Origin of the sequence: Staphylococcus cohnii subsp. cohnii, from assembly GCF_002902365.1 — a bacterium.
Taxonomy (GTDB): domain Bacteria; phylum Bacillota; class Bacilli; order Staphylococcales; family Staphylococcaceae; genus Staphylococcus; species Staphylococcus cohnii.
On sequence record NZ_PPQC01000068.1, the window covers coordinates 43,932 to 97,074 of the forward strand.

47 protein-coding genes and 2 pseudogenes are annotated in these 53,143 nt (G+C 32.5%); 45 read left to right on the top strand and 4 right to left on the bottom strand.

The window, feature by feature from the left end; genetic code table 11:
• Positions 1 to 96 precede the first annotated feature (96 nt).
• Positions 97 to 969: an HTH domain-containing protein gene (locus tag CD032_RS12150; RefSeq protein ID WP_019468694.1), complete on the bottom strand. Its 873-nt coding sequence runs from the start codon at positions 967 to 969 to the stop codon at positions 97 to 99.
• Between the two features lie 422 nt (positions 970 to 1,391).
• Here CD032_RS12150 and rbfA point away from each other — a divergent pair, with 422 nt between their 5' ends.
• The 18 genes and pseudogenes from rbfA (at position 1,392) to rny (ending at position 21,728) form a co-directional block, all read left to right on the top strand.
• Complete coding sequence (gene rbfA / locus CD032_RS12155) at positions 1,392 to 1,736, top strand: 30S ribosome-binding factor RbfA (protein WP_019468695.1); 345 nt, start codon at positions 1,392 to 1,394, stop codon at positions 1,734 to 1,736.
• A 126-nt stretch (positions 1,737 to 1,862) separates the two neighbouring features.
• Complete coding sequence (gene truB, locus CD032_RS12160) at positions 1,863 to 2,780, top strand: tRNA pseudouridine(55) synthase TruB (protein WP_019468696.1); 918 nt, start codon at positions 1,863 to 1,865, stop codon at positions 2,778 to 2,780.
• Positions 2,781 to 2,793: 13 nt separating this feature from the next.
• Complete coding sequence (locus CD032_RS12165; protein ID WP_019468697.1) at positions 2,794 to 3,765, top strand: bifunctional riboflavin kinase/FAD synthetase; 972 nt, start codon at positions 2,794 to 2,796, stop codon at positions 3,763 to 3,765.
• A 104-nt stretch (positions 3,766 to 3,869) separates the two neighbouring features.
• Entirely contained in the window at positions 3,870 to 4,139 is a 270-nt protein-coding gene (rpsO, locus tag CD032_RS12170; RefSeq protein WP_019468698.1) for a 30S ribosomal protein S15, read from the top strand.
• Between the two features lie 155 nt (positions 4,140 to 4,294).
• Positions 4,295 to 6,403: a polyribonucleotide nucleotidyltransferase gene (gene pnp / locus CD032_RS12175; protein WP_019468699.1), complete on the top strand. Its 2,109-nt coding sequence runs from the start codon at positions 4,295 to 4,297 to the stop codon at positions 6,401 to 6,403.
• Between the two features lie 353 nt (positions 6,404 to 6,756).
• Complete coding sequence (rnjB, locus tag CD032_RS12180) at positions 6,757 to 8,430, top strand: ribonuclease J2 (protein ID WP_019468700.1); 1,674 nt, start codon at positions 6,757 to 6,759, stop codon at positions 8,428 to 8,430.
• Positions 8,431 to 8,707: 277 nt separating this feature from the next.
• Positions 8,708 to 9,584 (top strand): annotated as a pseudogene (locus tag CD032_RS13680) (cell division protein FtsK); the annotation flags it as partial.
• Between the two features lie 104 nt (positions 9,585 to 9,688).
• Positions 9,689 to 11,143: pseudogene (locus CD032_RS13685) on the top strand (DNA translocase FtsK); the annotation flags it as partial.
• A gap of 2 nt (positions 11,144 to 11,145) precedes the next feature.
• A complete protein-coding gene (locus CD032_RS12190) occupies positions 11,146 to 11,859 on the top strand; it encodes a GntR family transcriptional regulator (protein ID WP_019468702.1) in 714 nt (237 codons plus the stop codon).
• 10 nt (positions 11,860 to 11,869) lie between these two features.
• Entirely contained in the window at positions 11,870 to 13,159 is a 1,290-nt protein-coding gene (gene yfmF, locus CD032_RS12195) for an EF-P 5-aminopentanol modification-associated protein YfmF (RefSeq protein WP_037539894.1), read from the top strand.
• Positions 13,159 to 14,445 carry an EF-P 5-aminopentanol modification-associated protein YfmH gene (gene yfmH / locus CD032_RS12200; RefSeq protein WP_019468704.1) on the top strand — a complete coding sequence of 429 codons (1,287 nt, stop codon included), beginning with the start codon at positions 13,159 to 13,161 and terminating at the stop codon, positions 14,443 to 14,445. The genes yfmF and yfmH overlap by 1 nt, the downstream gene beginning before the upstream one ends.
• A gap of 3 nt (positions 14,446 to 14,448) precedes the next feature.
• Entirely contained in the window at positions 14,449 to 15,153 is a 705-nt protein-coding gene (gene ymfI, locus CD032_RS12205; RefSeq protein ID WP_019468705.1) for an elongation factor P 5-aminopentanone reductase, read from the top strand.
• 197 nt (positions 15,154 to 15,350) lie between these two features.
• Positions 15,351 to 16,181: a DUF3388 domain-containing protein gene (locus tag CD032_RS12210; RefSeq protein WP_019468706.1), complete on the top strand. Its 831-nt coding sequence runs from the start codon at positions 15,351 to 15,353 to the stop codon at positions 16,179 to 16,181.
• Positions 16,182 to 16,212: 31 nt separating this feature from the next.
• Positions 16,213 to 16,605: a helix-turn-helix domain-containing protein gene (locus CD032_RS12215; protein ID WP_019468707.1), complete on the top strand. Its 393-nt coding sequence runs from the start codon at positions 16,213 to 16,215 to the stop codon at positions 16,603 to 16,605.
• A 52-nt stretch (positions 16,606 to 16,657) separates the two neighbouring features.
• Positions 16,658 to 17,236: a CDP-diacylglycerol--glycerol-3-phosphate 3-phosphatidyltransferase gene (pgsA, locus tag CD032_RS12220; protein WP_019468708.1), complete on the top strand. Its 579-nt coding sequence runs from the start codon at positions 16,658 to 16,660 to the stop codon at positions 17,234 to 17,236.
• Positions 17,237 to 17,465: 229 nt separating this feature from the next.
• Complete coding sequence (locus CD032_RS12225) at positions 17,466 to 18,611, top strand: CinA family nicotinamide mononucleotide deamidase-related protein (RefSeq protein ID WP_019468709.1); 1,146 nt, start codon at positions 17,466 to 17,468, stop codon at positions 18,609 to 18,611.
• A 171-nt stretch (positions 18,612 to 18,782) separates the two neighbouring features.
• Positions 18,783 to 19,835, top strand: coding sequence for a recombinase RecA (recA, locus tag CD032_RS12230; RefSeq protein WP_019468710.1), 1,053 nt, complete (start codon positions 18,783 to 18,785; stop codon positions 19,833 to 19,835).
• Between the two features lie 333 nt (positions 19,836 to 20,168).
• Positions 20,169 to 21,728 carry a ribonuclease Y gene (gene rny, locus CD032_RS12235; protein WP_019468711.1) on the top strand — a complete coding sequence of 520 codons (1,560 nt, stop codon included), beginning with the start codon at positions 20,169 to 20,171 and terminating at the stop codon, positions 21,726 to 21,728.
• A 243-nt stretch (positions 21,729 to 21,971) separates the two neighbouring features.
• On the opposite strand, the gene CD032_RS12240 is transcribed toward rny, so the two are convergent.
• Positions 21,972 to 22,187, bottom strand: coding sequence for a hypothetical protein (locus tag CD032_RS12240; protein WP_019468712.1), 216 nt, complete (start codon positions 22,185 to 22,187; stop codon positions 21,972 to 21,974).
• A 166-nt stretch (positions 22,188 to 22,353) separates the two neighbouring features.
• On the opposite strand from CD032_RS12240, the gene CD032_RS12245 reads away from it, so the two are divergent.
• The 20 genes from CD032_RS12245 (at position 22,354) to hfq (ending at position 45,142) form a co-directional block, all read left to right on the top strand.
• Positions 22,354 to 23,145 carry a TIGR00282 family metallophosphoesterase gene (locus CD032_RS12245; protein ID WP_019468713.1) on the top strand — a complete coding sequence of 264 codons (792 nt, stop codon included), beginning with the start codon at positions 22,354 to 22,356 and terminating at the stop codon, positions 23,143 to 23,145.
• Positions 23,146 to 23,255: 110 nt separating this feature from the next.
• Complete coding sequence (locus tag CD032_RS12250) at positions 23,256 to 25,016, top strand: 2-oxoacid:acceptor oxidoreductase subunit alpha (protein WP_019468714.1); 1,761 nt, start codon at positions 23,256 to 23,258, stop codon at positions 25,014 to 25,016.
• The gene (locus CD032_RS12255) at positions 25,017 to 25,883 is read left to right on the top strand and encodes a 2-oxoacid:ferredoxin oxidoreductase subunit beta (RefSeq protein ID WP_019468715.1); all 867 of its coding nucleotides are present in this window, start codon (positions 25,017 to 25,019) and stop codon (positions 25,881 to 25,883) included.
• Positions 25,884 to 26,027: 144 nt separating this feature from the next.
• On the top strand, positions 26,028 to 26,651 hold the full coding sequence (locus tag CD032_RS12260; RefSeq protein WP_019468716.1) for a poly-gamma-glutamate hydrolase family protein: 624 nt from the start codon (positions 26,028 to 26,030) through the stop codon (positions 26,649 to 26,651).
• Positions 26,652 to 26,783: 132 nt separating this feature from the next.
• Complete coding sequence (locus tag CD032_RS12265; RefSeq protein WP_019468717.1) at positions 26,784 to 27,407, top strand: poly-gamma-glutamate hydrolase family protein; 624 nt, start codon at positions 26,784 to 26,786, stop codon at positions 27,405 to 27,407.
• A 68-nt stretch (positions 27,408 to 27,475) separates the two neighbouring features.
• Positions 27,476 to 27,877 carry an RrF2 family transcriptional regulator gene (locus tag CD032_RS12270; protein ID WP_019468718.1) on the top strand — a complete coding sequence of 134 codons (402 nt, stop codon included), beginning with the start codon at positions 27,476 to 27,478 and terminating at the stop codon, positions 27,875 to 27,877.
• A 453-nt stretch (positions 27,878 to 28,330) separates the two neighbouring features.
• On the top strand, positions 28,331 to 28,627 hold the full coding sequence (locus CD032_RS12275; protein WP_103211519.1) for a thiamine-binding protein: 297 nt from the start codon (positions 28,331 to 28,333) through the stop codon (positions 28,625 to 28,627).
• A 458-nt stretch (positions 28,628 to 29,085) separates the two neighbouring features.
• Positions 29,086 to 30,627 carry a tRNA (N6-isopentenyl adenosine(37)-C2)-methylthiotransferase MiaB gene (gene miaB / locus CD032_RS12280; RefSeq protein ID WP_019468720.1) on the top strand — a complete coding sequence of 514 codons (1,542 nt, stop codon included), beginning with the start codon at positions 29,086 to 29,088 and terminating at the stop codon, positions 30,625 to 30,627.
• The gene (locus tag CD032_RS12285) at positions 30,627 to 30,986 is read left to right on the top strand and encodes a YlbF/YmcA family competence regulator (RefSeq protein WP_019468721.1); all 360 of its coding nucleotides are present in this window, start codon (positions 30,627 to 30,629) and stop codon (positions 30,984 to 30,986) included. Before miaB ends, CD032_RS12285 begins: the two co-directional genes overlap by 1 nt.
• 34 nt (positions 30,987 to 31,020) lie before the next feature.
• The gene (gene thiW, locus CD032_RS12290; protein WP_019468722.1) at positions 31,021 to 31,509 is read left to right on the top strand and encodes an energy coupling factor transporter S component ThiW; all 489 of its coding nucleotides are present in this window, start codon (positions 31,021 to 31,023) and stop codon (positions 31,507 to 31,509) included.
• A 422-nt stretch (positions 31,510 to 31,931) separates the two neighbouring features.
• Entirely contained in the window at positions 31,932 to 34,574 is a 2,643-nt protein-coding gene (mutS, locus tag CD032_RS12295; RefSeq protein ID WP_019468723.1) for a DNA mismatch repair protein MutS, read from the top strand.
• A gap of 15 nt (positions 34,575 to 34,589) precedes the next feature.
• Positions 34,590 to 36,527: a DNA mismatch repair endonuclease MutL gene (mutL, locus tag CD032_RS12300; RefSeq protein ID WP_019468724.1), complete on the top strand. Its 1,938-nt coding sequence runs from the start codon at positions 34,590 to 34,592 to the stop codon at positions 36,525 to 36,527.
• A gap of 13 nt (positions 36,528 to 36,540) precedes the next feature.
• A complete protein-coding gene (locus CD032_RS12305; protein WP_026034771.1) occupies positions 36,541 to 37,074 on the top strand; it encodes a glycerol-3-phosphate responsive antiterminator in 534 nt (177 codons plus the stop codon).
• A gap of 102 nt (positions 37,075 to 37,176) precedes the next feature.
• Positions 37,177 to 38,211: a S66 family peptidase gene (locus CD032_RS12310; RefSeq protein ID WP_019468726.1), complete on the top strand. Its 1,035-nt coding sequence runs from the start codon at positions 37,177 to 37,179 to the stop codon at positions 38,209 to 38,211.
• A gap of 172 nt (positions 38,212 to 38,383) precedes the next feature.
• On the top strand, positions 38,384 to 39,202 hold the full coding sequence (locus CD032_RS12315) for an MIP/aquaporin family protein (protein WP_019468727.1): 819 nt from the start codon (positions 38,384 to 38,386) through the stop codon (positions 39,200 to 39,202).
• 177 nt (positions 39,203 to 39,379) lie between these two features.
• Positions 39,380 to 40,882 (top strand): glycerol kinase GlpK, encoded by a 1,503-nt coding sequence (glpK, locus tag CD032_RS12320; protein WP_019468728.1) that lies wholly within the window; start codon positions 39,380 to 39,382, stop codon positions 40,880 to 40,882.
• Between the two features lie 147 nt (positions 40,883 to 41,029).
• Positions 41,030 to 42,703, top strand: a complete 1,674-nt coding sequence (locus CD032_RS12325; protein WP_103211520.1) for a glycerol-3-phosphate dehydrogenase/oxidase — start codon at positions 41,030 to 41,032, stop codon at positions 42,701 to 42,703.
• Between the two features lie 314 nt (positions 42,704 to 43,017).
• Positions 43,018 to 43,959 (top strand): alpha/beta hydrolase, encoded by a 942-nt coding sequence (locus tag CD032_RS12330; protein WP_019468730.1) that lies wholly within the window; start codon positions 43,018 to 43,020, stop codon positions 43,957 to 43,959.
• A gap of 15 nt (positions 43,960 to 43,974) precedes the next feature.
• Positions 43,975 to 44,922, top strand: a complete 948-nt coding sequence (gene miaA / locus CD032_RS12335; RefSeq protein WP_019468731.1) for a tRNA (adenosine(37)-N6)-dimethylallyltransferase MiaA — start codon at positions 43,975 to 43,977, stop codon at positions 44,920 to 44,922.
• A 1-nt stretch (position 44,923) separates the two neighbouring features.
• Positions 44,924 to 45,142 carry an RNA chaperone Hfq gene (gene hfq, locus CD032_RS12340; protein ID WP_019468732.1) on the top strand — a complete coding sequence of 73 codons (219 nt, stop codon included), beginning with the start codon at positions 44,924 to 44,926 and terminating at the stop codon, positions 45,140 to 45,142.
• A 641-nt stretch (positions 45,143 to 45,783) separates the two neighbouring features.
• Here hfq and CD032_RS12345 read toward each other — a convergent pair.
• A complete protein-coding gene (locus CD032_RS12345) occupies positions 45,784 to 46,257 on the bottom strand; it encodes a glutathione peroxidase (protein ID WP_019468733.1) in 474 nt (157 codons plus the stop codon).
• Between the two features lie 103 nt (positions 46,258 to 46,360).
• Here CD032_RS12345 and hflX point away from each other — a divergent pair, with 103 nt between their 5' ends.
• From hflX to CD032_RS12375, 6 genes are all read left to right on the top strand, one after another.
• Complete coding sequence (hflX, locus tag CD032_RS12350; RefSeq protein ID WP_019468734.1) at positions 46,361 to 47,593, top strand: GTPase HflX; 1,233 nt, start codon at positions 46,361 to 46,363, stop codon at positions 47,591 to 47,593.
• Between the two features lie 14 nt (positions 47,594 to 47,607).
• On the top strand, positions 47,608 to 48,831 hold the full coding sequence (locus CD032_RS12355) for a methionine gamma-lyase family protein (RefSeq protein ID WP_019468735.1): 1,224 nt from the start codon (positions 47,608 to 47,610) through the stop codon (positions 48,829 to 48,831).
• Between the two features lie 249 nt (positions 48,832 to 49,080).
• Positions 49,081 to 49,449, top strand: coding sequence for a MerR family transcriptional regulator (locus CD032_RS12360; protein WP_019468736.1), 369 nt, complete (start codon positions 49,081 to 49,083; stop codon positions 49,447 to 49,449).
• Positions 49,450 to 49,470: 21 nt separating this feature from the next.
• Positions 49,471 to 50,811 (top strand): type I glutamate--ammonia ligase, encoded by a 1,341-nt coding sequence (gene glnA / locus CD032_RS12365; RefSeq protein WP_019468737.1) that lies wholly within the window; start codon positions 49,471 to 49,473, stop codon positions 50,809 to 50,811.
• Positions 50,812 to 51,128: 317 nt separating this feature from the next.
• On the top strand, positions 51,129 to 51,329 hold the full coding sequence (locus CD032_RS12370) for a hypothetical protein (protein ID WP_019468738.1): 201 nt from the start codon (positions 51,129 to 51,131) through the stop codon (positions 51,327 to 51,329).
• Between the two features lie 132 nt (positions 51,330 to 51,461).
• The gene (locus CD032_RS12375; protein ID WP_019468739.1) at positions 51,462 to 52,010 is read left to right on the top strand and encodes a GNAT family N-acetyltransferase; all 549 of its coding nucleotides are present in this window, start codon (positions 51,462 to 51,464) and stop codon (positions 52,008 to 52,010) included.
• Between the two features lie 101 nt (positions 52,011 to 52,111).
• Here the strand turns inward: CD032_RS12375 and CD032_RS12380 are convergent, their stop codons facing one another.
• A complete protein-coding gene (locus CD032_RS12380) occupies positions 52,112 to 52,303 on the bottom strand; it encodes a hypothetical protein (RefSeq protein ID WP_019468740.1) in 192 nt (63 codons plus the stop codon).
• Between the two features lie 182 nt (positions 52,304 to 52,485).
• Here CD032_RS12380 and nucI point away from each other — a divergent pair, with 182 nt between their 5' ends.
• The gene (gene nucI, locus CD032_RS12385) at positions 52,486 to 53,016 is read left to right on the top strand and encodes a thermonuclease NucI (protein ID WP_019468741.1); all 531 of its coding nucleotides are present in this window, start codon (positions 52,486 to 52,488) and stop codon (positions 53,014 to 53,016) included.
• Positions 53,017 to 53,143: the final 127 nt, after the last annotated feature.

A 53,143-nucleotide genomic window follows, 5' to 3' on the forward strand; every position in this document is an offset into this window, starting at 1 on the left:
GAAGATTTAAAATTTAAAGAGGACAAATCCATTGTTAAGGATTTGCCCTCTTATTTTGAGAAGGGGGATTTATGTCCCAGCCTCTTTAGTATGTCGTTAAATAAGATAATGTTTAAATAACGATTTGATTTTATTTTTGAAATCCTCCACATAATGATCTGGTTTTAATAAAATGATTTCTTGTGGATATTCATATGCTAAGTGTAGGCATTCGCTTTTTGAAATAATGAGTTCAGCTTCAATAAATGCTTCGTTATTTTGGACATTCAGGACTATAAATTGACGTTGAATTTGTTCCCATATAGATGAACAGAATTTCATAGTGACAGTTGGGACCTGTAGAAAAATATTTTCGTCAAATGCCTCATCAAATTGATAAATATCAAGGATTGAATTTAAATCTTGTGTATAAATTTTGTTCTGATATATATAAGTAATCCAATATTTATTTTTGTAATGTCTTGTATATACTGGTACAACTTTATATGTTTGATGATCAACATCATTTAGTGAAATTATCTGTTTATTTTGTATAGCAAGTTGTATTTTATAAATAAGTGTTGATTCTGTTAATTCGTGATTGATTGTAAATTGATTGAGTAATGTATTAGATAAAAATTTTTCAGCTAGATTCGAATTACTGTTTAGCCCTCTAATTAAATTATAAGTGTCAATATGAATGTTGGGCGTGAAATTTTTCATTCTAAATAGCAGATTAAGTAATCGATTATTTTTAAATTTATAGCGATCTATTCTTATGCGATGGCGGCCTATATTGTTTTCATAAACAATTCTCGCATTGAGTCCTTCCCATTCATGGTCTTCATATAAAAAATTGTTTATATCACTAAAATCTCGCTGTATTGATCTTACATTAACATTTAATTGTTCTGCGAGTTCTTCTTTGCTTAATTTTTTTCCATTAAATAGACGAGTGAAAATATAAAGTAGTCTTTCTGATTTATCCAAGTATACACGCTCCTAACAATTTCAATAGAAAAATTCATTTTTTTATTAGTTTGAATTATAGCATGATACCTTCTATAATGTGTAAAACAATATAAAATAATTTAGAAACTTAGTTGTTTCTTAAATAGTAATCATTTATAAAATTCAATGTAAATTTTATAAACTATAGCAGTATTTAAAAATAAAAATGTAATAAAGTTTCAAGCTCTAACACTTAGGAAATATAATTGTGCCTAACTGTAATAAAAATAATGTTTTATCGTTTCATAACAATTACCTTTTTAAGTTATAATGATTTAGTAATTAAATTTTTTTGAGTAAAAAAAAGAATGAAGTTTGTTTGACGTTGTGAAATGAACTGTCATATAATCTTTAAGTAAGATAAATATACATGTATGAATGATATTTGTGAGGTGAAATATATGAATATGAGAGCTGAACGTGTTGGCGAACAAATGAAACAAGAAATCATGGACATCGTTAACAATAAAGTAAAAGACCCTAGAATTGGTTTCTTAACAATAACAGAAGTTCAATTAACGAATGATTTATCTATTGCAACAATTTATTTAACTGTACTTGGTAATGATAAACAGATTGATGATACGTTTAAAGGTTTAGAGAAAGCAAAAGGATTTATCAAATCTGAAATTGGTTCAAGAATGCGCTTAAGAATTGTACCAGATTTAAAGTTTGAATACGATGAGTCTATTGACTACGGAAATAAAATCGAAAAAATGATACAAGATTTACACAAAAATGATTAATTTTAAAAGCTGAAACAAACATTCACTGGGATTGTTGTTTCAGCTTTTTTATAACCATTTCTTTATTGAGACGTGTTAATATAAGTAAGGAATGATAATAAAAGGACGATTGAAGGTGACATTAAAATGTATAACGGTATTTTACCTGTGTACAAAGAACGTGGCTTAACAAGCCATGACGTTGTATTTAAATTAAGGAAAATTTTAAAAACCAAAAAGGTGGGGCATACTGGTACATTAGATCCTGAAGTTTCAGGTGTATTACCCATATGTATAGGTCCAGCGACTAAGGTAAGCGATTATATTATGGAAATGGGAAAGACCTATTTTGCAACTGTATACTTAGGCTTTAGTACCACTACAGAAGATCAGACAGGTGAAATTTTAGAAAAAAAACCCATTGGTGAAGACGCACTTAATGGGGAACAAATAGATAGCGCATTAGCACATTTTGAAGGTATAATTACGCAAATCCCTCCGATGTATTCATCAGTGAAGGTTAACGGTAAAAAGCTTTATGAATATGCAAGAAAAAATGAAACTGTCGAAAGACCTTCAAGAGAAGTCGAGATTTTCGACATTAAACGAGCGTCTGAACTACGATTTGAAAATCAAGGTTGCCAGTTTGATATCAAAGTAAAATGCGGTAAAGGTACTTATATTAGAACGTTGGCAACAGATATAGGAAAAGCGCTTGAATTACCAGCACATATGTCAAAGTTAACAAGAATACAAAGTGGTGGTTTTGATATTGAAAATAGTCTTACAATCGAAGATATACAATCACTACATGAGCATGAAACATTACAGGAAAAACTTTTTCCGATAGAATATGGTCTGAGAGGTTTGAAAAAAATCAACATATCAAATGAAAGTCAAAGATTTAAAATATTGAATGGTCAAAAATTTAATACAAATGAATTTGATCAATCCATAGATACGTTGGTTGTGATGTTTGATACACTAAATAATAAGGCATTAGCAATTTATACACCGCATCCTGAGAAACCTTATGAAATAAAACCGAAGAAGGTATTTAACTAAAGGAGAAATAGCCATGAAAGTAATTGAAGTAACTCATCCGATTCAAGAAAATCAGTATATAGCAGAAGATGTAGCAATGGCATTTGGTTTTTTTGATGGCATGCATAAAGGTCATGCAGAGGTATTTGATACTTTAGAAAAAAAGGCAGAGGCATCGAATTTAAAGAAAGCTGTGATGACATTTGATCCGCATCCTTCTGTTGTTTTAAATCCTGAACTTAAACGTACGGATTACTTAACACCGATTCAAGATAAAATAGAAATATTAGAATCTTACGGGATTGACTATTGCATTGTTATTAACTTTTCTTCTAAATTTGCCAATGTAAGTGCAGAAGAATTTATACAGGAATACATCATTAATAACCATGTAAAAGAAGTAATTGCAGGTTTTGATTTTACGTTTGGCAAATTTGGTAAAGGCAACATGATGATTTTAGATGAAATGTCAGATTTTAATACGACTATCGTAAGTAAACAAGAAATTGAATCGGAGAAAATATCTACAACAGATATTAGAAAATCACTGAAAACAGGTGACTTACAAAAGGCAAACGATGAGCTTGGATATCGGTATCGTATCAAAGGTATGGTTGTACAAGGAGAAAAACGAGGAAGAACAATTGGTTTTCCTACAGCGAATGTAGAGCCGAGTGGAGATTACGTATTGCCTAAAAATGGTGTTTATGCCGTGAGTATGAAAATAGGTGCAAATGATAAAATTTATCGTGGAGCTGCCAACGTTGGTGTCAAACCAACATTTCATGATCCTTCTAAAGCACAAGTTGTCATAGAGGTGAATCTGTTTGACTTCCATGAAAACATATACGGTGAACGTGTTATCGTTTATTGGCATCATTATTTAAGACCAGAAGTTAAATTTGATGGTATAGATCCTTTAGTTGAACAAATGAATAAGGATAAAGAAAAAGCGAAATATTTACTTTCTGTTGATTTTGGTGACGAAATATCATATAATATTTAAGTCTGATGTGTTACACACATACAAGGCACCTTTATCTTGGCAGTTCGAGACTCCGACGATTGCTCGGATAAAGGCGCATAAAAATAAAAAGGAGGAAATTGACTATGGCAATTTCACAAGAACGTAAAAATGAATTAATTAAAGAATATCGTACACACGAAGCGGACACTGGTTCTCCAGAAGTACAAATCGCTGTGTTAACTGCAGAAATCACTGCATTAAACACTCATTTACGTGAACATACGAAAGATCACCATTCACGTCGTGGATTATTAAAAATGGTAGGTCGTCGTAGACACTTATTAAACTACTTACGTAGCAAAGATATTCAACGTTACCGTGAATTAATTAAATCATTAGGTATCCGTCGTTAATCTTTAGACGTATATTTATCGGGAAAGAACCTTTGGGGTCTTTCCCTTTTTTATAATTTTAGCATTTATAATTATACATTAAACTATATACTAATATAAATCATTATTAATAAATGATATGATAGGATTAACAGATAAATGAGAGGAGATTCGTAATGTCTCAAGAAAAAAAAGTTTTCAAAACTGAGTGGGCAAATAGATCTTTAACGATTGAAACTGGACAATTAGCTAAACAAGCTAACGGCGCAGTACTTGTTAGATATGGTGATACAGTCGTTTTATCTACTGCAGTAGCGTCAAAAGAACCACGTGATGGTGACTTTTTCCCATTAATGGTTAACTACGAAGAAAAAATGTATGCTGCAGGTAAAATACCTGGTGGTTTTAAAAAACGTGAAGGCCGTCCGAGTGATGAAGCTACATTAACTGCACGATTAATTGATAGACCCATTCGTCCATTGTTTCCTAAAGGTTATAGATATGACGTACAAATAATGAATACAGTCTTAAGTGCTGATCCTGATTGCTCCCCTGAAATGGCAGCAATGATAGGTTCGTCAATGGCATTAAGTGTTTCTGATATACCTTTTCAAGGTCCAATAGCAGGCGTGAACGTTGGTTATATAGATGGAGAATATGTGATTAACCCTACCGTTGCACAAAAAGAAGTATCTAGACTTGATTTAGAAGTAGCTGGTCATAAAGATGCTGTAAATATGGTAGAAGCAGGTGCAAGTGAAATTACAGAAAATGAAATGCTTGAAGCTATTTTCTTTGGACACCAAGAAATTCAGCGTCTAGTTAGCTTCCAAGAAGAAATCCTCGATCATATTCAACCAGAGAAAAAGGCATTTGTTCCTGTTGAAAAAGATGAAACACTTGTTGAAAAAGTAAAATCATTAACTGCATCACATGGTTTGAAAGATGCCGTGTTAACATTTGATAAGCAACAACGAGATATTAACTTAGATGAACTTAAAGAAAAAGTTGCATCAGAATTTGTTGATGAAAATGATGATGAGAATGAAGATTTAATCAAAGAAGTATATAGTATATTAGATGACTTGGTTAAAGAAGAAGTAAGACGTCTGATAGCAGAAGAAAAAATTAGACCAGATGGTCGTAAAACAGATGAAATTCGCCCATTAGAATCTGAAGTTGGTATTTTACCAAGAGCACATGGTTCAGGTTTATTTACAAGAGGACAAACACAAGCACTTTCAGTATTAACATTAGGCTCAATGAGTGAATATCAAATCTTAGATGGCCTTGGTGAAGAAGAACAAAAACGTTTTATGCATCACTATAACTTCCCAAATTATTCAGTTGGTGAAACTGGACCAGTTCGTTCACCTGGTCGTCGTGAAATTGGACATGGTGCATTGGGAGAACGCGCGCTTAGCCACATCATTCCAGATGTTAAAGACTTCCCATATACTGTGAGAATAGTGAGTGAAGTATTAGAATCAAACGGTTCATCATCACAAGCTTCTATTTGTGGCTCAACCTTAGCATTGATGGACGCGGGTGTTCCAATCAAAGCCCCAGTTGCTGGTATCGCTATGGGATTAGTTACACGTGACGATAGTTATACCATATTAACTGATATACAAGGTATGGAAGATGCACTTGGTGATATGGACTTTAAAGTAGCTGGTACATCTGAAGGTATTACAGCTATACAAATGGACATCAAAATTGATGGTTTAACCAAGGAAATTATTAAAGAAGCATTAGATCAAGCTCGAGAAGGTCGTTTGGCTATATTAGATCATATGCTACAAACAATTGATACACCACGTGGTGAACTAAGTGCCTTTGCACCTAAAGTTGTTACGATGTCTATAAAACCTGAAAAAATTAGAGATGTCATTGGTCCGGGTGGTAAAAAAATCAATGAAATCATTGATGAAACGGGCGTTAAGTTAGATATCGAACAAGATGGAACGATATTTATTGGTGCAGTAGATAAAGATGCTATTGAAAAAGCGCGAAGTATCATTGATGAAATTACAAGAGAGGCAGTAGTTGGAGAAGTATACAACGGTACAGTTAAACGTATTGAAAAATATGGTGCGTTTGTTGAATTATTCCCAGGTAAAGACGCACTTGTACACATTTCTCAAATTGCTAATGAGCGCATTGATAAAGTAGAAGATGTGTTGAAAGTAGGAGACACATTTAAAATTAAAGTTACAGAAATTGATAAACAAGGTAGAGTCAATGCTTCACATAAAGCATTGTTATCAAATAATACTAAATAATGTTTATTACTAGAGACTGGTAAAATGATGAGAACTGCTTACAATAGAATTATTTTAATTCTATTGTAGAAAAGTTCAAGTCATATCACTAGTTTCTTTTTTTAATATTTCAGCATTCATAATTAAATAAGATTAAGCCAAAAGCTGAAAATAAATGTGAATATATACATAAAAAGTGCGACAAATACATCATTGCATACCTTAGAATCATTTTTACATAAAAATAAATCATCCAATAATATATTTTAAAACAACTAAAGTAGCTACTTTAATAGTGTACATAAGGCCTATTTTAACTTATAATAAACTATGAGTTTATATATGGACGGGTAATTTAAATAGGAGGTAACATTTTGAGTTTAATTAAGAAAAAAAATAAAAATATTCGTATTATCCCTCTCGGAGGCGTTGGGGAAATTGCGAAAAATATGTATATCGTTGAAGTAGACGATGAAATGTTTATGTTAGATGCGGGACTGATGTTTCCAGAAGATGAAATGTTGGGTGTAGATATCGTTATTCCTGATATTCAATATGTGATAGAAAATAAAGACAGATTAAAAGGTATATTCCTAACGCACGGCCATGAACACGCGATAGGTGCTGTTACTTATGTGCTTGAGCAAGTTGATGCGCCTGTTTATGGTTCTAAATTAACAATTGCATTAATCAAAGAAAATATGAAAGCTCGCAATGTAAATAAGAAAGTTAGATATTATACTGTTAATAATGAATCAATTATGCGCTTTAAGGGTGTTAATGTCACATTCTTTAACACTACACATAGTATTCCAGATAGTTTAGGCGTATGTATACACACTTCTTATGGCGCTATTGTATACACTGGCGAATTCAAGTTCGATCAAAGTTTACAAGGGCATTATGCTCCGGATTTGAAAAAAATGACTGAAGTTGGACAAGATGGTGTGTTTGCTTTAATCAGTGACTCGACTGAAGCAGAAAAGCCAGGTTATAACACGCCAGAAAACGTGATAGAATCTCATATGTATGATGCGTTTACGAAGGTGAAAGGTAGATTAATTGTTTCATGTTATGCATCTAATTTTATTCGTATTCAACAAGTTTTAAACATTGCGCAAAGATTAAATAGAAAAGTATCTTTCCTAGGGCGTTCATTAGAAAGTTCATTTAATATCGCTAGAAAACTTGGCTATTTTGATATTTCTAAAGATTTGCTCATACCAATTAATGAGGTTGAAAATTATCCAAAAAATGAAGTGATAATTATTGCAACTGGTATGCAAGGAGAACCAGTTGAAGCTTTAAGTCAAATGGCACAAAAGAAACATAAAATAATGAATATTGAAGAAGGAGATTCGGTCTTCTTAGCAATTACTGCGTCTGCTAATATGGAAGTGATTGTTGGAAATACGCTTAATGAACTCGTTCGTGCAGGAGCAGAAATCATTCCTAACAGTAAAAAAATTCATACTTCAAGTCATGGTTGCATGGAAGAATTAAAAATGATGATTAATATCATGAAGCCTGAGTATTTCATTCCTGTAAATGGTGAATTTAAAATGCAAATTGCGCATGCTAAGTTAGCTAATGAAGCTGGCGTCCAACCTGAGAAAATATTCCTAGTGGAAAAAGGCGATGTAGTAAACTATGATGGTGAAGAAATGATTTTAAATGAGAAAGTCAATTCCGGCAATGTGCTCATTGATGGTATTGGTGTAGGTGATGTTGGTAACATCGTGTTACGTGATCGTCATTTACTTGCTGAAGATGGCATCTTTATCGCAGTTGTAACGTTAGATCCTAAGAATCGTAGAATTGCCGCTGGTCCTGAAATTCAATCACGTGGTTTTGTTTATGTAAGGGAAAGTGAAGCTTTATTAAATGAAGCTGAAGAAAAAGTGCGTGAAATCGTTGAATTAGGTTTACAAGAAAAACGTATTGAATGGTCAGAAATTAAACAAAATATGCGTGATCAAGTAAGCAAATTGCTTTTTGAAAATACAAAACGCCGTCCAATGATTATACCGGTAATATCTGAAATTTAATAATTTCTATTCTAAAATAAAGAGGTTAAGACAGACGCTTTGGTAAGATTATTTAAAAGTAAATTGTATATATGTTATATCTAAACAAGATATATACAACCTTTAAATATACTGGAGCGAATAATGTCTTACCTCTTTTATGTTATTATAAGTATATAATAAAATGATTTTTATAGAATTTAAAATCATATTTATAATTTGTATTATCACTTGATATTAAAATACACAAATATGATTCATATACATATCGAAAAACAGAGTTGAAAAGAAGGTGTGAATGTTGGCGCAAACGAGAAAGAGCTCAACAACAAAGAAAAAAACATCGAATACGAGAAAGAAAACTGCAAATAATAAAAAAAAGAAAAGTGAGAGTCCATTAAGATATATTCTTGCGATAGTAATTTTTATTGCTATCATTCTTGGTGTTTTTCAATTGGGTATTATAGGCACAATGATAGATAGTTTTTTTAATTACTTATTTGGCACAAGTAGATACTTAACTTATATCTTAATTTTGATAAGTACTGTATTTATTACTTACTATAAGTCATTGCCGAAGACGAGACGTACTACAGGTGCATTTGTTTTACAAATTGCATTATTACTTGTGACTCAAACAGTGTACTACTTCATGCATAGAGCTCAATCATTAAGAGAGCCAGTGTTATCATATGTTTATAAATCTTATGAACATAATACATTTCCAAATTTCGGTGGAGGATTATTTGGGCATTACTTATTGGCGTTATTTATACCACTCATTTCAATTGTCGGTGTAATTATTGTAACGTTATTATTAATAGCTTCTAGTTTTATCTTATTGACAAAACAAAGACATAGAGATGTGTCAAAAGTTGCTTTTGAAAAGATGAAAGTAAAAAGTCAAGATGCTTCTGCAAATCTTAAAGAACGCCGTAAAGAAAATAAAGTTAAAAAAGATGCTAAAGCACGTATAAAAGCTGAAAAAAAAGCAGAAAAGGCTACGGAACAAGCACAAACTCAAAATAATGTTAAGGATGTAACTGATCTACCAGAGATAAGTAACAATACGCCTGAACAACAATCAATTCCAATTTATGGACATAACGATTATAAAGATGAGGAAATTAAACAAACACAAACTCAAAACAAGAGATCGAAACGCGTATTTGATCAAAATAATCAAAGTACAATCCAAGAAGCAAATCCAGAAGATAACGCAATCATTGATCAACCAATTAATGAATTGGAAGAAGGTGAAGCACAAGATGAAGATGCGGCTTCAAATTCCATATCTGAAGCTGGAGAAGTAGAAAACGAAGCATATAAAATACCACCATTAACATTATTGAAACAACCAACTAAACAGAAATCGACTTCTAAAGCAGAGGTGCAGAAAAAGGGGCAGTTGTTAGAAAACACATTGAAAAACTTTGGTGTAGATGCTAAAGTGACTCAGATTAAAATAGGCCCAGCAGTGACACAATATGAAATACAACCTGCTCAAGGGGTTAAAGTGAGTAAGATTGTTAATCTGCATAACGATATTGCGTTAGCCTTAGCAGCTAAGGACATACGTATCGAAGCACCAATACCTGGACGATCTGCTGTAGGTATAGAAGTACCAAATGATAAGATTTCACTTGTTTCTTTAAAAGAAGTATTAGATGAAAAATTCCCTGCTTCTAATAAGTTAGAAGTAGGACTAGGTAGGGATATTTCAGGTGACCCAATCACAGTAGAACTTAACAAAATGCCTCATTTACTTGTAGCAGGTTCTACAGGAAGTGGGAAATCTGTTTGTATCAATGGTATTATTACAAGTATCCTATTAAATGCAAAGCCACACGAAGTTAAACTTATGTTAATTGATCCGAAAATGGTAGAATTAAATATATACAATGGTATCCCTCATTTACTCATACCTGTTGTAACCAATCCGCATAAAGCATCACAAGCTTTAGAAAAAGTAGTGGCAGAAATGGAAAGACGTTATGACTTGTTTCAACATTCTTCAACTAGAAATATTGAGGGGTATAATGAAGCAATTAGAAAGCAAAATGAAGAGTTAGATGAAAAACAATCTGAGTTACCATATATTGTTGTTATTGTAGATGAGTTAGCAGATTTAATGATGGTTGCTGGTAAAGAAGTAGAAAACGCAATACAAAGAATCACACAAATGGCTCGTGCAGCAGGTATTCACCTAATAATCGCAACGCAACGTCCTTCCGTAGATGTAATTACTGGTTTAATAAAAAATAATATACCATCTAGAATTGCTTTTGCTGTGAGTTCACAAACAGATTCTAGAACGATTATTGATAGCGGCGGTGCAGATAAATTACTTGGTAAAGGTGACATGCTTTATGTTGCTAATGGTGGATCCACTAGAACTAGAGTTCAAGGGGCGTTTTTAAGTGACCAAGAGGTTCAAGACATCGTAAATTATGTCGTAGAGCAACAAAAAGCGAATTATGTAAAAGAAATGGAACCAGATGCTCCCGTTGAAAAATCAGAAATGAAGAGTGAAGATGCCTTGTATGATGAAGCGTATTTATTTGTAATTGAACAACAAAAAGCAAGTACATCGTTATTACAAAGACAATTTAGAATTGGTTACAACCGTGCTTCCAGATTGATGGATGATTTAGAACGTAATCAAGTGATTGGACCACAAAAAGGTAGTAAACCTAGACAAATACTTGTGGATTTAGATAGTGATGAGGTGTAAATATGGAATTAACTTCTGTTTATAAAGTAAAAGAATGGCTGATACAAGAGATAAATGCGAGAGCATTGAAACCAGGAGATGCTTTACCTAGTAATCTTGCTGTTGCTAGAAAATTAAATGTTAAAACAGATGATGTATATGATGCAGTTGACGAACTAATTACTGAACAAGTGTTATCTAACAATTTAGAAGAAGGTGCAAGTGTTAAAACGCTGCACCCGTTCTTCTATCCGTTAGATGAATTGGTTAGTATTAGTAAAATGATTGAAAATCAAGGTTACCATGCGAGTACGGAGTATATCAGTTTAGACGAAAAACCTGCGACATCTTTAGATGCTCAGAGATTAAATCTTCCTGAAAAAGCGTTAGTAACAATTATTGAACGCGTGAGAATGGCCGACCGAATGCCAGTTGTTTATTGCTTAGATAAGCTGCCAGCAGAAGATTTAACATGTGCACAGTATCAAAATAGTGATGAATCGTTGTTAAACGCAATTGAATATTATGCTTCGAAAAAAGTTGCATACGCAGAAACTGAGATAGAGGCTATTGGTTATGAACCACATATATCAGACATATTGGATGCCTCACCACATGAAGGGCTTATGTTGTTGAAATTAATTCATTATGATAAAAATGATCAGCCAATACTTTATTCTTTTAATTATTTCAAAAGTAGTTTAGTAAAATTTAAAACGGTTAGAAATAGTATATAATAACAAAATTATGAAAGTGAGGTTTGACAATTTGAAAATAAATGAACAGCAAAATGATTTGCATATTAATGTGTTACCAACAACAAAGTTCAAAACAACCACAATTACTTTAAAATTTATGGCTCCATTAGATAGTGAAACCATGACAGCTCGATCAATACTCAGTAAGTTACTCGTGCGTGCTACTAAAAAATGGCCGACAGACAAGGCGTTTAACCGTCATCTTTCAGAATTGTATGGTGCGTATGTTAATAGTTTTGTCTCAAAATTTAAAGACAAACATGTCATAACGATATCATTGGAGTTAGTCAACGAACGTTATCTTACGGACCAAACACCATTATTTGAAAAGGGTTTAGATTTGTTAACAGAAATGGTTTGGCATCCTCTAGTTTCTAATGATAGTTTTGATGAAAACTTTGTTTCACAAGAAAAAGCTTTACTTACTAAAAAATTAGAAGCAATGGTTGATAATAAATCTCAAATATCTTTTTTAAATTTATTGAAGTATATGTTTGGTGAACAGCCGTATCGTCACCTAGCATCAGGGCAAGTAGGTTACATAGCAAATATAACACCCGAAACTTTATATCATACATATCAATCTATGCTCAAGAATGACTATTGTGCTGTTTATGTCGTAGGAAATGTAGATGAACAAGAAGTAAAATCTCAAATCAAAACTTATTTTGATATAAAACCATTCCAATTCAAACAATCTCATGCGACGCCAGTACCACAAGCAGATAAAGTGCCACAAGAAATCGTAGAAACAGATGAAGTGGACCAAGCTAAATTAAATATTGGATTTAAACTGCCAGTACAATTTGGAGATAAACAATATTTTGCTAGTGTTGTTTTTAATACCATGTTTGGTGGAGATCCCTCTTCCGTTTTGTTTAATGAAGTTCGAGAAAAACAAAGTTTAGCGTATTCAATACATTCGCAAATAGATGCAAAAAATGGTTTTATGTTTGTACTTAGTGGTGTTTCATCTGATAAATATAGCGTAGCAAAAGATACAATTATTGCGGAATTTGAAAAGTTCCAGCAGGGTCAATTTAGCGAAGAAAAACTGGAACTGGCTAAGAAAATTATCATTTCTCAACGTCAAGAGTCGTATGATCGTCCTAAACGTATCATAGAGATATTAAATAATAATATTTTATTAGAGCATGATATATCAGAGGAAGATTACATTAAACATATTCAAGATGTTAATAAATCTGAAATCATAGAATTAGTTAAAAATATAGAACTCAATACCATTTATATATTAACGAAAGGAGGCCAACATTAATGCAAAGCACATATTATGACCAAATAGATGAAACTGTTTATGAAACTGAGTTGAATAATGGATTGAAACTGTTTGTGATACCTAAAACAGGCTTTCAGAAAACATTTGTTACATATACAACGCAATTTGGTTCTTTAGACCGTAAATTCAAACCACATGGTAGTGAAGGTTATGTTACTGTACCAGATGGTGTTGCACACTTTTTAGAACATAAACTATTTGAAAATGAAGAAGAAGACTTATTCACAGCATTTGCAGAAGATAATGCACAAGTAAATGCATTTACTAGTTTTGATCGAACAAGTTATTTATTTAGTGCAACAGATAATGTTGAAAATAATATAAAACGCTTGTTAACGATGGTCGAAACACCTTACTTTACTGAAGCATCTGTAAATAAAGAAAAAGGTATTATTGCTGAAGAAATTAAAATGTATCAAGAGCAGCCTGGCTATAAATTGATGTTTAATACGCTGAGAGCTATGTATGAATCACATCCGATTCGAGTTGATATAGCGGGTAGTGTAGAAAGTATTTATGACATTACCAAAGAAGATTTATATCTTTGCTATGAAACATTTTATCATCCTTCTAATATGGTTTTATTTGTTGTTGGAGATGTAGATGTAGATCATATTTACAATGTTGTTGCAGAACATGAAAATCAAAGAGATAAAACGAATCAATCTCAAATAGTAAGGGATCCGTTAATAGAACAAGATAGTGTAAGAGAAAACACAGTAACTGAAAAGATGAAGTTACAATCACCTAGAATTATGCTTGGCTTTAAAAATACACCATTAGCTGATGTGCCAGATAAATTATTAGTAAAAAAAGATTTAGAAATGACTTTGTTTTTTGAATTATTATTTGGTGAAGAAACTGATTTTTATCAAATGTTACTTAATGAAGAGTTGATAGATGAAACATTTGGTTATCAATTTGTATTAGAACCTACATATAGCTTTTCTATGATTACTAGCGCAACACAACATCCAGACAAATTAAAAAAATTATTATTAGATGAACTAGAAGCAAAACAGGGTAATTTAACTGATGCAGAAGCGTTTAATTTATTGAAAAAGCAATTTATTGGAGAGTTTATATCCGGTTTAAATTCCCCTGAATATATAGCAAATCAATATACAAAACTTTATTTTGAAGGTGTAAGTTTATTTGATTTATTAGATATTGTAGAAAGTATTACGTTAGAGAGTGTAAATGAAACAGCGCAAACGTGTTTGAATTTATCCCAAATTGTTGATAGTCGTTTGGAGATGAAATAAACAATGAAGGCTTTGGTTATAGGTGGTTCAGGATCTATAGGTTCTGCAATCGTTAATCGTTTGTTGTCTGATGGATATGAGGTCATCGTCCATTACAATAACGCTGATATCAATCAACTAAATGTTCAGTTCAACCATAGTTCAGTACAATTTATACAATGCGATTTGCGCAATGTAAAAGACTTTAATCAATATTTTCATTTTATAAAAAATTTAGATTGTCTTATTTATGCAAGTGGAACCGCGTTGTATGGTCAGTTGCAAGATATGACAGATGCGATGATTGATGAGCATTATCAAATTCATGTGCGTCAATTAATTAGAATATGTAGATATTTTGTAGATCAGTTACGACAAAGTCATAATGGTCGAATTGTAGTTATTTCATCAATTTGGGGAGAAACAGGTGCAAGTATGGAAACGATCTATTCGGCGATGAAATCAGCTCAAATTGGTTTCGTAAAAGCATTGAGTCAAGAACTATCAATGACTTCAGTCACTGTGAATGCCATCGCACCTGGTTTTGTGAGTGGTAATATGTTAAAAGCTTGGGGAGAAAGTGAACTTGAAACTTTGACCCAGGATTTACCACAACAAAGGTTTATTGAGCCTGAAGAAGTTGCGCATACCTGTAGTTACCTTTGCAATCCATTAGCTAAAAGTGTGACTGGTACAATACAAAAAGTGAATGGCGCTTGGTATTTATAATTTTTGATATAATTGAAAAAATAAACCACTTGTGAAACATTCAATGATATAATATCAATATCATTCATTACATTACATTACATTTTAAAGTTATTTATGCTGTACCATGCTTTTTTCATTTAATAGATAACTAGAAATGTGATAGATTTTAGTCAAAGCTAATTGCTGTGATTTATAAACTAAGGGGTGTATATGCCATGACAGTTGCTGCAAAAAAAGAATGGTATTTAGAATATGAAATAACAATGAACAGAGCTGGACTGCTAGGTGATGTTTCCAGTTTGTTAGGTATGATGGGTATAAGTATTGTTACAATAAATGGTATTGATGAAGGTAGAAGAGGTCTGTTAATTAAATCTGATAATCTTGAAAAAGTTAGTAGATTTGAAAATATCGTTAGTGAAATTGATGATATCTCTATTACCAAATTACGTAAACCAGAATTGCGAGATCGATTGGCAGTGCGACATGGCAGATACATAGAACAAGATGCTGCTGATAAAAAAACATTTCGTTTTGAAAGAGAAGATTTGGGTTTATTAGTAGATTTTATGGCCGAATTATTTAAAGAAAAAGGTCATAAATTGATTGGTATTAGAGGTATGCCAAGAGTAGGTAAAACTGAATCAATTGTAGCCGGTAGTGTCTGTGCACACAAGCGTTGGTTATTTATTAGTTCTACTTTAATTAAGCAAACTGTTCGTAGTTCACTCATAAAAGGTGAGTATGATTCTGATCACGTCTATATTATTGATGGTGCGGTTACGGCAAGAGAATCCAACCAAAAACATCAAGAATTAGTGAAAGAGGTTATGAGCTTACCAGCAATTAAAGTTGTAGAGCATCCTGATTTATTTGTGGAAACCAGTGATTATGAGATGAGTGATTTTGATTACATCATTGAACTAAGAGAAAATAAAAATCAAGAAATCCATTATGAAGAAATGAAAAAACACACCGTGAAAAGTAAAAATAATCTTGATTTCGGTGACGATGTTTTCGGTGGAGGTTTTGGATTTTTTGAATAGCAAAAGATAATGGATGAGGAGGACTAACATCGTGAGTTTAGTTGGTCAAACTTTAAAAGGACGTCGTGAAAGATTAGGTATGACATTAACAGAATTAGAAAATCGAACAGAAATTAAACGTCAAACTTTGACACTCATTGAAAAAAATGATTTTGAGTCACTTAAAAATGCAGATTATGTAGAAGGCTTTATCCGAAAATATGCAAAGGCTGTAAATATTGATGCTGAACAGCTTATTCATGCACATAGAGATGAAATTCCTAATCATGATAATAACCTGAAAGATACAATTGACGCTTTTTCTTCTGATCATCAACCTACTTATCGTAGTAAAAACAAAGAACCTTTGCAGTTAGCAGTAGTAATAAGTCTGGTGATTATTATCACTGCTATACTGTGGATATTAGCAGTATTATTTTTATAAAAATGTTTTCGTGCATTGTAGTAAGTTATATATATAGAAATGAGGATTTGAAATGAATATTCCGAATTGGATAACTGTTTTTAGAGTTATATTAATTCCAGTATTTCTATTATTCGCTTTAGTAGATTTTGGTTTTGGAAATGTAACTTTTATTGGTGGATATGAAATTAGAATCGAATTATTAATTAGTGGCATTATCTTTATTATTGCTTCGTTAAGTGACTTTGTAGATGGTTATTTAGCAAGAAAATGGCAACTCGTTACAAATATGGGGAAATTTTTAGACCCATTAGCAGATAAACTACTTGTTTCAAGTGCTTTGATAGCATTAGTTGAAATTGGATTAACAAACTCTTGGGTAGCGATTATCATCATTGCGCGTGAATTTGCGGTCACAGGATTACGATTATTACAAATCGAACAAGGTTTTGTAAGTGCAGCTGGGCAATTAGGTAAAATTAAAACGGCCGTTACGATGATAGCGCTAGTATGGATTTTACTTGGTGACCCATTAGCAACGTGGATTGGTTTTCCAATAGGTCAGGTGCTTTTATACATTGGAGTATTCTTTACTGTTCTTTCTGGTATTGAATATTTCTATAAAGGTAGAGATGTATTCAAAGCCAAATAATATGTGTTTAATTCTGACAATCTTGAATTCAACTGGAAAGTGTTTTTTAAAGCACATTTCCAGTTTTTTTATTGAAATAATATGTTTTATAACAGAATGATGATTAATCAAAACAGAACAATTTACAAACGGAATTTTAGTTTTTAGATAGAGTTAGATTTATAATAAAAATAAGAAATTTAACATGTTAAATAGCGAAAAGGTTATTTGTGAACGAGGAGGAAAAAATGTGAATGTGTCAATTATAGCGGTTGGGTCTGAATTATTACTGGGTCAAATTGCAAATACCAATGGTCAATATCTGTCAAAATTATTTAATGATATAGGACACAGTGTTGTAGAACATATTGTAGTAGGAGATAATCCTGAAAGGCTTGAACGAGCGATACATTCATCTTTAGAGCAATATGATGCTGTTATTCTTACTGGTGGATTAGGACCTACTAAAGATGATTTAACGAAGCATACGATAGCTCAGATATTAGATCGCAATTTGGTCACGGATGAAAAATCATTGGAGTATATAGAGCAATATTTTAAAGATCAAAATGTTGAAATGACACCGAACAATAAACAACAAGCATTAGTCATAGAAGGTGCAATAGTTTTAGATAATAAAGTAGGTATGGCACCAGGCATGTTAATTGAACATAACGATAAACATATTGCTTTATTACCTGGTCCACCTAAAGAAATGCAACCGATGGCAAAAGACGGTTTATTACCTTATTTTTTAAATGGAGAAAGCATTATTTTTTCGGAATTATTGCGTTTTGCAGGCATAGGTGAATCAAAAATTGAAACTATTTTAATGGACTTAATAGATAATCAAACGAATCCTACGATTGCCCCTTTAGCAGGTACACATGAAGTGAATATAAGATTGACGGCGAATGGTGATTCAAAACAAGAATGTGAAGCATTAATAGCGCCAGTAAAAAAAGAAATACTGTCACGTATTGGTAATTATTATTATGGATCTGATGACATTTCCATAGAAGCAGCGTTTTTAAAACATATAAAGCAGTCAATTGCAATCTATGATGGTGTTACAGATGGTGAATTATACTCGAGAATGAAAAATAATGATGATTCAAATAAAATTTTGGGTATGTTACCGCACCACCAACAATTTATCAATCTTAAAGAAAGTATTGAGCGTCAACTGTCAATATCATGTCGTATCGTTAAAGATTTATATAATGCGGAGATAGGTATTTCATTATTATACGAAAATGGTACAGTATACTTAGGTATTTTAGAAAATGAATATCTAACAATTAAATCATTTAAAATGACGAAAAAGAGAAATTTAATAAAAAAAAGAGCACAAAACTATGCATTAATCCGATTATTAAACTATTTTAAAGCATAAATGATTAGACCAAAAACAAATAATGATTAGTACGTACGTTCCCTTTTTGCAAAAAATGTTCTACTACTAGCGAACAAATATTCGCAAAATGCTTGCAGAATACTTTAAATCAATGTATAGTATGGTTAAGATATTTTTCAGAGATAAATCTCACTTAGGAGGTCCAGCGTTTTGGATAATGATCGTCAAAAAGCTTTAGATACAGTAATTAAAAATATGGAAAAATCATTTGGTAAAGGTGCAGTAATGAAACTTGGTGATAATGAAGCACGCAAAGTTTCTAGTGTATCAAGTGGTTCAGTAACTCTAGATAACGCATTAGGGGTTGGTGGTTACCCTAAAGGTAGAATTATAGAAATATACGGACCAGAAAGTTCCGGTAAAACAACTGTTGCATTACATGCCATAGCTGAAGTACAAAAAAATGGTGGCATTGCTGCATTTATTGATGCTGAACATGCTTTAGACCCAGTTTATGCTGAAGCATTAGGTGTTGATATTCAAAATTTATATTTGTCTCAACCAGATCATGGTGAACAAGGCTTAGAAATTGCTGAAGCATTTGTTAGAAGTGGTGCGGTAGATATTGTTGTTGTCGACTCAGTAGCTGCGTTAACACCGAAAGCTGAAATTGAAGGTGAAATGGGCGATACACATGTCGGTTTACAAGCGCGTTTAATGTCACAAGCACTACGTAAATTGTCTGGCGCTATTTCTAAATCAAATACAACTGCTGTATTTATAAATCAAATTCGTGAAAAAGTTGGTGTTATGTTTGGGAATCCTGAAACGACACCAGGTGGACGTGCATTGAAATTCTATAGTTCAGTGCGTTTAGAAGTTCGTCGTGCAGAACAGTTGAAACAAGGCCAAGAAATTGTTGGTAACAGAACAAAAATTAAAGTGGTAAAAAACAAAGTAGCTCCTCCATTTAGAGTGGCAGAAGTTGATATGATGTACGGTAAAGGCATCTCCAAAGAAGGAGAGCTCATTGATCTTGGTGTAGAAAATGAAATCGTCAATAAATCGGGTGCTTGGTATTCTTACAATGGTGAACGTATGGGTCAAGGTAAAGAAAACGTTAAATTATATTTAAAAGAAAATCCAAAAGTTAAACAAGAAATCGATCAAAAATTACGAGAAAAACTTGGTATTTTCGATGGTGACGTTGATGAAAAAGAAGAAGAAGCACCTGCTACACTTTTTGATGAAAAAGATGAATAAATTATATTTTAATGTAAAATAAAAATTTTTTCTTTTATAAAATAAGCTTGTATTTTAAGATATAAGCTTATTTTTTGTTATAATATATAGGTTTAAAAATTATTAAATAAGAATATTTTATGATGAAAATACAACAAGAAATAGACAATAGCAGTAACTATAACTAATTTAATGTAAAATGAGCTATTCAAATAATGAATTAATGTAGTTGCACACCTTGACACTTCTTAGTTTGAAACCGTACAATTACATTGTATGATTCTTATATAACTTCATATAATCATATTGAATTTGATATACAGAGCAAAATCCTAGAAAAAAGGGGGTGTTTGTGTGAATTTATTAAACCTCCTACTCATTTTGCTAGGTATTATTCTCGGAGTTGTTGTAGGGTATATTATTGCCCGAAATATATTGCATCAAAAGCAATTACAAGCAAGACAGACTGCTGAAGATATTATCGAACATGGTAATAAAGAAGCAGAAAATATCAAGAAGGAAAAGCTCCTTGAAGCTAAAGAAGAGAATCAAATCTTAAAAGAGCAAAGTGAAAATGAACTTCGTGAAAGACGTGGTGATCTTCAAAGGCAAGAAGCACGACTTCTTCAAAAAGAAGAAAACTTAGAGCGAAAATCTGATCTTTTAGATAAAAAGGATGAGATTTTAGAGCAAAAAGAGTCTAAACTTGAAGAACGACAACAACAAGTAGATGCAAAAGAGAGTAGTGTTCAGTCATTAATAAATAAGCATGAACAAGAATTAGAACGCATCTCTGGTCTCACTCAAGAAGAAGCTGCCAATGAACAACTTCAAAGAGTCGAGGAAGAATTGTCACATGATATTGCAATACTTGTTAAGGAAAAAGAGAAAGAAGCAAAAGAAGCAGTCGATAAAAATGCAAAAGAGTTATTAGCAACTACTGTACAACGGTTAGCTGCAGAGCATACTTCAGAATCTACAGTATCAGTTGTTAATTTACCAAATGACGAAATGAAAGGTCGAATCATTGGTAGAGAAGGTAGAAATATAAGAACGTTAGAAACGTTAACTGGTATTGATTTAATTATAGATGATACACCAGAAGCAGTTATTCTATCAGGTTTTGACCCAATTAGACGCGAAATTGCAAGAACTGCATTAGTAAATCTTGTTTCAGATGGACGAATCCATCCTGGAAGAATTGAAGATATGGTTGAAAAAGCTCGAAAAGAAGTAGACGATATTATAAGGGATGCGGGTGAACAAGCAACATTTGAAATTAATGTGCATAATATGCATCCAGATTTAGTTAAAATTCTAGGTCGTTTACAATATCGTACTAGCTATGGTCAAAATGTGTTAAAACATTCTATAGAGGTTGCCCACTTAAGTGGCATGTTAGCAGCTGAATTAGGAGAAGATGTTACATTAGCCAAACGTGCTGGATTACTTCATGATGTTGGTAAAGCTATCGATCATGAAGTTGAAGGAAGTCACGTTGAAATTGGTGTGGAATTAGCTAAAAAATACGCTGAAAGTGAAACAGTATTAAATGCTATACACTCACATCACGGTGATGTAGAACCAACTTCTATTATTTCTATATTGGTTGCAGCAGCGGATGCTCTATCAGCTGCTAGACCAGGTGCTCGTAAAGAGACTTTAGAAAATTATATTAGAAGATTGGAAAGACTAGAAACACTTTCAGAAAGCTATGATGGTGTTGAAAAAGCATTTGCAATCCAAGCTGGTAGAGAAATCCGGGTTATTGTATCACCAGAAACTATCGACGACTTAAAGTCACATCGCTTAGCAAGAGATATTAAGAGCCAAATTGAAGACGAACTTCAATATCCTGGTCATATAAAAGTGACAGTTGTTCGTGAGACTAGAGCAATTGAATACGCAAAATAATAAATAAAAACATAATTAAGTTATGAAATAACTGCTAGCAAAAAGTAAAACTTTGTTGGCAGTTATTTTTAGTTTGTTAAAAATAATACAATTTTTGACATATTGAGCAAGTATCAATATATTGTGAGGAAGAAATCTACTGACAATATAAATGAGTCTGGGGCATCATTGATGTCTCAGACTCATTGTTTAAAAACTAAGCATTATATCTTAGTTTCTGTTATTGTTATGTGCTATGTTTAGTTATTTTAACTCTAAGTCTACTTTCTGTAATTCTTTGATTACTTCAGCAGTGTCATAACAACTTGTGGAGATATTGGCATACCTTTCAGCAAGTCTATAAGCATTGATATATAACTCTAAGCTATCCTTAGCAATATCTTCCGGATTGTCACTATTTGCAGGGTTTGCAGAGACAACTAAATCAGCAAAATGTTGTGGATCAATATTAATTGACATTTCTTACATACAACTCCTATTTTTTTGAAATGATACTTAACTATAATATAAATATTACCACCAATCTGAAATTTAAAACAAAGTAATGTTTATGAATATTTATTAAAGAGCCTTTTCATCATAGATAATTTCAATTAAACTAACAGTAAGAGAGGATGACACGTAAATGAGAATTTTATTTATTGGGGATATTGTTGGTAAATTAGGTAGAGAAGCTATTTCAAACTATTTACCCAAGTTGAAACAAACTTATAAACCTACCGTTACAATAGTAAACGCAGAAAATGCAGCTCATGGTAAAGGTTTGACCGAAAAAATATATAAATCTTTACTAAGAGAAGGCGTTGATTTTATGACAATGGGAAATCATACATATGGTCAACGTCAAATATATGATTTTATAGAGAATGCCAATCGGATGGTTCGTCCAGCTAATTTTCCAGATGAAGCACCTGGTGTTGGTATGCGCTTCATTCAAATTAATGAAATCAAATTGGCTATCATTAATTTACAAGGACGTGCATTTATGCAAGATATTGATGATCCTTTTAAAAAAGCAGATGCCTTAATAGCTGAAGCACAAAAAGAAACAGATTATATCTTTGTTGACTTCCATGCAGAGACTACTTCAGAAAAAAATGCAATGGGATGGTATTTAGATAATAGAGTTAGTGCTGTTGTTGGTACACACACACATATCCAAACTTCAGATGAAAGGATATTACCTGGAGGCACAGGATATATTACAGATGTAGGCATGACTGGTTACTACGATGGTATACTTGGTATTAATCGTGAAGAGGTGATTACTCGCTTTATCACGAGCTTACCACAAAGACATGTCGTTCCTGATGAAGGTCGCAGTGTATTATCGGGTGTAATTATAGATTTAAATAAAGATGGTAAAACAAAACGTATAGAACGTATTCTTATTAATGATGACCATCCATTTAAATAATCGTCCATTAGTATGAATTTTTAATTAAACCGCTCTTTTCATAGTAAAAGCGTGGTTTGTTTTGGTATGATGAAATATGAATTATTATAACCACTAGGAGGCTAGATGATATGAAATCTCAAGTATCATGGAAAGTGGGCGGACAACAAGGTGAAGGTATTGAATCAACAGGTGAAATCTTTGCCACTGCTATGAACCGTAAAGGATACTATTTATACGGATATCGTCATTTTTCAAGTAGAATCAAAGGCGGTCATACAAATAACAAAATTAGAGTATCAACATCACCAGTACATGCAATTAGTGATGATTTAGATATATTAATCGCATTCGATCAAGAAACTATCGAATTGAATCACCAAGAAATGCGTAAAGATAGCGTGATTATTGCTGATAGTAAAGCTAAACCAGAAAAGCCTGAACATTGTGAAGCACAATTGGTTGCGCTACCTTTTACTGCTACTGCGAAAGAATTAGGCACGACTTTAATGAAAAATATGGTCGCTGTTGGTGCAACATGTGCCGTAATGAACTTAGACATTTCAGATTTCGAAACACTTATCACCAATATGTTTACTAAAAAAGGTGATAAAGTTGTAGAAATGAATATTGAAGCATTGAATGAAGGTTATCGATTAATGAACGAGCAATTAAGTACTATTGATGGTGATTTTGTTTTAGAAACAACAGAAGGTACACCACATCTATATATGATAGGCAATGATGCGATAGGTTTAGGTGCGTTGTCTGCCGGATCAAGATTTATGGCAGCATATCCTATTACACCAGCATCTGAAATTATGGAATATATGATTGAAAACTTACCTAAAGTTGGGGGTACTGTCGTACAAACTGAAGATGAAATCGCTGCAGCAAATATGGCAATTGGCTCCAACTATGCTGGCGTACGTGCATTTACAGCAAGCGCTGGACCTGGTCTTTCACTCATGATGGAAGCTATTGGCCTATCTGGTATGACTGAAACACCATTTGTTGTTATTAATACACAACGCGGAGGTCCATCCACTGGATTACCTACCAAGCAAGAACAGTCAGACCTTATGCAAATGATTTACGGTACGCATGGTGATATACCTAAAATAGTTGTAGCACCTACTGATGCCGAAGATGCATTTTATCTTACGATAGAAGCTTTCAATCTTGCTGAAATGTATCAATGCCCTGTAATCATTTTAAGTGATTTACAATTGTCATTAGGAAAACAAACTGTAGAATCATTAGACTATAATAAAATCGAAATAAATCGTGGGGAAACGATTCAATCAGATATAGAAAGAGATGAAGCTGATAAAGCATACTTCAAACGTTATGCGTTGACTGAAAGCGGTGTCTCTCCTAGACCGATTCCTGGAGTTAAAGGAGGCATACATCATGTTACGGGTGTGGAACATAATGAAGAAGGTAAGACAAGTGAAGCAGCTGATAACAGACAACAACAAATGGATAAACGTATGCGAAAAACAGAACATCTATTGATTAATGATCCTGTAGAAAATGATGCGTCTCATGAAGCAGCCGATATTCTTTATTTAGGTTTCATTTCTACTAAAGGCGCGATCCAAGAAGGTAAAGAAAGATTAGAGCAACAAGGTTTGAAAATTAACCATTTACAAATTCGACAGTTACATCCATTCCCAAGCAAAACGATACAAGAAGCGGTTGATAAAGCTTCAAAAGTTGTAGTTGTTGAACATAATTATCAAGGTCAACTTTCAAATATATTAAAAATGAATGTGAACGTTGGAGATAAGTTAATTAATCAAACGAAATATGATGGTACGCCATTCTTACCAAATGAAATAGAATCCAAAGGATTAGAGATTGCCAAAAATTTAAAGGAGTTGGTATAAGTGGCAACATTTAAAGATTTTAGAAATAATGTGAAGCCCAATTGGTGCCCTGGTTGTGGAGATTTTTCTGTTCAAGCAGCGATTCAAAAAGCAGCTGCAAATGTTGGACTAGAACCTGAAGAAGTTGCAATTATAACAGGTATCGGGTGCTCAGGCCGCTTATCTGGTTACGTTAATTCATATGGTGTTCATGGCATTCACGGTCGTTCATTACCATTAGCACAAGGCGTGAAAATGGCTAATAAAGACTTGACAGTTATTGCTTCCGGTGGTGATGGTGACGGTTATGCCATTGGAATGGGACACACGATTCATGCGCTACGTAGAAATATGAATATGACATATATAGTTATGGATAACCAAATCTATGGTTTAACAAAAGGACAAACATCACCATCTTCAGCACAAGGTTTTGTGACTAAATCTACACCTAAAGGCAATATTGAGAAAAATGTTGCGCCACTAGAGCTTGCATTGTCATCAGGTGCAACATTTGTTGCTCAAGGCTTTTCTAGTGATATCAAAGGTTTAACTAAAATGTTGGAAGATGCAATTAATCATGATGGTTTTTCATTCGTTAACGTATTCTCTCCATGTGTAACATACAATAAAGTAAACACTTATGATTGGTTTAAAGAAAATCTTACCAATATTGATGAAATTGAAGATTTTGATACGACCGACAAACAAAAAGCGACTCAAAAAGTTTTAGAATATAATTCATTACTTAAAGGCATCGTATATCAAGACACAGAAACACCTTCTTATGAATCTCAAATTGAAGAAATAGAAGGCACAGCACTAGCCAAAAAAGATATTCACCTTGATGAACAACAATTCAAAGACTTAACAAAACAATTTGTATAGTAGCTTATCTACTTAAATAGTAACCAAAAGCGTAAAATAACTAGCTGATCACAAAAAGATGATTTTCATAGAAAAATCATTGTTTTATATTTGTGGATCAGCTATTTTTATACATAAACATTAAAAGTGGAGGCATAGAGAAAGATGGTTGATCATTTTGCGACAATGAAGGAATTACTAACATACACACACGAAGGTGAAGATTGGGAAATTCAAATGTGTGAAAGGGATTCACCTGTACTCATTACTGCTGTACATGGAGGGGCTATAGAAAGAGGTACAACTGAAATTGCACAATATTTAAGTGAAATAGGAGATTTCAGTTTTTATAGTTTTAAAGGTGTAAGAAAAAATAAAAATAATGAACTTCATGTTACGTCAACTCATTTTGATGAACCAAACTTAAAAAAAATTGTGAGCGAACATGCCCAAGTTATATCGATTCATGGTTGTATGGGTGAGAAAAATGAAGTGTATATTGGTGGTAGAGATGAAGCGTTAATTACGCGCATAAAACAAGTATTAAATGAGGCAGGAATCATTATAAAGGATGCACCATCTCATATTGCTGGTAAACAACAAGATAACTTTGTCAATTGTGGCAAGAAAGGAATGGGCGTACAGTTAGAATTGACCGTTAACTTTAGGAAACATTGTTTTGTTAATAAAAAATTTAATCTAAAGGATAGAGAAGATCGTTCAAATTGGTCAACTTATTTAAAAGAATTTTCGAAAGCAATGGTTAATGCGATCACCTACCATAAATAGTTAACCGCAAATTGCTCAGAAGCAATTGTAAAAATATTGTTAATAAACTAGTGAAAACTTAACAGTGATTTAAGATAGTAGACGCTAAAGTGTGGTAAATAAAAAAGGTACATTTATAAAGGAGGGGGAAATATGTCTGATCGATTTAAGTCTATGACAGAATTAATGGATTATACAGAGGAAAATACGGATTGGGTCATTCATTCTATTAAGCGAAATAGTAATATTATAATAACTGCAATTCATGGGGGAGCTATTGAACCGGCTACTACGGAATTGGCGGAATTGACAGCTGAGAAAGGTAGTTTTGACTACTTTACTTTTAAAGCAATTAGAACAAAAGCTAATTCAGAATTACATGTGACCTCCAGGCGCTATGATGAACCTAAATTGATGAAAATGATTGCTAATAATCCATATGCTATCGCTATACATGGTTGTAAAGGTGAAGATGAAATTATTTATATGGGTGGTAAAGACGAGCAATTAATGGATGCAATGACGGAAGAATTTGAAAAACTAGGGATAGATGTCAGACAAGCGCCATCACATATGTCTGGTGCACATGATGACAATATTATTAATTGCTGTAAAACTGAAAAAGGTGTACAACTCGAATTAACCTCAGGAATAAGAAAAAAATTGTTTGAAAATGAACGCTATAATAAAAAAAGTAGAGAAAACAGCAGTAATTGGTCTCAGTTTATGTATGATTTTGCACAAGCAATCATTAATGCGACCAAAAATATTGCATAATATTGAAAAGGGAAAAGAAACGAGTTATTATAGATTTATTATATCTATAATAGGAAGATGATGAATTTATGAAATTTTCAAAAGCGACTGATTATGCTTTACATGCATTGTTATTTATGATCAATAACCAAGGGGACCAAAAAAAGATTCCTGTACAAGATTTAGCATCTGTTTTAGGTGTTTCTACAACTTACTTATCTAAAGTACTGACACGTCTAGTAAAAAGCAATATCATTTCTGCTAGTAGTGGTGCTAAAGGTGGGTATCAATTAAAAAATGGTTGGGATTCAGTATCCATATATGATGTCATTATTACAATTGATGGGAAACAAAGTTTATTAGAGGACTCTTTTAATCATGATGAAGGTTGCCCCGTTAAAGCTATAATGGAAGACGCTGAAACAACTTTGATAACAACATTGAAACAAAAGAAATTAATAAGTTTGGATAAAAAAGCATCAGATAAATGATTTTATAGTATGGAAATAAGAAATGACAAACTATTTCTATATATTATTTTAAATTTATTATAGATATTAAAATCTTTAATCTATGTATAAATAAAAGGAATGGAATTTGAAGATGGTAGTGTTATACAAATAGAGGTACATCTACTCAAATGATGTTTGATACATAAGTCCGCTTTTTAAATAATATAGAGCTACAACATGAAGAACAAGGAAAAATCAAATTGACATTTTCTGGAAAATCAGTATTAATGGGTAGTATGTAGTAGGAGAGAGTAATGATAACTTTCTTAGTCAATTATTCGATGTGCCTTAGATTGGCGAAGAACATTGCCAAAAATAAGATGATGGCTCTTATAGATAAAAATTATCAATAAACAAAGATTTAGAATTCTATACCTTAAGTTAATGTTTTGGTAAACTGAAGATAAGTAAAATTTAAGGGGTTGAATAGGCATGAACGATACTTTAATGAGCGTACAAATTATTCCTAAAACGACTAATGGTGAAGACGTAATACCTTACGTAGATGAAGCAATTAAAATGATAGATGATTCCGGTTTAGAATATCGTGTTGGACCACTAGAAACAACTGTGCAAGGTGAGATGAATGAATGCTTAATATTGATTCAAAAGCTTAATGAGCGAATGGTAGAACTAGAAATACCAAGTACCATCAGTCAAGTGAAATTTTATCATGTTCCTGAAGGTATCACGATTGAAACATTAACTGGAAAATACGATGAAATCTAAGTGATTTTCATGTTAGATAGATATTGACGATTGATGATATAAAGATAAGATTAAATTATTAACTCTATAAGGTGCATCGTTAATTTAGTTGAAGTTACTAAATAATACGTAAGTACCTTATTTTTTGTGGGTGAAACTAAGGCTAATTTTATACGACAATTTTATAATACTAGAGATACTTTTAAAGGTAATTACAATTTTTCGTGATGATTAATTACAAATTTCTGTTATTGGCTAATATATATTTAAGTAAAAAGAGTTATTGTTATATAAATTGTTAAATCAAAGTTGATTATTGTATATGACTTTTGCACTTTAGTGCTAAATTTAATATAATGAAATAATGATTATAGATAAAGTTATAGAACTTTGAACGACTCGATTGTTAAACAGCGAGATAGAATCTATTTTAAAGCGTTTGTTCTTAGTTTTTATGATATAGAAAGGGTTTTGTTAGCGTGAATGAAGAACAAAGAAAGCAAACTTCTATAGATGTGTTGGCCGAACGCGATAAGAAGACAAAAGATTATAGTAAGTATTTTGAGCATGTATACCAACCACCAAGTTTAAAAGAAGCACGTAAACGTGGTAAAGAAGAAATACATTATAATACCGATTTTCAAATTGATGAAAAATATCGTGATATGGGTAAAGGGAAGACGTTTTTAATAAAAACGTATGGTTGTCAAATGAATGCACATGATACAGAAGTCATGGCAGGTATTTTAAGTGCTTTAGGTTATCAAGCAACGGAAGAAATAAATGAAGCGGATGTTATATTAATTAATACTTGTGCAATTCGTGAAAATGCAGAAAATAAAGTGTTTAGTGAGATTGGAAATTTAAAACACTTAAAAAAAGAAAAACCTGAAACAGTCATTGGTGTTTGTGGTTGTATGTCACAAGAAGAATCAGTCGTCAATAAAATATTAAAATCATACCAAAATGTGGATATGATTTTCGGTACACATAATATACACAGATTGCCTGAAATTCTTGAAGAAGCTTATTTATCGAAAGCAATGGTAGTGGAAGTTTGGTCTAAAGAAGGCGATGTAATTGAAAATTTACCTAAGGTTAGAAAAGGTAATATAAAAGCATGGGTTAATATCATGTATGGTTGCGACAAATTCTGTACATACTGTATTGTGCCATTTACACGAGGAAAAGAGCGGAGTAGAAGGCCACAAGATATTATTGATGAAGTTAGAGATTTAGCACGTCAAGGATATCAAGAAGTTACATTATTAGGTCAAAACGTTAATTCATATGGTAAAGATATTGATGGATTGGAATATGGACTTGGTGATTTACTTGAAGATATTTCAAAAATAGATATTCCGAGAGTACGTTTCACTACGAGTCACCCATGGGATTTTACTGATCGTATGATAGAAGTGATTGCTAACGGTGGAAACATTGTGCCGCATGTTCATCTACCTGTACAATCAGGAAATAATGCTGTACTTAAAATTATGGGACGAAAATATACAAGAGAAAGCTATTTAGATTTAGTAGATCGTATTAAGTCTAAAATACCTGATGTTGCTTTAACAACAGATATTATTGTAGGTTATCCAAACGAAACAGCAGAACAATTTGAAGAAACATTAACACTATACGATGAAGTAGCATTTGAGCATGCATATACGTATATCTATTCACAAAGAGATGGCACGCCAGCAGCAAAAATGCAAGATAATGTACCTTTAGAGGAAAAAAAGGCCAGACTACAACAGTTAAATAAAAAGGTAGCTTATTACTCTGAACAAGCTATGACACAATATGAAGGACAAACGGTTCAAGTTCTATGTGAAGGTGCTAGTAAGAAGGATGATACTGTACTTGCAGGTTATACAAATAAAAATAAACTCGTTAACTTTAAGGCACCTAAAGAGATGATTGGAAAAATTGTAGATGTAAAAGTTGATGAAGCAAAACAATTTTCGTTAAATGGTACATTTTTAGGAGCTAGTGAAAAAGCAGTGGTGACACAATAATGTATGAAAAAGATGAAATATTAGCTGAAGCAGATAAACTCAGCCAACGTATTCAATCATTAGACACTGTCAAAGAATATCAAGCGATTGAACAGCAAATTCATCATAATAAAAATATTGAGACACGCATGAAAGACTTGAAAAAAACACAGAAACAGTCTGTTAATTTACAAAATTATGGTAAACATCAGGCGTTACGTCAATCTGAAAATAAAATTCAAGACATTGAGCAAAATATTAATGTTATACCTATTGTTGAAGAATTTAGAGAATCACAAGCAGAAGCAAATGACTTATTGCAAATGATGATTAGTACGATGTCAAACCGTTTAAATGAAATTCAACAAGATAAAGATTAATACGTAATACACTTGTAGAAAGGAAATGAGCAATATGAAAACAAGAAAATTAACACTGACTGCGATATTGATTGCTATTAATGTAGTGTTAAGTAGCATTGTTGTTATACCTTTAGGGCCTATTAAAGCGGCACCTATTCAACATCTAATCAATGTTATATGCGCGGTATTTGTGGGACCTTGGTTTGGTTTGGCACAAGCGTTTATATCTTCGTTGTTAAGAATGCTATTTGGCACAGGTAGTTTCTTTGCATTTCCTGGAAGTATGGTTGGCGTATTATTAGCAAGTGGTTTTTACTATTATCGAAAACATATTTTTATGGCAGCAGTAGGTGAAGTTATAGGTACAGGTATCATAGGTAGTACCATGTGTATACCACTAGCATGGGTATTAGGTTTCGCTAACTTTGCTGTAAAGCCTTTAATGATAGCTTTTATTGCATCAAGTGTGATTGGTGCAATGATTAGTTACATCATTTTAATGATTTTGAAAAGAAAAGGTATTTTAAAACGCTTCTTATAAATATGTAAATATGAAAAGGTTAAGTTTCATTACTTTTAACATATAAAAGAATTAATTATAATGTAGATTTGTAATTAACTATTTGTATGTGCATATGAGACTTAATCTTTTTTATTTTATAAATATCATTTATCAATCAGCAAATTCATGAAGTTTTTATATCAATCTGCCCCTGTAAGCATAAGCGTAAAAACTAAAGTTATGTTAAAATTTAAGAGTTAAATGGACAATAAAATCTCGAGAATATGGTTTGACAGTACAAAACGATATAGTGGTAAAACCCCTGATATAAAGCATAGATATCAATCAGGTGAACAATTGAGGAGTCATCTGATTTAATGATTCACCATACATAAGTGAAGATTTATTTAATATATTTTAAATTATAGTGAGAAACTAATAGAAGGATTGTGAAAGATTAAATGACTAACCAAACGCCAATGATGCAGCAGTATTTAAAAATAAAATCACAATATCAAGATTGTTTATTATTTTTTAGATTAGGCGATTTTTATGAAATGTTTTTTGAAGATGCAAAAGAAGCATCTAGAGTTCTAGAAATAACATTAACGAAACGAGACGCTAAAAAAGAAAACCCCATTCCTATGTGTGGTGTACCTTACCATTCAGCAGATGGCTATATCGAAACATTAATTAATAATGGATATAAAGTTGCTATTTGCGAGCAAATGGAAGACCCTAGACAAACAAAGGGAATGGTAAAACGTGAGGTAGTTAGAATCGTTACGCCAGGTACGGTTATGGATCAGGGAGGCGTAGATGAAAAACAAAACAATTATATTTTGAGCTTTGTACAAATAAATGATTGTTATGCACTAAGTTATTGTGATGTGTCTACAGGAGAACTTAAAGTAACATCTTTTAACGATCAAGCTACATTAATTAATGAAATAACAACAATTAATCCAAATGAAATTGTGGTAAATACACATATAGATGAGGAATTAAAACGTCAAATTAGTTTGACAACTGAAACAATTACAGTATTGAATGAAATATCAAATGCAGAATATGCAGTTAATACAAGTAATGATCAATCATTATATAATGCAACTCAGTTATTACTTGATTATATTTTCCATACGCAAAAACGAGATCTATCTCATATAGAAACTGTTGTAAAATACGAAGCAGTAGATTTTATGAAAATGGACTTTTATGCAAAACGTAATTTAGAACTGACAGAAAGCATACGCCTAAAAAGTAAAAAAGGAACATTGCTATGGTTGATGGATGAAACTAAAACCCCAATGGGTGCAAGAAGATTAAAACAGTGGATTGATAGACCGTTAATCCATAAAAATCAAATTGAATCTCGATTAGATACAGTTGAGCAATTTATTGACTTTTTTATAGAGAGAGATACTTTGAGAGAACATCTTAATCAAGTATATGACATCGAGCGACTAGTCGGTCGTGTAAGTTATGGGAATGTAAATGCTAGAGATTTAATTCAGTTAAAACATTCCATTTCTGAGATACCCAATATTAAACAATTATTAGATGGTTTAGATACAGAAACTACTGAACAATTTAAAGCACTTGAACCTTTAGATGAATTACTAACATTATTAGAAAATAGTTTGAAAGAAGAACCACCCATCTCTGTTAAAGAAGGTGGATTATTCAAAAAAGGATTTAATCAGGAGCTTGATGAATATTTAGAAGCATCGAAGAATGGTAAATCTTGGTTGGCTGAACTGCAGACAAAGGAACGTCAACGCACTGGTATTAAATCACTGAAGATTAGTTTTAACAAAGTCTTTGGATATTTTATTGAAATTACAAGAGCCAACTTGCAAGGTTTTGATCCTTCTGCATATGGTTATCATCGTAAACAAACTTTATCAAATGCAGAACGATTTATTACGGATGAATTAAAAGAAAAAGAAGATATTATTTTAGGTGCTGAAGATAAAGCGATTGAATTAGAATATCAATTATTTGTTCAATTAAGAGAGCAAATAAAAACATATACGGAGCGCTTGCAAAAACAAGCGAAAAACATTTCTGAATTGGATTGTTTACAAAGTTTTGCAGAAATAGCTCAAAAATACAATTATGCAAGACCTGCGTTTAGTGAAGACAAAACACTTAAATTAACAAATTCGAGACATCCAGTTGTAGAACGTGTCATGGATCACAACGACTACGTGCCAAATGATTGTAAATTAGATCAAGATACGTTTATTTATTTAATTACAGGACCTAATATGTCAGGGAAATCTACTTATATGAGACAAGTTGCAATTATAAGTATTATGGCACAAATGGGCGCATACGTACCTTGTGAAGCAGCTGTATTACCAATCTTTGACCAAATATTTACAAGAATTGGTGCTGCAGATGATTTAGTTTCTGGTAAAAGTACATTTATGGTTGAGATGTTGGAGGCACAAAAAGCACTTGCTAATGCTACAGCAGATAGTTTAATCATTTTTGATGAAATAGGTAGAGGTACTTCTACTTATGATGGATTGGCTTTGGCACAAGCTATGATTGAATTCGTTGCACATACTTCTCATGCCAAGACATTATTCTCTACGCATTATCACGAATTAACTACATTAGATCAGTCGTTGCCTTCGTTGAAAAATGTTCATGTTGCAGCAAATGAATACAAAGGTGAGCTTATCTTCTTGCATAAAGTTAAAGATGGAGCTGTCGATGATAGCTATGGTATCCAAGTTGCGAAGTTAGCACATTTACCAGAAGCAGTTATCTCACGCGCACAAGTAATTCTAGATGCATTTGAACAAAATAATAATCAAGAACAAACGACAAATGAAGATGTTAACGTTATTAAAGCAGGTGTGGAAGCACAATCTTTAGAAAAACCAATTGTAGCAGAAAATGATTACAACTATAGCAATGACAAACAAAAACATAATAGCAACCAGTTTGAACAAGCAGCTTTTGATTTGTTTGATTATCCAGCAGCACAAAGTGAAATAGAGAATGAAATTAAGCAATTAAATTTATCGAATATGACACCGATAGAAGCCCTAGTAAAACTTAGTGAATTACAGAATCAGTTAAAGTAGAGGTGAGGTCATTTAATGGGTAAAATAAAAGAATTACAGACATCCTTAGCAAATAAAATAGCAGCTGGTGAAGTAGTGGAAAGACCTGGATCAGTTGTAAAAGAACTATTAGAAAATGCAATTGATGCACAAGCAACAGAAATAAATATAGAGGTTGAACAATCAGGCGTCGCTTCTATACGTGTTGTTGACAACGGTACTGGTATTGAAATCGATGATTTAGATTTAGTATTCCATCGTCACGCAACAAGCAAATTGGATGCAGATGATGATCTGTTTCATATTCGTACATTAGGCTTTCGTGGCGAGGCATTAGCTAGTATTTCATCAGTTTCTAAGGTGACCTTGAAAACATGCACAGATAATCAAGAAGGCCAAGAAATATATGTAGAAAATGGCGAGGTTTTAAATCGAAAACCAGCTAAAGCAAAAAGAGGCACAGATATTTTAGTGGAGTCACTATTTTATAATACGCCAGCACGATTAAAATATATTAAAAGTCTATATACCGAACTAGGTAAGATAACAGATATAGTAAATCGTATGGCCATGAGTCATCCTGATATACGTATTTCGCTTGTATCTGATGGTAAAACAATAATAAAAACAAATGGATCTGGTAGAACAAACGAAGTGATGGCTGAAATTTATGGTATGAAAATTGCTAAAGACTTAGTGCATGTTACTGGGGATACAAGTGATTATCATTTAGAGGCTTATTTTGCGAAACCTGAACATTCTAGAAGCAATAAGCATTATATCTCTATCTTTATTAACGGAAGATATATTAAGAATTTCTTGTTAAATAAAGCGATTTTAGAAGGTTATCATACTTTATTAATGGTTGGTCGTTACCCAATTTGCTATATCAATATTGAAATGGATCCGATATTGGTCGATGTCAATGTTCATCCAACTAAATTAGAGGTAAGGTTATCAAAAGAAGACCAGCTCTATGAATTAATCGTAAACAAAATTCGTGAAGCTTTTAAAGATCGCATTTTAATTCCTCAAAATGATATGGATAAAATGACGAAGAAAAACAAGGTATTAAACCAATTTGAGCAACAGAAAATGGATTTTGAAAAACGCCAACAACAAAATAACTTTGAGCAAAATATTGAGCAAACAGCTGATTCAAACATGCATAATGAAAATGACACAAGTGTAGGAAATGAAGCATCTTATATAAATCAACACAATGATGAACAAAATCGTATTCAAGAATCACAAAATGATTATAAGAAAATACAAAATGAACTACTTTATGATTTAGAAACAACCAATAATGATGCTACTGATAATGAAGTCTCAGTTGAAGATAATAGTGATAATGATATTAAAGGTCATGTGAGTGCTTCACCAACTCGTCGAATACCCTACATGGAAATTGTTGGACAAGTGCACGGTACCTACATTATCGCTCAAAATGAAAATGGTATGTTTATGATTGACCAACACGCAGCTCAAGAAAGAATAAAGTATGAATATTTCAGAGAAAAAATTGGTGATGTTGTAAATGAAAGTCAAAATTTATTAATCCCGTTAACTTTCCATTTCTCAAAAGATGAATTAATGATTATTAATCAGTACAAAGATGAATTAGATAAGGTAGGGGTGCATTTAGAACCATTTGGTGGGCATGATTATATTGTAGATAGCTATCCTGTATGGTTTCCGCAAGAAGAAGCAGAAGAAATCATCAAAGATATGATTGAATATGTACTAGAACATAAAAAAGTCGATGTTAGAAAAATTCGTGAAGAAGCTGCGATTATGATGAGTTGTAAAAAATCAATTAAGGCTAACCACTATCTAAAAAATAATGAAATGGCAGATTTAGTCAATCAGTTGAGAGAGACTGAAGATCCATTCACCTGTCCGCATGGAAGACCCATTATTATTAATTTCTCAAATTATGAATTAGAACGTCTATTTAAACGTATTGTCTAAGGAGGAATTCATGTTGAAACCGCATATTTTACCTGCAGTTCGCTCAATGAAAGATTTAGAAAAATTAACCATGACAGATTATAAGGAATGTGTCATGTTAGATGCGCATATTGGGCATGTTAAAAGTATCATGGGTCTATTAAACAAGAATAATATTGAAACATACATGCATATCGATTTAATCAAAGGTATGAGCCATGATGAATTCGCGTGTGAATATATTATTCAAAATTATCATCCTAAAGGCATCGTTTCAACCAAGACAAAAGTAATTAACAAAGCAAAATCATTAAATACGACAACTGTGTTCAGAGTATTTGTATTAGATAGCCATGCATTATCTAGAAGTATTGAATTAATTAAGCGTGTAGAACCAGATTTTGTGGAAGTTTTACCAGGAGTTGCTACAAAAGCCATACGTATCATTAACGAAGAAACGAATACTGCTGTAATTGCTGGTGGACTCATTAACAGCAAAGAAGAAGTAGACATTGCAGTTTCAAATGGTGCAAAATACATTACAACTAGTGATCGATCGTTATGGTAATCTAATCAGATGATATAACTAAAACAATAAAAGTTAAGTATTTTGATATCATCAATATATTTGCGAGAGACTGCTGTGTACGAGTATAGGGAGTTGTTGATAATGAGAAAACCAATGCAATTAAAAGAAGGAGACACTGTTGCGATTGTGTCTCTTTCTTCTGGTTTAGCAGGTGAAAGTGATATATTATGGCGAACGCGACAAGGCATTCATCGTTTGGAAAGTGAGTTTGGTTTAAAGGTCAAAGTAATGCCCCATGCACTCAAAGGTGTAACGTTTATTCACAATCACCCAGAATGTAGAGCAAAAGATTTAAATGAAGCAGTAAAAGATCCAGAAGTTAAAGCGATTATTAGTTGTATTGGTGGAGAAGATGCGATACGCATTTTACCTTATGTAGATTTGCAGGCAATTGCAACAAATCCTAAAATATTCAGTGGTTATTCAGATACAACTACTGTACATTTGATGTTTTATAAAATGGGGATAGTTAGTTTTTATGGGCAGGCATTACTTACTGATTTTGCAGAAAATATTGCAATGGATACATATACTGTAGAGAATATTAACAAGTGTTGGTTTAATACAAATAAAATTGGAACAATAGCACCAGCATTTTATATACGACCATACGGATTAAAGTGGGATATAAAAAATAAAAACAGGTGTAGACTTGAAATAATGCAAAATGGATACGAAATTTTAAAAGGTAATAAAAAAGTAAGAGGCCATCTTTTAGGCGGGAATCTAGAAACTTTTGTTGACTTACGTCATACTTCAATATTTCCTGAAATTGAGGCTTTTAATGGAGCGATATTATTTTTAGAAACATCAGAAGACACACCGACACCGGAAATGTTTGCTGAATATTTAGAGCAATTGCTGGAGCATGGTATTTTAAATCGTCTGAATGGCATGATTTTTGGCAAGCCTTTTAACAATGTATATTATGAAAATTATAAAAAAGAAATATTAAAAATAATTAAAAAATGCAATAATCCTAAAATGGTTGTTTTTTATAATTTATCATTTGGTCACAATGAACCCAAACATGCCATTCCTTATGGGTTGATGGCACAAATTGATCCATTAACCGGTCAGTTTAGTATCGATGAAAACAGTGTAGTATTCACTTAAGTTGTGACAACTTTTCTACAAAAACATTTGACAACGCTTACAACAACGGTGTAAGATAAACTCAAGTTAATATTTAGAACAGAGATGGGAGATTTCTACAGTAATTAAACCGGTGGTTCACAACTGGATATAATTGTAGGGGTCTCCCTGTCTTATTTTAGGAGGAGTCTTTATGAGTGAATATTTTGCTGAATTTTTGGGAACAGCAATACTTGTACTATTTGGGGGAGGCGTTGTTGCAAACGTCAACTTAAAAAGAAGTAATGGGAATGGCGCAGATTGGATCGTTATTGCTACAGGTTGGGGATTAGCAGTTTCTATGGGAGTGTACGCTGTAGGTAATATATCAGGTGCACATTTAAATCCTGCAGTGACTTTAGCGTTTGCAATGGATGGCGCGATTAATTGGTCTATGGTACCTGGTTATATCATCTGTCAAATCCTTGGTGGTATTGTTGGTGGTGCATTAGTTTGGCTAATGTATTTAGCTCAATGGAAAGCAACAGAAGATCAAGGTACAAAATTAGCTGTATTTTCTACAGCTCCTGCCATTAAGAACTATTTTGCAAACTTTATGAGTGAAATTATTGGCACAGCTATTTTAACAATGGGACTTTTATTCATCGGTATGAATAAAATTGCTGATGGGCTAAATCCATTAATTGTCGGTAGTTTAATCGTTGCAATTGGTTTAAGTCTAGGTGGTCCAACAGGCTATGCAATTAACCCAGCGCGTGATTTAGGTCCGCGTATTGCGCATGCCATTCTACCAATCTCAGGCAAAGGCGATTCTAATTGGTCCTATGCAATTGTACCAGTGTTAGGCCCTGTAACTGGTGGTATGATTGGTGCGGTAATTTATAGATTATTTTATAAAGGTGCATTTGATACAATGTCAGTGGTTGCAATCGTATTATTAATCATCACACTTATTTTAGGTGTCGTATTAAATAAAGCGAAAAATGCTAAAGGTATTGAATCGATATATTAATTACGTTTAATTTATTTGTATTTACGTTAAAATATAACTAGATATTATTATCATTGGATTAATATAAAATTATTAGTTGAGTGAACTAATAAAAAAAGGGTACAGAAAAGTATGTATATCAATGTGAATTACATATGTAATTCGTGTTATGAACATTAGAAGAGGGAGCTAATAATTATGGAAAAATATATTTTGTCAATCGACCAAGGCACTACGAGTTCTAGAGCAATTCTGTTTGATCAAGACGGAAAAATCAAAGGCGTTGCACAACGTGAATTCAAACAATATTTTCCAAAATCAGGCTGGGTAGAACATGATGCTAATGAAATTTGGACGTCTGTTTTAGCTGTTATGGCTGAAGTTTTAAATGAAGAAAACGTTGGTGCAGATCAAATTGCTGGTATTGGTATTACAAACCAACGTGAAACTACGGTAGTGTGGGATAAGAAAACATCAAGACCGGTATATCATGCAATTGTTTGGCAATCACGTCAAACACAAGGCATCTGTCAAGAGTTAAAAGAACAAGGTTTAGAAGATAAATTCAGAGAAAAAACAGGTCTCTTATTAGATCCGTATTTCGCTGGGACAAAAGTTAAATGGATTCTTGATAATGTAGAAGGTGCAAGAGAAAAAGCTGATAATGGAGATTTATTATTCGGTACCATTGATTCATGGTTAGTTTGGAAATTATCTGGTGGCAAAGCACATATTACAGATTATACAAATGCTAGCCGTACATTGATTTATAATATCCATGATTTAGAATGGGATCAAGAATTATTGGATATATTAGAAATTCCAAACACTATGTTACCTGAAGTTAAAGAATCTAGTGAAGTTTATGCAAATACCATTGATTATCATTTCTTTGGACAAGAAGTACCAATTGCTGGTATTGCAGGTGACCAACAAGCAGCATTATTTGGTCAAGCTTGTTTTGAACGTGGAGATGTCAAAAACACTTACGGTACAGGTGGCTTTATGTTGATGAATACAGGTGAAGAAGCTGTAGCATCTAAAAGTGGCTTGTTAACAACAATCGCTTATGGGTTAGATGGAAAAGTTAATTATGCACTTGAAGGTTCTATTTTTGTTTCAGGTTCAGCTATTCAATGGTTACGAGATGGACTAAGAATGATTAATTCTGCACCACAATCAGAAAACTACGCAGAACGTGTAGAATCTACAGAAGGTGTTTATGTTGTGCCTGCATTCGTAGGTTTAGGAACACCATATTGGGATGCAGATGCACGTGGAGCAATCTTTGGTTTAACGCGTGGTACTGAAAAAGAACACTTTATCCGTGCTACATTAGAATCACTGTGTTATCAAACGCGTGATGTACTTGAAGCAATGGAAAAAGATTCTGATATTACAGTGAATAACTTGCGTGTTGACGGTGGTGCTGTTAAAAATAACTTTATTATGCAATTCCAATCTGATTTATTAAACGTGAGTGTTGAACGTCCGGAAATTAATGAAACAACAGCATTAGGAGCTGCTTATTTAGCTGGTTTAGCTGTAGGTTTCTGGGATAATAAAGATGAAATTGCTAACCGTTGGAAACTAGAAAAAGAATTTAATCCAGATATGGAAGAAAAAGAAAGAAATAAATTATACAAAGGCTGGAAAAAAGCTGTAGAAGCAACGCAAGTCTTTAAGTTAGACGATGAATAAAAGAATTAGACTTATCTAAGTTTCTTATGCTATAATAAGGGTAAGTTAATATTATCGAGATGAGAATTGAGAGACACTGTTCGTACAATTATATATGTATGGGATAGGTCTCTCTTTTTTTATTACTACTAGGAGGCGCTAGATTTTATGAGTTTATCAACTTTGAAAAGAGAACAGATTAAGAAAGATTTAAAAAATGATACTTTTGATGTTGTCATTATCGGTGGAGGTATTACTGGTGCAGGTATTGCATTAGATGCAACACAAAGAGGTATGAAGGTCGCGTTAGTAGAAATGCAAGACTTTGCACAAGGTACAAGTTCACGTTCAACAAAATTAGTCCATGGTGGTTTACGTTATTTGAAACAATTGCAAGTGGGCGTCGTAGCAGAAACTGGTCGTGAGCGTGCGATTGTATATGAAAATGGGCCTCATGTAACGACACCAGAACGCATGCTATTGCCAATGCATAAAGGTGGTTCAATGGGTAAATTCACCACAGCTATTGGTTTAACAATGTATGACAGACTGGCAGGCGTGAAAAAATCAGAACGTAAAACAATGTTAAATGCTAAAGAAACGTTAGCAAAAGAGCCACTTGTTAAAAAATCAGGTTTAAAAGGTGGCGGATCTTACGTTGAATATCGTACCGACGATGCGCGTTTAACAATTGAAGTTATGAAACGTGCAGCTGAAAAAGGCGCAACAGTAATTAACCACACGAAATCAGTACATTTCACATATGACTCAAATGAAAAGGTAAATGGTATTCAAGCTGAAGATCAAATTACTGGTGAAACTTACCCAATTAAGGCTAAAAAAGTAATCAATGCGAGTGGACCATGGGTAGACGAAGTGCGCAGTGGCGATTATGCACGTAATAACAAACAATTGCGCTTAACAAAAGGTGTTCATATTGTTATAGATCAATCGAAATTCCCATTAGGACAAGCAGTATATTTTGATACTGAAAAAGATGGACGTATGATTTTTGCGATTCCTCGTGAAGGCAAAGCATATGTAGGTACAACAGATACGTTTTATGATAATGATAAAACGTCACCATTAGCAACACAAGAAGATAGAGATTATTTAATCGACGCAATCAACTATATGTTCCCAGATGTAAATGTAGCAGATGAAGACATTGAATCATCATGGGCTGGCGTGAGACCATTAATTTTAGAAGAAGGTAAAGATCCTTCAGAAATTTCTCGTAAAGATGAAGTATGGGAAGGTAAATCTGGTTTACTCACGATTGCTGGTGGTAAATTAACCGGTTATCGCCATATGGCATTAGAAATTGTGGACTTATTATCAAAACGCTTAAAATCAGAGTACGGTTTGAAATTTGATAAATGTGCTACAAAACACTTACCAATTTCTGGTGGAGATGTTGGTGGCAGTGCAAACTTTGATAACTTTATTGATAAAAAAGTTGAAGATGCCAAAGCTTATCAAATAGATGATGCGACAGCACGTCATTTTGCAACGAAATATGGTTCGAATGTAGAAGAATTATTCAAAATTACTCAAACAGCTCAATATCAAGAGTCTGGTTTACCATTAGATATTTATACAGAATTGATTTATTCTATCCAAAACGAAATGGTTCATCGCCCAACAGATTTCTTTATTCGTCGTACTGGTAAACTTTATTTCAAAATAGATGATGTTCTAAATTATAAAGAGCAAGTGATTGATGTAATGGCTGAGTTACTTGGCTACACAGATATTCAAAAAGACTTGTTTACAAAAGAACTTCAAACTGCAATTGATGAAGCTCAAACAGGTAATAATCAACCTGTAGTTAAAGAATAAATTTAAATATTGTAAGAATTTATCATTGAATACTCATATATATGGGTTCGTGGATTCAAACTATGAATAATAATTTCTCCCCTTCAAAGTAGACATTAAAAAATGTAAGCTTTGAAGGGGTTTTTATATCTGAAATTTATAAAGTGGCACAGTGTTTTTTAGTAAGTTTTAAGATATAATGCATTACATTTTACTAATAATAGCGTTGTAAAATGTAATAAAGCTTAATAGCATTGTATTTGAAAACAGTGTATTTTGAAGGTATATTGTATAATGTATGATGAATGAAACGAAACGTGATTTGGGGGTAAAACATGAGTGGAAATGAGTTTAAAATCACTGTTGCAGATGGGACAACTTTAGAGGTGAAATTGAATAAGGCAAAAAAAGATACGATTGGTATTATTCACTTACTTCATGGTATGGCGGAACATATGGATAGATATGATGCGCTTGTTGAATCATTAAATCAACAAGGATATGACGTACTGCGACACAACCATAGAGGGCATGGTAAAGATATAGAATCATACGAACGTGGTCATATTGATAGTATGGAGCAAGTAGCTGATGATACTTTTGAAATTGCACAGACATTGTATTCTGATTCTATGCACACGCCATATATTATTTTAGGGCACTCTATGGGTTCTATTATCGCTAGAATTTTCACACAAAAATATCCTGATGTTGCACAAGGCATGATTTTATCAGGAACAATGCAGTACCCTAAATACCTAGGGAAACTCGTACAAATAGTTTTAAAACTTATCACTTTAATAACTGGAAAAAGACGGTGTTTAAAATGGTTAAACCAAATAATGTATAAAACCTTTAATAAGAATATAAAAAATAGTAAATCGAAAAATGATTGGTTATCCAGTGATGAGCAAGAAGTAGAAAAATTTGAAAAAGACCCTTATACTGGATTTTTAGTCTCAAATCAATTGATTTTTGAAACAGTAAAATATATGTTACAGACAAGTAAATTAAAAAATATAAAGAAAATGAAATCAGGCTTACCCATTTTACTAATTTCTGGCAAAGATGATGCGATAGGTAATTATGGCAAAGGGATTAGACATTTAGGGAAACTATATAAAAAAGGTAATATTCAACATATCACAGTACATTTATATAAAAATAAAAGACACGAAGTGTTATTTGAAAAAGATGCGACGACTACATGGCAGCATATGTACGATTGGATAGAAAGACAAATTTTAAAAAAATATAACAGAGCAGATAAAGCATAGAGAGAGTTGATATAAGTGCAGAGCGATAAACCATTCATCATTGCATTAGTTGGTCCAACAGCTGTTGGTAAAACAGAATTGAGTATTGAATTGGCTAAAAAATTTAATGGTGAAATAATTAGTGGAGATTCCATGCAAGTATATAAATATATGGATATTGGAACAGCAAAAATAAAACAAGAAGAGATGGCTGATATACCTCATCATATGATAGATATTTTGGAACCTGATGAAACTTTTTCTGCATATGATTTTAAAAATAGAGCTCAAAATTTAATTACTGAAATCACGGATAGAAATCATGTACCTATCATAGTTGGTGGCACAGGTCTGTATATCCAATCATTAATCTATAATTATGCCTTCGAGGATGAAACGATATCTGAGGCACAACAAATTAAAGTCGACTATAAGTTAAACGAACTAGATTCATTTACAAATGAAGCGTTGCATAATTATTTAGCGTCTATAGATAAGGTTTCAGCTGATAATATACACCCAAATAACCGAAAAAGAGTTCGAAGAGCTATTGAATATTATTTAAAAACAAAAAAACTTTTAAGTTCACGCAAGAAAAACCAACAATATACAGAAAATTATGATACATTATTAATAGGGATAGAAATGTCACGCGAAACTTTATATCAAAGAATTAATAAACGTGTAGATATAATGTTGGAACGCGGATTACTAAATGAAGTGAAACAACTCGTTGAAGATGGTTTTGAAACTTGTCAAAGTATGCAAGCTATCGGATATAAAGAGATGTTACCTGTAATTAAAAATGAGGCTAGTCTAGCCGAAGCAACAAATAAATTGAAAAAGCATTCTAGAAATTATGCTAAAAGACAAATGACTTGGTTCAAAAACAAGCTCGACGTAGTATGGTTAGATAGAGAGAAAATGTCACTTTCATTGATGTTAGATGAAGTTTCAGTTCAAATAAAGAAAAGGAGAACATAACATGAATACAACAGAAAACATCCAAGATAAATTCCTAGGACAATTTAAGGCTGATCAAACGAAAGTTATCGTATTTTTAGTAAACGGTTTTCAAATGAAAGGTATTATTGAAGATTATGATGACAATTTAGTTTGTTTATTAACACAAGGAAAGCAACATCTTATTTATAAACATGCTATCAGTACATTCACGCTTGATGATGCAGTAGAAGAAGCATAATATAAAAAACAATTTATTTTTGCATACTTTAAATGAAAAAAACTACACTTTGATATAAATAATCAAGTGTAGCTTCGGACTGTCGACAAAGTCTCTGACTTTGTTGGCAGTTTTTTTGTGCACGCTTTCCGTGGGCACTGCCTTAGCCTGTATTCTTCGGCTAGTACTATTCCCGCAGGAGTCGGCATACATCACTGCCAATATTACACTAAAATATTATAATATATGTAAATTAAGCAATAGTGGTGTTTATTTTGATGAATAAATCGATTGATAAAAGAGCTCAATATGAAATGATTTTTATTATGAATTAGTCCTTAATAATTATTGATTACATAGAGTCGGGACGATATTAGATTTAAATTTTGTATATAAACTTGTCGAAGGCAAATATTGTCTTGATAATGGTAAACCATCAATAGATTCAGTCATTTTAGTAAAAATTATACAAGTCGTTTTCATGATATAGAATTATTTGAACAAATGCTTGAGAAAATACTCGAGATAGCTGGCAAAACCAACGATATAAATAAAAATAGACAAACCCTACGCATTAATTTGCGCAAAGTTTGCCTACGGTATAAAGCTACATTTTGATATAAATAATCAAGTGTAGCTTTCTTATTGTATTATTGTTTTATTTATAATAGCGCTTCAATATCTGCTTCAATTTGACTTGGTTTTTTTTGTGGTGCGTAACGATTGGTTACTTTACCTTCTCTATCAATTAAAAATTTAGTGAAATTCCATTTGATTTTTTCATTGAAAAATCCATTTTGTTGTTCTGTTAGGAATTGATATAATGGGTGTTGATTTTCTCCTTTGACATCAATCTTTTCGTGCATTGGAAAAGACACGCCATAGTTAATTTTACAGTTTTGCGTAGCTTCTTCACCAGTGCCTGGTTCTTGACCTCCAAATTGATTACATGGAAAACCTAATACAACAAATCCTTGATCTTTATAATTGTCGTATAAATGTTGTAATCCTTCAAATTGTGGTGTGAAGCCACATTCACTAGCAGTATTAACAATTAGCAACACTTTGTTTTTATATTCTTCTAATTTGTATGTTTCACCATTTGATTTTTGAACTTCTATATCGTATATAGTCATATAGCGTCACCTCTTATTAATAATTTAACATAATTTGAGAAGATAGTCTTTATATAAACACTATGATAAAATGACAAAGAAAACTTTGAAAGAGGTGCATGTTATGAGCCAACAAACACATACGACTAAAAAGAAATTAGAATCAGCAATTTTAGTTGGAGTACAAGCTCAAACCGATGAAGTGTTTGATTTTGAATCAACAATGGAAGAATTAGCTTCATTGTCTGAAACATGCCAATTAAATGTACAAGCTGAATTTACTCAGAACAGACAGCATTTTGATAATAAATACTACGTTGGAAAAGGTAAGTTAGAAGAAATTAAAGCATACGTAGAAATGAATGAAATAGATGTAGTAGTTGCTAATGATGAATTGACAACGGCACAGTCAAAAACATTAAATGGTAATTTGAATGTTAAAATAATCGATAGAACGCAACTGATTTTAGAAATTTTTGCACTTCGAGCACGAAGTAAAGAAGGTAAGTTACAAGTAGAATTGGCGCAATTAGATTACTTATTACCAAGACTCCAAGGTCATGGGCGTAGTTTATCAAGATTAGGTGGAGGCATTGGAACGAGAGGTCCTGGGGAAACTAAATTAGAAATGGACCGTCGTCATATTAGAACACGCATGAATGAAATCAAACATCAATTAGAAACAGTGGTTGAACATCGTGAGCGTTATCGTAATAAACGTGAACAAAATAATGTGTTTCAAGTAGCGCTGATTGGTTATACAAACGCAGGTAAATCATCTTGGTTTAATGCATTAGCTAATGAAGCAACCTATGAAAAGAATTTGCTTTTTGCTACGTTAGATCCTAAGACAAGACAAATTCAAATTAATGATGGATTTAATTTAATCATATCTGATACGGTTGGTTTTATTCAAAAACTACCAACTACACTTATCGCTGCGTTTAAATCGACTTTAGAAGAAGCAAAAGGTGCAGATTTGTTGTTACATGTCGTAGATGCGAGTCATCCTGAATATCGTGTTCAGTATGATACAGTTAACCAAATTATAGGTGATTTAGACATGGGGCATATTCCACAAGCTATTATTTTTAATAAAAAAGATTTACATGAAGGTGCTGTCCCGACTACTAATTTACCATCAATATTTGTGTCAAGTAAAAATGAAGCAGATGAAGAAAAAGTGAAACAACTACTTATTGAGCAAGTAAAATCAGCTTTAACTACTTATGAAGAAAAGGTACCAAGTGCTGATGCAGACAGATTATATTTTTTAAAACAGCATACACTTGTCACTGAAATTAAATTTAATGAAACAGATGCAACTTATACTATAAAAGGTTTTAAAAAAGAATAGGAAGAAGAATTACGATGAAAAATACGAAGCAATTAATAGCTGAAACAGAAGCAAAACTAGAACCATATTTTAAAAAAATAGAAGAAATCGCTTATATTAATCAAGAAAAAGTGTTAGATGCATTCCATGCTGTTAAAGTATCTGAAAGTGACTTACTGGGAACAACGGGTTATGGTTATGATGATATAGGTCGAGATCATTTAGAAGCGGTTTATGCACATGCATTTAAGGCAGAAGACGCATTAGTACGTCCGCAAATTATTTCTGGCACACATGCGATCACGATTGCATTACAAAGTACTTTGAAATATGGGGATGAGTTATTATATATCACTGGTGATCCTTACGATACGTTATTAGAAGTGATAGGTATCAATGGTAATGGCATAGAAAGTTTAAAAGAACACGGGATACTATATAATAAGGTTGACTTAAAGCAGGGTGAAATTGATATTGATAAAGTATTAACTAAAATATCAACGCAAACTAAGGTGATTGCTATTCAGCGTTCGAAAGGTTATGATCAACGGCCATCCATAGATTTAACAAACATAGAAAATACGATTCAACAAATAAAGGCCAAATACCCTGAAATCATCATTTTTGTAGATAATTGCTATGGTGAATTTGTTGAAGAACGTGAACCTATAGAATGTGGCGCTGATTTAATGGCAGGTTCATTAATTAAAAACCCAGGTGGCGGTTTAGCTAAAATTGGTGGTTATATCGTAGGTAATGAAACATTAGTAGAAAGATGTGGTTACCGTTTAACCGCGCCAGGAATTGGTAAAGAAGCCGGTGCCTCTCTATATTCATTGCAAGAAATGTACCAAGGCTTTTTCTTAGCGCCTCATGTGGTTAGTCAGAGTTTGAAAGGTGCATTATTTACGAGTTTATTATTAGAAAAAATGAATATGCACACTTCACCTAGATTTGATGTGCCTAGAACAGATTTGATTCAAACGGTCACTTTTGATACGAAGGAACAGATGATTCAATTTTGTCAAAGTATTCAAGCAGCTTCCCCAATCAACGCACATTTTAGTCCTGAACCATCTTATATGCCAGGTTATGAAGATGATGTCATTATGGCTGCGGGTACCTTTATTCAAGGTTCTTCAATTGAATTATCAGCGGATGGTCCAATTAGACCTCCATATGAAGCATATATACAAGGCGGCTTAACGTATGAACACATTAAGTTAGCAGTAACAAGAGCTGTTGAAAAGTTATTTTAATATCCTGAGAGAAATGTCACATTGAATTGCATTTATTGCTATGACAAATAGCAAATTGTAATGTATATGTGGCTTTTTTTTATTAAATTAAAAAAATTTCGGAAAATTCAGCGATTAAATTGAACAAAACTGTCATAAAGCCAGTTAAATCAATGTTTTGAAGTGTATGTTAGAAAACCTGACATATTTTTGAATTACTTTAGTAATTATGCTAAATTAAATACAAGTTCAAAAATAGAGGTGATTGGATTGGAGTCAAAAGATACGATACGACGAAGCATGCCGGTCTTCTCTATGAGTGTTGTTACGAAATTAAGTGAACTAACTGCTAGACAAGTTCGCTATTATGAGACACATGAACTGATTAAACCACATAGGTCAGAAGGAAATAAACGACTTTTTTCGTTAAACGATTTGGAACGCCTTTTAGAGATAAAAAGATTGATAGAAAAAGGCTTTAATTTAAAAGGTATTAAACAGATTTTAAATGACGAACAAGATCACCTTTCTGATGATGCACAAGAAACGAGAAAACAAATGATTGTTGATGCTACACAGAAACCACAACGAGAAGCGATTCCGATAAATCGTGGGGACTTATCTCGATTTATCAAATAAAATTAATGGGGGACATTTATAATGGCAAAACGTACATTTACCAAGGAAGACATACACAAGTTCGCTAAGGAAGAAAATGTCAGATACTTACGTTTGCAATTCACTGATATTTTAGGTGTAATTAAAAACGTGGAAGTACCAGTAAGCCAATTAGAAAAAGTTTTAGATAACGAAATGATGTTTGACGGATCTTCAATTGAAGGTTTCGTACGTATTGAAGAATCAGACATGTATTTATATCCAGATTTAGATACATGGGTTATTTTCCCATGGACGGCTGGTCAAGGTAAAGTAGCTCGTTTAATCTGTGATGTCTATAAAACAGATGGCACACCGTTTGAAGGTGATCCACGCGCAAACTTAAAACGTGTATTAAAAAACATGCAAGATTTAGGATTTAGTGAACTTAATTTAGGGCCAGAACCTGAATTCTTCTTGTTTAAATTAGATGAAAAAGGTGAACCAACATTAGAACTAAATGATAATGGTGGTTACTTTGACCTTGCACCTACAGATTTAGGTGAAAATTGTCGTCGTGATATTGTTTTAGAATTAGAGGATATGGGCTTTGATATTGAAGCTAGTCACCACGAAGTGGCACCAGGCCAACATGAAATTGATTTTAAATATGCAGATGCTATCACTGCGTGTGATAATATCCAAACATTTAAGTTAGTTGTTAAAACAATCGCACGTCAACACAATCTTCATGCAACATTTATGCCTAAGCCATTATTTGGTGTCAACGGAAGCGGCATGCACTTCAATATGTCACTTTTCAAAGGTAAAGAAAATGCATTTTACGATCCAGAAGGCGATATGGAAATGACTAAAGATGCTTATCATTTTATCGCGGGGATTCTGAAAAATGCACGTGGTTTAACTGGTGTATGTAACCCATTAGTAAATTCTTATAAACGTTTAGTTCCAGGTTATGAAGCGCCATGCTATATTGCTTGGAGTGGTAAAAACCGTTCACCATTAATCCGTGTACCAACTTCACGTGGTTTATCAACGCGTGTAGAAGTTCGTTCAGTAGATCCAGCAGCCAATCCTTACTTAGCATTAGCAGCTATTTTACAAGCGGGCTTAGACGGTATTGAAAATAAATTAGAAGTACCTGAACCAGTAAATCAAAATATATATGAAATGAATCGTGAAGAACGTGAAGCCGTTGGTATTCAAGATTTACCATCAACATTATATACAGCTATTAAAGCAATGAAAGATAACGATTCTATTAAAGAAGCTTTAGGTAATCACATTTATAATCAATTTATAAACTCTAAATCAATTGAATGGGATTACTATAGAACTCAAGTTTCTGAATGGGAAAGAGAACAATATTTAAAACAATACTAGGTGCTAAGCAAAAGGGGCAAACACTAGGTATATAAGCAATCTGGGTCACTTATTTATAAGTGATTCGGGTTGCTTTTTTTGCACCCGCTCGTTTTTATTAGTGACTTTTGGATGCAAATTAGGGACGACTCAGCCTATTTTTAACTATTAGAAAGTGAAAAAGTTATGTAAAATTTGTACGAAGTGATATAATTTTTTAAAATAAGATTAGATTTTTTAATATAGTGTATTATATTTATAGGTTTTTAAGTTAAAGGAAAAATAACTTTTAGTCTTATTGAAATGATTTAAACTAATTTAAAAGGGGTTGGAGTTAAATGCAAGAAGTAAAATTAAGTACATTAAAAGCGGGTTCTTTAAAAGAATTAGAAAGTAGCATAAATGCATATTTAAAAGATGAAGAAGTAGCTGATTATCAATTACTCAATTCAACTGTTCGTGAAATAGAAGAGCGTGCTTTTTCAGCAAATGAAGAAGAATTTCACGCTATATTAACATTTATAAAAGAAGTAGAATAAGAACAAGCGTAATTGATTGTAATGACGACTAAATTTTAGGGAATTACAAAATATACAATATGAGGTTGAGACAATCATCACGTCTCAACCTTTTTTAATGAAAATTGATTTATGAATGGCAGGTTGAATGTAATGAAGTATTTAAAAGTACAGATGACAAGAGAAAATTTAGAAAGTATTCCACAGTATGAATTACCTGTTGGATATAAAATTCGTAACTTTAAAATAGGAGAAGAAGTAAAATGGGCAAATTTAGAAATGAAAGTTAATGAATTTGCTACCACAATTCAAGCACTGACACATTTTAACACAGAATTTGGACCGTATATTAATGAAATGGAACAAAGATGTTTGTTTCTTGAGAATCCTAAAGGAGAAGTGATTGGTACCGCAACTGGTTGGTGTGGCCATTTAACAAAAGATAGCAAAATATCTGGACGAATCCATTGGGTTGCGATTATTCCGGAGTATCAAGGCAAGCAATTATCTAAACCTTTATTATCGGCAGCAATGAAAATTTTGGCTAAATATCATAATGAAGCATATTTAACCTCTCAAACAACAAGTTTCCAAGCAATCAATATGTATCTTAATTTTGGATTCAGACCAGTTCATGCTGATGCATATGATCATGAAGCATGGACTTTATTGGAAAAAGCATTAAATCGGAGGATTTTATAGATATATATTTAAAAGGAAAACATGTTTATTAGTACATTCCAATAATAATATTATGTTAACTTAAATAAAAAACTGCCGGTTTAAACACTCGGCAGAAGACACTATTTTTTCTTATTTTTAGTTACAATGACTTGAATAATAAAAACAATAAATCCAATGAAAATGCCTAAAAATATTGCCACAACTGCAGATACAAGCGGTGGAAATTGATATTGATATTGTAATATTAAGCCTATAATGATTGCTATAACAATCGCAATAACTGTAATCATGTTCTCCTTAAATATACTCAAACTATTCACTCCTATCGTCTATGTATTATATCACGATTGCTTAAGTACGTTAAAATAAAATTATGACTTATTAAAGTTTCATTTAATGTAAAAGATTAGCTTTTATTTAAAATAAGCGTCTTGACGTAAACTTTAATTTTCTATATGATAATTTGGTATATTCATAAAAAGTGGGTGCAACAATGAAATCAACAAAGAAAATGACTACATTAATTATAAGTATAGTTGTACTAGGCGTACTTGCATTTCAGTTTATAAATGGAACTGGGCCTTTTTCATCCAATGATAAAAATAATAATGATGGACCAAAGGAAACTGAGAAAGTACATGTAGCGCGTGTAGTTGATGGTGATACATTAGTAGCAAATAATAGTCAACATGAACAAATTAAAGTGAGGTTGATAGGTGTAGATACGCCTGAAACTGTTAAACCAAATACGCCAGTACAACCATATGGTAAGGAAGCATCTGATTTTTCAAAAGAACATTTAACCGATAAAGATGTCTTTTTAGAATATGATAAAGAAAAAGAAGATCGTTATGGTCGTACACTGGCATATGTTTGGCTGGATAAAGATACGATGTTTAATGAACTGTTAGTAAAAAAAGGATTGGCTAGAGAAAAATATTTTTCTCCAAACGGTAAATATAGAGAAAAGTTCGAAAAAGCAGAACAGACAGCTAAAAGCAATAACGAAAATATTTGGAGTTAAAAATTTAAAATCATTTAGCACAAAAATGACTGGTACATAAATATTCATTCTCAAAAAAAAGGAGAGCTAATCCATAAGTGATATGCTCCCTTCAAAGTAGACACTTAAAAATGTAAACTTTGAAGGG

Bases quoted from the DNA above. Each gene is read 5' to 3' on its own strand.
- rbfA (WP_019468695.1), top strand. From the start codon at position 1,392: ATGAATATGAGAGCTGAACGTGTTGGCGAACAAATGAAACAAGAAATC.
- truB (WP_019468696.1), top strand. From the start codon at position 1,863: ATGTATAACGGTATTTTACCTGTGTACAAAGAACGTGGCTTAACAAGC.
- CD032_RS12165 (WP_019468697.1), top strand. From the start codon at position 2,794: ATGAAAGTAATTGAAGTAACTCATCCGATTCAAGAAAATCAGTATATA.
- rpsO (WP_019468698.1), top strand. From the start codon at position 3,870: ATGGCAATTTCACAAGAACGTAAAAATGAATTAATTAAAGAATATCGT.
- pnp (WP_019468699.1), top strand. From the start codon at position 4,295: ATGTCTCAAGAAAAAAAAGTTTTCAAAACTGAGTGGGCAAATAGATCT.
- CD032_RS12190 (WP_019468702.1), top strand. From the start codon at position 11,146: ATGGAATTAACTTCTGTTTATAAAGTAAAAGAATGGCTGATACAAGAG.
- yfmF (WP_037539894.1), top strand. From the start codon at position 11,870: ATGAAAGTGAGGTTTGACAATTTGAAAATAAATGAACAGCAAAATGAT.
- yfmH (WP_019468704.1), top strand. From the start codon at position 13,159: ATGCAAAGCACATATTATGACCAAATAGATGAAACTGTTTATGAAACT.
- ymfI (WP_019468705.1), top strand. From the start codon at position 14,449: ATGAAGGCTTTGGTTATAGGTGGTTCAGGATCTATAGGTTCTGCAATC.
- CD032_RS12210 (WP_019468706.1), top strand. From the start codon at position 15,351: ATGACAGTTGCTGCAAAAAAAGAATGGTATTTAGAATATGAAATAACA.
- pgsA (WP_019468708.1), top strand. From the start codon at position 16,658: ATGAATATTCCGAATTGGATAACTGTTTTTAGAGTTATATTAATTCCA.
- CD032_RS12240 (WP_019468712.1), bottom strand. From the start codon at position 22,187: ATGTCAATTAATATTGATCCACAACATTTTGCTGATTTAGTTGTCTCT.
- CD032_RS12245 (WP_019468713.1), top strand. From the start codon at position 22,354: ATGAGAATTTTATTTATTGGGGATATTGTTGGTAAATTAGGTAGAGAA.
- CD032_RS12250 (WP_019468714.1), top strand. From the start codon at position 23,256: ATGAAATCTCAAGTATCATGGAAAGTGGGCGGACAACAAGGTGAAGGT.
- CD032_RS12260 (WP_019468716.1), top strand. From the start codon at position 26,028: ATGGTTGATCATTTTGCGACAATGAAGGAATTACTAACATACACACAC.
- CD032_RS12265 (WP_019468717.1), top strand. From the start codon at position 26,784: ATGTCTGATCGATTTAAGTCTATGACAGAATTAATGGATTATACAGAG.
- CD032_RS12270 (WP_019468718.1), top strand. From the start codon at position 27,476: ATGAAATTTTCAAAAGCGACTGATTATGCTTTACATGCATTGTTATTT.
- CD032_RS12275 (WP_103211519.1), top strand. From the start codon at position 28,331: ATGAACGATACTTTAATGAGCGTACAAATTATTCCTAAAACGACTAAT.
- CD032_RS12285 (WP_019468721.1), top strand. From the start codon at position 30,627: ATGTATGAAAAAGATGAAATATTAGCTGAAGCAGATAAACTCAGCCAA.
- thiW (WP_019468722.1), top strand. From the start codon at position 31,021: ATGAAAACAAGAAAATTAACACTGACTGCGATATTGATTGCTATTAAT.
- mutS (WP_019468723.1), top strand. From the start codon at position 31,932: ATGACTAACCAAACGCCAATGATGCAGCAGTATTTAAAAATAAAATCA.
- mutL (WP_019468724.1), top strand. From the start codon at position 34,590: ATGGGTAAAATAAAAGAATTACAGACATCCTTAGCAAATAAAATAGCA.
- CD032_RS12310 (WP_019468726.1), top strand. From the start codon at position 37,177: ATGAGAAAACCAATGCAATTAAAAGAAGGAGACACTGTTGCGATTGTG.
- CD032_RS12315 (WP_019468727.1), top strand. From the start codon at position 38,384: ATGAGTGAATATTTTGCTGAATTTTTGGGAACAGCAATACTTGTACTA.
- glpK (WP_019468728.1), top strand. From the start codon at position 39,380: ATGGAAAAATATATTTTGTCAATCGACCAAGGCACTACGAGTTCTAGA.
- CD032_RS12325 (WP_103211520.1), top strand. From the start codon at position 41,030: ATGAGTTTATCAACTTTGAAAAGAGAACAGATTAAGAAAGATTTAAAA.
- CD032_RS12330 (WP_019468730.1), top strand. From the start codon at position 43,018: ATGAGTGGAAATGAGTTTAAAATCACTGTTGCAGATGGGACAACTTTA.
- hfq (WP_019468732.1), top strand. From the start codon at position 44,924: ATGAATACAACAGAAAACATCCAAGATAAATTCCTAGGACAATTTAAG.
- CD032_RS12345 (WP_019468733.1), bottom strand. From the start codon at position 46,257: ATGACTATATACGATATAGAAGTTCAAAAATCAAATGGTGAAACATAC.
- hflX (WP_019468734.1), top strand. From the start codon at position 46,361: ATGAGCCAACAAACACATACGACTAAAAAGAAATTAGAATCAGCAATT.
- CD032_RS12355 (WP_019468735.1), top strand. From the start codon at position 47,608: ATGAAAAATACGAAGCAATTAATAGCTGAAACAGAAGCAAAACTAGAA.
- glnA (WP_019468737.1), top strand. From the start codon at position 49,471: ATGGCAAAACGTACATTTACCAAGGAAGACATACACAAGTTCGCTAAG.
- CD032_RS12370 (WP_019468738.1), top strand. From the start codon at position 51,129: ATGCAAGAAGTAAAATTAAGTACATTAAAAGCGGGTTCTTTAAAAGAA.
- CD032_RS12375 (WP_019468739.1), top strand. From the start codon at position 51,462: ATGAAGTATTTAAAAGTACAGATGACAAGAGAAAATTTAGAAAGTATT.
- nucI (WP_019468741.1), top strand. From the start codon at position 52,486: ATGAAATCAACAAAGAAAATGACTACATTAATTATAAGTATAGTTGTA.